Raw genomic sequence first — 57,671 nt, 5'->3', positions numbered from 1 at the left:
GCCTATTTAATCGTCAAATTTATTATTTGGAAGTATGAAGTATATAATGAAAGAAGAGGATATTGTACAGCAGAAGGGAAGTTTTTAAGTGATAAAGAAAAGTTAAAAAATATACGTGTGAATTTGATTGTTCATCATTTGCAAAGCCGATCTAAACATTATGATGACTATAATTTTAGCATTGTAGGAATATCAAAATATGATCTTTCAAATGAGGAAGAAGTCATCGATCTGATGACACAGGCTGATTTTAATAAATCGTGGAAAGAAAATTTGGGCATCATCGCAATCGGTTCAATTCCAGAATATATCGATAGACGTATATGCCTACGCGATCCTCGACGTTGTTATGACTTTAGTAAAGCTCGTAACGGTTTGCCGAGTTTGTGGAACGATGATAATAGCGTCAATATCGAATATCTAAGATCACTGCCTGAAAATTATTCAATAATAACGAGAGAAGGAAGTGGTGTTGACTTAGACATTTATCCATTATCTACACTACAACAGATCGATGCGAAGCACTACAGAATATCAAGGTATAGTATAAATCAGAGATGTTGTGATCAACAAGAAATCAAAAGACGAACCCCATTTGTAGGTAACAATCTTGTTAATAATAGCGACCCTGCGAAGACAGCAGCATACCGCCGTGGGGAAATTGGTATTACACCGGAGCCTGAATTACGTTTAGATCAAATTGATGGGGTAATAATTGATGACTTCTATGTATCAGATTTGTACGCTGATTCATTGTTAGATCAACCCCAGCAAGTACAAAAATATGGACTACTTTGGAGTGCAGGTGGTCTAAGAAAACCGGTGTATAAAAAAAATATGAAGCAAGAAATATCTATCACTGCCTGTGGCACCATTGTAGAAAAAAAGTAAATCAATTAATAGGAAAATTAAAATGAGTACAATCCAAACGATATTTGAAATTTTATTATGGTGTTTTTATGGAAAATAAAAAATCAGAAGATTATTAGGAATAAAGTAATGAAGCTATCACATAAGGTTATTCTTGTTAGTGTTTTGATATTACTAACCTATTTAGTCGTCGAATTTATTATTTTGCAGTATGAGGAATATAATGAAAGAAGAGGATATTGCACAGCAGAAGGGAAGTTTTTAAGTGATAAAGAAAAGTTAAAAAATATACGTGTGAATTTGATTGTTCATCATTTGCAAAGCCGATCTAAACATTATGATGACTATAATTTTAGCATTGTAGGAATATCAAAATATGATCTTTCAAATGAGGAAAAAGTCATCGATCTGATGACACAGGCTGATTTTAATAAATCGTGGAAAGAAAATTTGGGCATCATCGCAATCGGTTCAATTCCAGAATACATTGGTAGACGTGAATGTCTACGTGACCGTCAACGTTGTTATATTAATCAATCTAATAAGGGTTTTGTGACATTATGGAGCGATGATAACAGCATCAATATCGAATATCTAAGATCACTGCCTGAAAATTATTCAATAATAACGAGAGAAGGAAGTGGCGTTAACTTAGATATTTATCCATTATCTACACTGCAACAGATCGATGCCAAGCACTACAAAATATCAAGGTATAGTATAAATCAGAGATGTTGTGATCAACAAGAAATCAAAAGATGGACCCCATTTGTAGGTAACAATCTTACGAATATTAGTAGGCATCCAGAAAAATATGCAGCCTATCGTCGTGGGGAAATTGGTATTACACCGGAGCCTGAATTACGTTTAGATCAAATTGATGGGGTAATAATCGATGACTTCTATGTATCAGATTTATACGCTGATTCATTGTTAGATCAACCTCAGCAAGTACAAAAATATGGACTACTTTGGAGTGCAGGTGGTCTAAGAAAACCGGTGTATAAAAAAAATATGAAGCAAGAAATATCTATCACTGCCTGTGGCACCATTGTAGAAAAAAAGTAAATTAATTAATAGGAAAATAACATGAGTACCATTCCAAATATATATCAAATCATTAGTTATTATTTATATTGTGAAATAACCAAACCTGAGGATGCACCAGATGACTGAAGAAGATGACACACCTTAATCCTGATAATATGGAATCCAATTTTGCTAATACTCTTGTTAAAAGTTTAATTTAATAGAACCAAAGAGCTCATTAAGATTTAAGATATTTTTCAGGCGAGTAGAGATCAGACTAATTTTGCACCCTTATCTAGAGTTTATTTTACAAATGATTTTCTATACGATTTAAAGTTCTTTAACGACCGATCAAGCCACGGTACAAGAGGGTGATCATGTTTAACATTTGATTTTTTTGGGGGGCAGAGAAAATATAATTTAACATAATCAATGTGTTTACTAGGCTTATCTCATGGCGCAACCTTTTCGCAGAATTATCTTAATCCTTGCAATAAAAGCTAACTTTATTGAGCGTCCTTTTCCAGATAAACCAAAGCATCCTAAATAGAGGCACAGATTAAAAGATAAGTATTTTTTAGGGCTTTTGGCTAAATTTAGACCTATCAACAATCACTAAAATCTTATCTAAATCTGCTACAATTGCGCCAATTTTAGCTTTTCTTACATCTGCGTAATAAATATTGTTATCGCAAAGATGTTCAATATGAAGATTTATACATGTTTAAAGATCAATTAGCGCAAGAAGTGAATGCGCGTAGAACCTTTGCCATCATTTCCCACCCCGATGCGGGTAAAACCACCATGACAGAGAAACTCCTGTTATGGGGTAAGGCAATTCAGGTTGCAGGTATGGTGAAAAGCCGTAAATCTGACCGTGCGGCAACTTCTGACTGGATGGAAATGGAAAAAGAACGCGGAATTTCCATTACTACTTCCGTAATGCAGTTCCCTTATAAAAAACACACTATCAACTTACTGGATACGCCAGGACACGAAGATTTCTCGGAAGATACCTATCGTACTTTAACGGCGGTTGATTCAGCACTTATGGTAATTGATGGTGCGAAAGGGGTGGAGGAACGTACTATTAAATTGATGGAAGTGTGTCGTATGCGCGATACTCCCATCATTTCTTTCGTCAACAAAATGGACCGTGAAATTCGTGAGCCTCTAGAACTTCTGGATGAAATTGAAAGCGTTTTGAATATTCGTTGTGTCCCAATCACATGGCCATTGGGTATGGGGCGTGATTTTGCAGGTGTCTACAATATTCTTGAAGACAAACTGTATGTTTATAAGGCGGGTTTTGGTTCTACCATTACCGACATTGACGTGCGTGATGGTTATGACTATGCAGATATTCGTGAAAAAGTCGGTGAATTGGCTTGGGCTTCATTTGAAGAGTCACTAGAATTGGTACAAATGGCCAATGAACCTTTGGATCGTGATTTATTCCTACAAGGTAAACAAACACCTGTGCTTTTTGGTACTGCTTTAGGTAACTTTGCAGTCGATCATGTACTCGATACATTTATTCAATGGGCCCCTGAACCTAAAGCCCATCCGACTCAGGAACGTACGGTTGAAGCGACTGAAGAAGGTTTTAGTGGTTTTGTCTTTAAAATTCAGGCCAATATGGACCCTAAACATCGTGACCGTATTGCCTTTATGCGTATTTGCTCAGGTAAGTATGAAAAAGGTCTAAAGATGAATCATGTACGTTTGGGTAAAGAAGTGCGTATTTCTGATGCATTGACTTTTCTTGCAGGTGAGCGTGAACATTTAGAAGAGGCTTGGCCGGGGGATATTATCGGTTTACATAATCACGGTACGATTCAGATTGGAGACACCTTTACTAGTGGTGAAAAGTTGCATTTCACAGGGATTCCACACTTTGCTCCTGAAATGTTCCGTAGAGTTCGTTTGCGTGATCCACTCAAGTCTAAACAGTTGCAAAAAGGTTTAAAAGAGTTGTCTGAAGAAGGCGCAACACAAGTCTTTATGCCACAAAACAGCAATGATTTAATCGTGGGTGCTGTGGGTGTCCTGCAGTTTGATGTTGTGGCGTATCGCTTAAAAGAAGAGTACAAGGTCGATTGTATTTATGAGCCTGTTAACATCCATACTGTGCGCTGGATTTATTGTGATGACGATAAAAAACTCAATGATTTTAAGAAAAAAGCCCACGATCAACTGTCACTGGATGGTGGGGGGCATTTGACTTATCTGGCGCCAAGTCGTGTGAACCTGCAAATTATGCAGGAGCGCTGGCCTGATATTGAGTTCCGTAATACACGAGAACACTAAATTGACTTAAACAGCTTCTTTCGGGAAGCTGTTTTTTATTTTAAAGTAGACGTTTGGATTGGTTTGGGAAAGCATCATGCAGATGACAAAACAGCTCTTGCTGGTCGGTTTAATCGGGACATTGTCCATGCTGGGTGCTTGTACAAAAAATAAAAATGATCAAACACCTGAACATGAAAAACCAGCGCTAGCACAAGAAAAAACAGAGATTTTACCTTATCTTGATATTCAGGAAAGTAAAGCTAAATATGCCTTGCCTTTTTGTGAAAAGAAAAACTGTATTGATATTGATTTACAAAGTATTCAGACCAAGGACAGTTGGTTAAATGGATGGGTTGAGCAAAAGTTGGCTTATGTGGTGCAGGCTCAAGTGGGGCAAAATCAGAAAATAAATTTGCAAAACGCCATTAATGCCTATATTGCCAAATCAGATACATGGCAAGATCAATATTCGAGAAATCAGGCCTATGAATTACATATGACAACGCGGATTGCATCACAGCGCAATGAATATGTGTTATTACAAATTGGATTAAACTCCAAGCAAGAAGAAGTGACGGTAAAAGATCGTTACTATTTCTTTGTGGCTGATCGTAAAAGGCAAAAAGAAGTCAATATATTGGATATATTACAGAAAAATCAGCAAACCAATATGAACCAGATTGTACAGGATCATTATCAAAAATGGTTAAAGCAGCAGTCTTCGGACGTACAGGCTGAAGCTCCAGAAAAACTGTATTGGGGACAGGCAGACTGGTTTTTCGATAGTGAAGGTATTGGGCTGCATTATCGTGCGAACCAAATTAGCAAGCAGGCTGGTCAATTTGATATTTATTTATCAACAGCACAAACCAAAGCAGTGTTACAGCCCGAAATTTATCACAAAATGTTTTAATCTGTATTGAAATTTAGACAACACTGGTCAAGTATGATCAAGTTACATTAGCATGAATTGAAAATTATTTTTTGTTAGGCAATCACGATGTTGCAATCTAAAGGCTCTATGTTTTCATCTCCACAAAAAAAACAACCTAACGTAAAACTTGTTTTGACCATTGCCGTCAGCATGTTGTTACTGACTGCGTGCCAACCCAAGTCTAAACCTGAAGATGCTAATCAAAAGCAGAATGCGGCCTCAGAAGTGCAACCACAGGTTTTGGCAATAGATGGTTCAGCCGTGCGTTTAAAAGTGAATTTGCCCGAATGTTCTGGTAATAATTGTCCAGAATTTGTCGTAGAGCGATTGCAGAGTAATTTTCCATTTATTGATCAAATTATTGATCAGGAAATTTTAAAGAACTTAAAACAGATTCTTGATATTTCTACGATTAATCAAAATGAACACACTGCTTCTGCCCCAGAGACAGATCAGAAAAATTTGCATGAAAATGCCTCTAGTTCTGAGCCATTAGCTGCCGATCAGAAAATGCAGCAACAAATCGAACCCTATGTTCAATCTTTTGTAGAGCTAGATAAAGAACTAAAAGCTTTGAGTGCTAATCATCAGATTAATATCATGATTAAACCGTCGATCTTAAAATCGCAAGAACCAATCGCAACGGTTGTCTTAAATACCAGTAGTTATCTTGGGGGGGCGCATGGTTCATCGGCACAACAATATTATAATTTTGATCTGAAACAGCAAAAGCAAGTACAGCTCAATGATTTGCTATTGCCAAATCAAAGAAAAGCATTGGAAGCTAAAGCACATGAGGCCTTCAAAGTGTGGGTGACAGATTCTAAACTTGCCGATAATGTTAATGAATATGAGCAGGCATGGAAATTTAAGCTCTCAGATAATTTCTTGCTAGGGGAGAAAGGTTTGATTCTGCAATATGCTGAATATGAAATTGGACCTTACTCAGCGGGCTTGCCACGTTTAATGATCCCATTTGATCAACTGTCTGGTATTTTAAAACCTGAATATGTGCCACATATTCAGGCTGCCTCTGAACCAGCGACTAAATCACAGAGTTAAGTGATGCGTTTTCCTTTGTTTGATACGCATACGCATTTTGATGTGCCAGATTTTGATCATGATCGAAATCAATTGGCGCATCAAGCCAAAGCAGTGGGTGTGGAAAGACTAATTTTGATTGGTTTTACTGAGTCCAGATTTTCAGATTTAATGAAAATCCAGCATGAATTAAACCAATTGCAGGATGCGCCCATCAGCTATTTGGCTCCCGGTTTGCATCCTTTTTATATCGAACAGCATTTGCCCGCGCATCTTGAACGACTTGAACAAATCTTAAAACAACAATCTTGTATTGCGATCGGGGAAATTGGTTTAGACACTTTTTTGCCGCAGCATAAACAGGCGGATATTTATCAAAAGCAAAAGCAATATTTTATTCATCAGTTGAATTTAGCTAAACAATATGACAAACCTGTACTGTTACATATCCGTAAAGCACATGCGGATGTATTACATATTTTAAAACACCAGCATTTTAAGTTGGGTGGTATTGCCCACGCTTTTAGTGGGGGAATTGAAGAAGCCAAAGCATTTATTCAATTGGGGTTCAAGCTAGGGATTACAGGACAAATTACAAATCCAAATGCCAAAAAATTACATCGAGTGATCACTGAATTTGGACTTGAGCATTTGGTGTTAGAAACGGACTGTCCAGATATGACACCTTTATGTTGTCAAGAATCAACAGAATATCGAACCCGAAATACACCCGTGAACTTACCTTTTGTGTTACAGAGTTTAGCCACAAGTTTAGGAATGAATGAAGAAACTGTGGCAGCAAAAGTATGGGAAAATTCATTGAATGCACTGAAGCTAGTTCAATAAAAAACAAGCTCATTCAAAAGTATAACCAAAAGAAAACATACCGACTTTAAAAGTGGCATAAAGTAAAAGGAGCCAATGAAACTTTAAAAGAACATAGCCAAACCGGAGGATAGCCGTATGGCCAGCTACAGCAAAATCAATAGTTTTAATGCGTTAAAAACACTCAATGTCGGTTCAGCTCAATATCAGATTTTTAGTTTGCAACAAGCCAATCCTCAGTTGGGTGATATTCAGAAGCTTCCCAAATCTTTAAAAGTATTATTAGAAAATTTATTACGTTTTGAAGACGATAAAACCGTGACAGCTGCGCATATTCATGCACTGGTGGAATGGCAAAAGACCAAAACATCGGATCAGGAAATTCAATATCGTCCAGCGCGAGTACTGATGCAAGATTTTACCGGTGTTCCTGCCGTGGTTGATTTAGCAGCGATGCGCGCTGCAATGGCAAAGGCGGGTGGAGATCCAGAGAAAATTAACCCGCTTTCTCCTGTTGATCTGGTGATTGATCATTCGGTAATGGTCGACCATTTTGCAAATGATCGTGCATTTGAGGAAAACGTTGAAATTGAAATGCAGCGCAATGGGGAACGTTATCAATTTTTACGTTGGGGACAGTCTGCATTTAATAATTTTAGTGTTGTACCACCAGGAACGGGAATTTGCCATCAGGTCAATCTGGAATATTTAGCACAAGCTGTATGGACGGGAGATGAACAGGGACAAACTTTTGCATTTCCGGATACGTTGGTGGGAACCGACTCGCATACAACAATGATTAATGGATTAGGTGTATTGGGTTGGGGTGTAGGTGGAATTGAAGCTGAAGCCGCCATGTTGGGGCAACCGATTTCGATGCTAATTCCAGAGGTTATCGGGTTTAAACTTACAGGAAAATTAAAAGAAGGAATTACCGCAACAGATTTAGTTCTCACAATTACTCAAATGTTGCGTCAAAAAGGTGTGGTGGGTAAGTTCGTTGAATTCTACGGGGACGGTTTGGCCGACTTGCCTTTGGCAGATCGGGCAACGATTGCCAATATGGCTCCTGAATATGGTGCAACTTGTGGTTTCTTTCCAATCGATGAAATTACACTTGAATATATGCGTCTGACAGGACGTAAAGCTGAACGTATTGCTCTAGTTGAGGCTTATAGTAAAGAGCAAGGTTTATGGCGACATGCGGGGGATGAACCTGTTTTTACTGATACTTTAACCTTGGATATGGCGACTGTTGAAGCCAGTCTGGCTGGGCCAAAACGTCCGCAGGATCGTGTGGTCTTGGCTAAAGTCCCTGAAACTTTTCAGGCTGTGATGGATTTGACTTTAAAAGCAGCGAAACCTGAAAAAGAACGTCTTGAAAATGAAGGTGGCGGTGGTACGGCAGTCGATGCGGAAAAAGCCAATCTTCCAAATGAAGCAGCCAGTTGTTCTATTGAAGGTAAAACGTATACGCTGAATCATGGAGATGTGGTGATTTCAGCAATTACTTCATGTACAAATACCTCTAACCCAAGTGTCATGTTAGCAGCGGGTTTATTGGCTAAAAAAGCGATTGAAAAAGGCTTACAACGTAAACCATGGGTAAAAAGTTCTTTGGCACCAGGTTCTAAAGTTGTGACCGATTATCTAGCTGCTGCGGGTTTAACACCGTATTTGGATGAGTTGGGTTATAACCTTGTCGGGTACGGTTGTACCACCTGTATTGGGAATTCTGGACCATTACCAGATCCAATTGAAGAAGCGATTCAATGCGCTGATTTAAACGTTGCATCGGTACTTTCAGGTAACCGAAACTTTGAAGGGCGTGTGCATCCATTGGTCAAAACCAATTGGTTGGCTTCTCCTCCATTGGTTGTGGCTTATGGTCTGGCAGGTACGATTCGTAAGGATTTAACCTCCGAACCGTTGGGGCAGGGTAAAAATGGTCAGGATATTTATTTAAAAGATATCTGGCCAACAAATGCAGAAATTGCAGAAGTTTTGCAAAAAGTAAATACAGAAATGTTCCATAAGGAATATGCCGCTGTGTTTGAAGGAGATGAAAGCTGGAAATCGATTCAAATTCCTCAAAGTAAAACCTATGAGTGGGCAGATGATTCAACTTATATTCGTCACCCGCCATTTTTTGATGGAATTGATCAGCCACCTGAAGCCATTACTAACATTGATTCAGCATCAATTTTAGCGATATTGGGTGATTCTGTGACGACTGACCACATTTCTCCAGCTGGTAATATTAAAAAAGACAGTCCAGCGGGTCGTTATTTGCAAGAACATGGTATTGCACCTCAAGACTTTAATTCCTATGGTTCGCGTCGTGGTAATCATGAAGTAATGATGCGTGGGACATTTGCCAATATTCGTATTAAAAATGAAATGCTTGGTGGCGAAGAAGGTGGTAATACCCTTTATATTCCAACAGGTGAAAAACTGGCGATTTACGATGCAGCGATGCGTTATAAAGACGACAAAACGCCTTTAGTGATTATTGCCGGTAAAGAATATGGCACGGGATCATCTCGTGACTGGGCGGCAAAAGGAACCAATCTTTTGGGTGTGAAAGCTGTAATTGCTGAAAGCTTTGAACGAATTCATCGTTCGAATCTAGTCGGTATGGGCGTGTTACCCCTTCAGTTTATTGATGGGCAAAATCGTCAAACCTTAAATCTAACAGGCACAGAACAACTATCAATTTCAGGACTTTCAGATGATATCCAGCCCCATCAAACACTAGACATCACGGTTAAACGTGAAGATGGTACAACCGATACATTTAAAGTGTTATGTCGTATTGATACATTAAATGAAGTGGAATATTTCAAGGCAGGTGGTATTTTGCACTATGTACTACGTAATTTGATTGCAGCATAAACATCCCTCTCGTTAAAACGCCTTCTTCTTGGGATGAGGGCGTTTGTCAAATTCAGGCACTAACATTCTTAAATTAAACCAAGTAAAATAGCGTGCCTAAAAAATGTGAAACTTGATGTAATGACTGATCTTCAAACCGATGAATATGACCGCCGTTTTGCAGGTGTCGCCAAAATTTATGGTGATGATGCGTTTCTTCATTATGAAAAAAGTCATGTCATGGTGATTGGAATTGGTGGCGTGGGCAGTTGGGCAGTTGAGGCTTTGGCACGCACAGGAATTGGTCAACTAACATTGGTGGATATGGATGTGTTGGCAGCATCTAATATCAATCGTCAATTACCCGCATTATCTTCAACTTTGGGCCAAGAAAAAGCGCAAGTAATGGCAGAACGTTGTCGTCAGATTAATCCACGTATTCAAGTCAATGTGATTGATGATTTTCTTTCGCCTGAAAATGTCGCTGAAATACTTATGTCAAAACCTGATGTGGTTCTGGATTGTATTGATGACGTCAAAGCTAAATTGGCCCTTATGTTACATTGCCGCTTTAACAAACTTACTTTAATTGTATCGGGCGGTGCTGGCGGAAAAATTGATCCGCTTAAGATCCGTGTGGCTGATTTATCTAAAACTGAACAAGATCCGATGTTGGCAAAATTGCGTAGTCAATTACGAGCCCAAGGTATTTGTAAAAAACCAAAGGAAAAATTTGGTATTACCTGTATTTATTCTATTGATAACCCTTTCTCTAGTGCGGATGTTTGCGCTGCGGCTGGTTTGCGCTGCGGGGGATATGGTTCTGCTGTAATCGTAACTTCTAGCTTTGGTATGATTGCGGTAGCTGAAGTATTGAAAAAACTGGACATGAAAAAAACGAAGCTTAAATAAGCTTCGTTTCGAGTTACGTTATAAGGTTTTAAATTATAAAGGACGATAATAAGTATAAGTTACATTGCGATCTTTATACACATCATAACTTTGCTGCTTAAAATCAGAAATCCACTGACTGCCGCTATAACCTGCAATATGCCCATAGATATGATTTGGCGTGCGTTTGATAATATAAATATCACCTTTTTGTGGATGATCAAACTCTGGCTGAATTTGTCGATAACCAATTTTGGTCAGAGTATCTCCCCAGTCAGACGCTGCAATGGGATGAGTCACGATTTTAGCCCCCGCAGACTGCAAGGCTATGCGAACACTTTTGGCACACTTAGCTGTACTGTAGCTACCGCTGATACTTTTTAACTTCGCAATAAATTTATGAATATCAATTTGGCTACGTGAACCATCTGATGAAAAAGAAAAAGGCGCTGATCTTTCCTTGTTTTCAGTCACACTTATCTGAGGGGCATTCTGTGTTTGATAACTATCTGCTAATTGTCCGTCATAAATCATCGTTCAAACTCGTTCTTACATCATTCACACATATCAATAACAATGTATTTGCTTGGCTGAGTGATGCTATCCTCTGAACCTTAAAAAGTGTTTTAAGAAATGTAATAATATTTCACAACTTTGAAACATTTATAAAAATATATTGATTTATCATCTAATTATCAATGCATTTGTTGGTTAAATTTTATTAGGATAATATCGAATAATACGTGATTCTGCTAAATTTTTATTTTTAAACCGATCATATAAATCAAAACAAATAGGTTGATTGCTATTTAGTCGGGGTAAATTTTGATCAAAAAGAAAATAACGAATATAGCCAGATTGATCCATCGAAATGGCAATACGTTCAAAGCTTTTACTATGTTTTGTTAAGTAAGAACGATATTGTTTAACCACCCCACATTCTTTGCTCAGAATCAGTTCTGAAGAAGGTTGAAGGCATCTCGACAAAAATAGCATTGCAAATCCAGGCAATACACTTAAATAGGAGATCTTTTTTTGCTCAGAAATGCTTCTATTTCTATCAATAAAATACATATGAACAATAATAGGTAAAAATAAAGAAAGTATTAAGCCCAGAATGAAGAAAAAATTGCTCATGATTTTGATATCTTTATTGTTATACGCATTAAAAAGTGATTTTAAATGATTTTTAATGCGTATTTAATTTATTTTAGGTGTTAAATCTCATCAAATGTTAATGTTAAAAACATACTTGAATAGTCATATAAAAACTCAGCCTTTTTGTGAAATGATACTCTAAAAAGACTGAATTCTTTTAAATAAGCTGTTCTTGCTGATATTCTTCTGAGCGTTGAAGGGCTTCGTGAATATTGGATAATGCGTGTTCAATATCGCTTAATGATTTAGCATTACCACCACTCAAAGCCTGTCGCCATTTTCGTGCACCCGGAAGATTTTGAAATAAACCTAAAATATGTCGGGTGATAATTGAAAGAGGTGCACCCTCAGCCAAACGTTGTTCGATATAGGGTAGCATTTGTTGCATGATCTCAAAACGATCAGGTGCTACTAAATTCCATATTTGGCCTATTTCAGCCAATAAATAAGGATTATGGTAGGCTTCGCGGCCAATCATCACGCCATCGACATATTGTAAATGGTGCTGTGTTTCTGCAAAAGTTTTGATACCGCCGTTAATTTCAATGGTTAAATGTGGACGTTCGCGTTTTAAACGGTACACGTCTTCATAGCGTAACGGAGGGACTTCACGGTTTTCTTTAGGCGATAAACCTTGCAAAATAGCAATGCGGGCATGCACGACAAAATGACTACAACCCGTGGCAGCGATTGTATCTACAAAATGCAGCATTTCTTCATAAGATTGCATTTCGTCAATACCGATACGATGTTTGACTGTCACTGGAATAGAAACAGTTTTTTGCATTTGATCAATACATTCAGCAACGAGATCGGGTTCGGCCATTAGACAAGCGCCGATTTTATTGTTTTGAACACGGTCACTTGGACATCCGACATTCAGATTGACTTCAACATAGCCCCAGTCCTCCGCCATTTTTGTGCAGGTTGCCAGATCTTGAGGATTTGATCCACCGAGTTGTAAAACCAGTGGATGTTCTTGCGAATTAAAGTCCAAATGGCGTTTTGCATCCCCATGAATAATCGCCCCTGTAGTCACCATTTCAGTGTAGAGCACTACATTTGGATTAAATAGCCGAGCGAAGAAACGATAGTCTTTTGTAGTCCAATCCATCATCGGTGCAACCGAAATGCGTGGTGTTAACGATAAAATTGAAGACATGTCCGTACCCAAAGCATGCTAAAGCGAAAGTGTTGCAGTATACTTTTTTTTGGCAAATGACCCTAGCAAAAAATAAGCAGATTCCGTCTTGGTGTTATCTTCCCAAAATTTAAAATGACTATGAAGACAAAAATATTGAAACACATGTGAACTTCAAGCTAAGGTTAAGTTTGTGAAACATAATGACAATAAAAGGAATAACTATGTTTGTATTTGAAGAAGTTTTTAAGGAAAAGCGGTCATCACTTTCTCCAGAATTGGATTTGAGATTACAACGAGCTTTGAGTTGGGTTAAACAAGCCGGTCAAATCCTGCATGAACTAGAGGCAAAACTGCTCTATAACTGGATTGCCTTGAATACTCTATATATCCAGGATATCGAATTAAATTATTCACAGCAGTTACAGCAATTGTTTCTACTCTTGAACCGATTAGTCGATTTGGATCATGAGGGCAAAATTATGCGTACTCTTACTTCCAAACTAAACTCAGCCATGCAACCTTTTTTAGAAAGCCCTTATTTGTCTTATCATTTTTGGCAGTTTCAACATCAGAAACTTAATGAAGCCGAATGGCAACAATATCGATTACAAGAAAAAACTCAACTCAAAAATGCAATACAGCAATCCAGTGAGGCAGAAATTCTCAATTTCATTTTTTCACGGATTGCCATGTTGCAAACGCAGATGAATTCTGGAGGCATGATGAATCAAAGTCAGATTTTTCGCCAATTGATTGATTCTGCTTGCCAGATTTTGACTGCATTATTACCTGTTTTTATGCATATTATGCTGGAAAACGGCCAAGACTTTGATGGGCGTGTCCAGTTTTTTCCAATTGTTCAATTTTCCTGAAATCAAACTTTTTGCTTTTTTTGAGGAAAATAGACGCGATCGATGAATGCAAACAATGCAGCAAAAATTGTAAGCCCTAATCCAGCGCTACAGGTCATGACCCACCCGCCATGTCGCCAGGCAAAGATACCAATGGCCGAACCACTAGCCGCCCCAGCAAAATATAAAGTCATATAAATGGCATTTAAGCGGGATTTAGCATCGGGGCGTAAATTAAAAATAATATTCTGATTGCTCGTATGAATCAGTGCTAGTCCCCAGTTAATAAGGCCGAACCCAATCACATAAAAAATAAGGGAGATTTTGGCAAAGAAAAAAGATGTCCAACTGATGACCAGTAATAAACAACCCGCCCAAGTCAGTGTAAGAGTGTAACCGCGATCGGCCAGTTTTCCTGCATAAGACGTTGATAATGCACCAAATACCCCAATCAGGCTGATAATGCCGATCATAAAGTCTTTTAAATTAAATGGCGGGGAAGATAATAAAAGAGCCATTGTAGAAAATAAGGTACTCATCGAAGCGAAAGCACAAGCACCAACCAAAGCACGTAGAATCAAACGTTTTTCTTCAATCAGCAAATAGCGCATAGAGTTGAAAATTTGCGCATAATTTAATTGAAAACGCATGACATAAGGTAATCTGCCTTTAAGTAAATAAGCGATGAAGAACATCAGTACTGCGCTGAGCAAATAAATTACTTTCCAGTGAAATAAATTTGATAACAACCCAGCTAAACTGGTTGAAAGCAAAATACCGACCAGTAAACCACTCATTAAGAAGCCAACGACTTCACCTATTTTTTCGGGTTTCACGGCCATCGTCGCCAAAGGAATAAGCACTTGTGCAGCCACTGAAAAAAGTCCTGCCATGATAGTTCCGACCCATAACATCTGGAGGTTAACTGCAAAACCACAGAGCAATAAACCGATACCAGCCAAAAACATTAAGAGTGGAATGAACTTGGTTTTATTAACGACATCGCCTAAAGGAACAATAAATAACAAGCCAAGTGCATAAGAAACTTGGGCAAAGGTCACGGTAAGTGCCGCTTGAGCTTCTGGTATTGCAAAATCAGCCTGTATGGAATGAATTAATGGCTGACAATAATAATTCGCGCCGGCACACAGGCCACAGGCAATTGCCATCAACCATAGCAGGGCTTTATTTTGGCTGATGTCAGAGTTGTGTTGCATGTTTTGCTCTCTTATTAATTTAGATAGGCTGTTGCTTCAACTTCAAAAAGCATATTGGGTATTGCAAGCCGTGAAACCGGGATGAGTGTGCAAGCTGGAAATTTTTGGTCAGGCCAAAGTTGTCGCATGGTCTGAACCAAAATATGGTGTTTATCTTCATCATGATGAACGATAAGGACACGTAACATGGCAATATTTTGAAGCGTGGCATCTACACTGTCTAATGCTATTTTTAAATTATAAAATGCCTGCAAGACTTGTCTTGAAAAATCTTTTGATAAATTGCCTTGACGGTTTTCACCACCCTGACCTGCAATATGTATGATACGTCGAAAATGTTGCACTTCAACCACATGACTATATCCAAATGGCTGGGGATTATACAAATTTTCAGGATTTATAATGTTTAGATGCGATGTTTGCTGTGACATTCAGGATATTCTCAATACAAAATAAACATTATGCTAGTATCAAAGCTCAAGTTAACTTGAGGTCAAGAGTACAATGCAAAAAAATCATATTAAGCAGCTAATTAGTATTGGGGAGCTGGCAACACGTAGTGGTGTTAGTGTTGCAACTTTACGTTTTTATGAAGAAAAGCAATTGATTTGGAGTATCCGAACCAATGGTAATCAGCGACGTTATTTGAGAGCAATGCTAAGACGTGTCGCGATTATTAAAATTGCACAAGTTGTTGGAATGCGTTTAGAAGAAATTAAACAAGCTTTTGCTGTACTACCTCAGGATCAAATTGCTTCTAAACAAGATTGGCAAAATATGTCTAAGCTCTGGAAAGCACAGCTTGATGACAAAATATTGACATTGTTGCAATTAAGGCAACAATTGGATTGGTGTATTGGTTGTGGTTGCCTTTCGATGCAACAATGTCCGCTGCGTAATCCCGATGATTATCTTGCCGAACAATCTTCTGGCGCCCATTTTCAGCACATTTTGCTCGCATTAGATCAGTTTGATCAAACAGAAATTTAATGTTTAAGTCTATTTTTGCTTAAGCTAATCATGAGTACCCCAATAATATTCAGGATACAACCTAACCATTGCCATGTGTTTAAGTGTTCACCTAAAAATGCAACTGCCAATAAAATCGTCAGGATAGGTCCAATTGAAGCAATCATGGCAGATTGAGAGGCGCCCAAACGTTGAATACTCTGCATTAATAATACAGTGGGTAAAACAGTGACAAAGAATCCAAGCCCCAATCCATACCACCATACATTGAGTGGTAATTGTTGTAAGAGTTGGAATGGTTGCGCCGTTTCTATAAAAAAATGCAGTAACGTTCCAGCACAGGCAACGCTAAGGGCAAGACCAGTGAAATTCCACGAACCAAATTTTTGAATTAATGGAGGTGTCATTAATAAATATGCAGCAAATGCTACAGCACTGGCAAAAACCAGACTGACGCCAAGCCAAAAACCGCCCTGAATTGGTGCAATATTGTACTCTTGTAACATCACCAAAACCGTCCCTCCATAACTCAAAAAAATGGCAAACCAACTTTTTGCATTTATTTTTTGACGATAAATCAAACTTGAAGCGAGAACGGTGAGAGTGGGATATAAAAATAAAATAATCCGCTCTAAGGACGCGCTGATATACATCAACCCTTTAAAATCTAGCCAACTGGCAAAGTAGTAGCCTAATAGCCCAGCTAAAACTAAAACCAGCCAATTTTTCTTGCTGATACCCTGATTATGATGCCGATTCAACCAGCAAATGATAAGGAAAAATGGTAACGCGCTTCCCATACGTAATGCCATTAGGACAGTTGCATCGACCAATGGTGAGAGTGCATACGTTTGTTTAATAAAGATTGCTTTGGTACTAAACAGAAATGCGGCACAGAGTGCAAATAAAGAACCGACCTGTGTTGCAGATAGAAAACGTTTCATTAAAAAGCCATGTTGGAGGGCATCGTTTGCCTCAAATTTAAGGCAAAACCGATGAATTATATATTGGTAAAAATTAAACGTGAATCATTAGTTCAAAATATAGGTATTTATTAAATAAATAATGGGTAGCATTTTCTAAAAGTTTGCTTAAAATCCAAAAATTCAACAAGAACACACTCTGGGGGAAACGTCGTTTACAACGATGTTTACACTTAAGGAACTTAGCTTGAGGAACGCTCATGCAGATCGGAATCCCAACTGAAACGGTCGCGGGTGAAAATCGTGTCGCCGCGACACCTGAGACAGTAAAAAAGTTGATTAGCGCTGGCCACAGCGTAGTCATTGAACGTGGAGCAGGGGTAAAAGCTGCCTATATCGACAGTGCCTATGAACAGGTTGGTGCGACCATCAAGGATGATGCCTATCAGGGCAGCCAATTGCTTTTGAAAGTTCGCGCACCACAAGGTGAGGAAATTCAAAAACTATCAGCCAATACAACTGTTGTGGCAATGTTTGACCCATATCGTAATCCAGATCTGGATAAGTTTGCGAGTCAAAACGTGTCTGCATTTGCGTTAGAGCTATTACCACGAACCTTGTCACGCGCACAAAATATGGATGTTTTATCCTCTCAGGCTAACTTGGCGGGGTATAAGTCTGTATTGTTAGCAGCGGCTGAATATCAACGTATGTTCCCTATGCTAATGACCGCGGCAGGTACAGTAAAGCCAGCACGTGTTGTGATTATGGGCGTAGGTGTTGCTGGGCTTCAAGCGATTGCAACTGCGAAACGTCTGGGTGCTGTAGTGGAAGCTACGGATTTGCGTCCGACTGCAAAAGATCAGGTTGAGTCTTTGGGCGGTAAATGGTTAGACGTCCCAATGTCAACAGAAGAACAAGCTCGTGCTGATGAAGCCGCTAAAAATGGTTATGGCTGGATGCCGGGCGAACAATACATCAAGGATCAAGCTGCCATTGTTGATAAAGCTGTATCCAATGCGGATATCGTGATTACCACTGCTTTATTGCCTGGTCGTGATGCACCACGTCTAATTAAAGCTGAAACAGTTGCCAAAATGAAACCAGGTTCAGTCATTCTGGATATGGCAGTTGAAACTGGCGGAAATGTTGAAGGCTCTAAAGTAGGTGAAACGGTATTCACTGAAAATGGCGTGAAAATTTTGGGGGTTCCAAATATCCCATCGACACTTTCGACAGAAGCTTCTGCCCTTTATGCGCGTAATGTCTTTAATTTTGTTGAGACATTATTTGATGCCGATAAGAATTTCTCAGTTAATCCAGAAGAAGAAATTCAAAAAGCCCTGTTGGTCACTCATGGCGGTCAAGTACTGCTCAAACGTGGTTAAGGAGATCTCTCATGGTTGAAACGATTACAATTTTCGTCCTTGCCATCTTCGTAGGTTATTACGTGGTTTGGGGCGTTACGCCTGCATTGCATACGCCATTAATGGCAGTAACCAATGCATTATCTTCGATCATTATTGTAGGTGCGATGATTCAGACCGTAGGTCTGCCAATGATCGGGGTCGAAGGTAATGTGGATTTTCAAACAATTAATGTCGTGAGTGTACTTGGCACGATTGCAGTGTTCTTGGCCAGTATTAATATTTTTGGTGGTTTCGCAGTGACTGCGCGCATGCTGGAAATGTTTAAGCCAAAGCAAAAGAAATAAGGGGACTGAAACATGGAATTTATTCGAGCGAATGCAGAGTGGTTCTACCTCGTTGGTGCTGTCCTGTTTATTATGACGCTTCGTGGCTTATCTGGCCCTAAAACTGCTATTTCGGGTAACCGTTATGGCATGATTGGTATGGCGATTGCAGTTTTAACTACCTTCTTTGTTGCAGATCATCCTGTGGTTTGGATGATCGTGGGTGCAATGGTGCTGGGAGCGATTGTCGGAATTGTACGTGCACGTACCGTACCTATGACTCAAATGCCTGAAACAGTTGCTTTGATGCACTCTTTGGTCGGTTTGGCTGCGGTATTGATTGCGATTGCTGCGATTTTGCACAATAACCAATTGAATGTGCTATTTGAACAAAACGAAACGGCTTTGACTGCTGCGGGTGTTCAACATGCACATATGAGTCCAGTGCATTTATTTGAATTGTTTGTAGGTTGCTTTGTAGGTGCGATTACCTTTACGGCATCTGTTTTTGCTTACGGTAAATTAGCCGCAAAAAAATGGGCAAAAACTATATCTGGCGCATGGGTTAAACCGGTTCAGGCAATCATCTTCCTTGCGATGTTGGCTTGTGGTTTCTACTTCTTCTCGACTGGCAACATGACTGCATTCTGGGCGATGACTATTCTTGCGCTTGCTTTCGGCTGGGTGTGGATTGCACCCGTTGGCGGTGGCGATATGCCAGTTGTGGTTTCATTGCTTAACTCATTCTCAGGATGGGCTGCTGCTGGCATTGGTTTTACCCTTGAAAATAACATGTTGATTGTTGCAGGTTCATTGGTAGGTTCATCCGGTGCAATTCTGTCTTACATTATGTGTAAAGCCATGAACCGTAACATCATCAATGTTTTATTTGGTGGGGCGATGGGTGGCACTGCTGTTGCGAGTGCGGCTAAAGGTGAGCAAGTTCAGCGGAACTACCGTTCAGGTTCGGCGGATGACGCAGGCTTCCTGATGTCAAATGCAGACAGTGTGGTGATTGTACCTGGTTATGGTATGGCTCAAGGCCGTGCGCAAAATGCCGTGAAAGAATTGTGTGAAATCCTAAAAGAACAAGGCGTAAAAGTCCGTTTTGCGATTCACCCCGTTGCTGGTCGTATGCCGGGTCACATGAACGTACTCTTGGCAGAAGCTGACGTTGCTTATGAAGATATTCTGGAAATGGATGAAATTAACTCTGATTTCCCAGCGACTGACGTGGTTTTAGTTATCGGTGCGAATGACGTAGTGAACCCTGCGGCAAAAGATGATCCAAGTTCTCCAATTTACGGTATGCCAATCTTGGAAGCCCATAAAGCACGCACGATTATGGTGATCAAGCGTTCTATGGCAACCGGTTATGCAGGTTTGGATAATGACTTGTTCTATAATGAAAAAACCATGATGGTATTTGGTGATGCCAAGAAAGTTGTGGAAGATATGACCAAAGCCATTAATGGTAGTGGTCACTGATCTATCTTGATTTAAAAGAACCGCCTTCGGGTGGTTTTTTTATAGGTATAAAAAAACACCCCGAAAGGTGCTTTTCTTATCTTACTTTTTAGACTGCCGCAGCGTCCGTTACTGGAATTTTTCCAATTTTGGCTTGCCAGATTTTTGGAGCAATCGCATGAATCGAAGTACCATTCACATCGACAGCGACTGAAACAGGCATATCTTCGACTACAAATTTATAAATCGCTTCCATTCCCAAATCTGCAAATGCAACGACCTCAGCTTCACGAACCGCTTTAGAAACAAGATAAGCTGCACCACCTACTGCCATGAGATACGTTGCTTTGTTATCTCTAATCGCTTCAATAGCAGTTGGGCCACGATCCGCTTTACCAATCATGCCAAATAAGCCTGTATGTTCAAGCACCTTACGTGTAAATTTGTCCATACGTGTTGCTGTTGTTGGGCCTGCAGGACCAACCACTTCATCCCCCACTGGATCAACTGGTCCAACGTAATAGATAAATTTACCTTTAAGATCAACAGGTAATTCTTCACCATTGTCGATCATATCCACCATACGTTTGTGCGCCGCATCACGACCTGTATACATGGTGCCACTGAGCAATAGAGTATCGCCAGGTTGCCATGAATTCATTTCTTCTTGAGTAATCGTATCTAAATTTACGCGTTTAGATTTAGATGCATCCCAAGTCACAGCAGGATAATCTTCAAGTTTTGGGGCTTGAATATGAGCAACACCAGAACCATCAAGCTGGAAATGTGCATGACGAGTTGCGGCGCAGTTTGGAATCATGCCCACAGGTTTGCCTGCTGCATGACAAGGATAATCCTTGATTTTAATATCCAATACTGTGGTTAAACCACCTAGACCTTGCGCGCCAATTCCGAGCGCGTTGACTTTTTCAAAGATCTCGATACGAAGTTCTTCCATCTTGCTTTGAGGGCCACGACGGAGTAATTCGTCCATGTTGATTTCTTCCATCAATGCCTCTTTTGCAAGCATCATGGCTTTCTCGGCAGTACCACCGATACCAATACCAAGCATGCCTGGTGGACACCAGCCTGCACCCATTGTTGGAACTGTTTTGAGTACCCAGTCAACAATCGAGTCAGATGGGTTTAACATAGCTAGTTTTGATTTATTTTCAGAGCCGCCACCTTTGGCTGCCACTGTAATATCAACTTTATTACCTGGAACAAGTTTATAGTGAATGACAGCAGGCGTGTTGTCTTTGGTGTTTTTACGACCAAACGCAGGATCGGCTAAAACAGAAGCGCGTAGTACGTTTGAGTTTTCTAAATAACCCTGACGAACACCTTCGTTAATGGCATCATCTAAGCTCATGCTTAAATCAAATTTAACGTCTAATCCCACTTCAAGGAAAACGTTGACGATCCCTGTATCCTGACAGATCGGGCGATGACCTTCTGCACACATACGTGAGTTAATCAAAATTTGTGCAATTGCATCTTTAGCAGCTTGGTTTTCTTCACGATCATAAGCGCGACTCATCGCTTGAATAAAGTCTTGCGGGTGATAGTAAGAAATGAATTGAAGGGCATCCTTGACCGAAGTGATCAAGTCATCTTGTTTGATAATAGTGGTCATATCAAAAATCTCTTGAGCGGGCAGTTAGCTAGCGGCAGAGATTATATGACAAAATGGACTTGCTGTGGGCGGTTTTGCTGAGATTTTGGTCGAAGGTCTAAGCTATTTAAAATAGATCTATCAAGCCTTTAATAACATTGGGAATATAAGGAAAATAAATGAATCAGTCACATTTGGCTCAAAATATTATCCAGATTTATCAAAAATATGGGCGTGACTGGACTCAGCTTCGGGGCGAATACCTCTATGAAAAAGTCTGGCTGGATCGTTTTTTGGAGTTATTGCCCGTGTCTGCAGCAGTTTTGGATTTAGGCTGCGGTTCTGGTAAACCCATTGCTGCATATCTTATAGAAAATAGTTGCCAAGTGACTGGAGTGGACCGTTCAGAGGTCATGCTGGAAATGGCGCAGCAAAGCTTTCCTGAACAGACATGGATCAATGCCGATATTCGTTATTTTGATTCCGAGCAAAAGTTTGATGGTATTTTGGCGTGGGATAGTTTTTTTCATCTAACTCCAGAAGATCAACATCACATGTTTAGAAAATTTTCAGCACATGCCAAGTCTGGGACAGCATTAATGTTCACTAGCGGGCCGAGTCACGGTGAAGCGATTGGAGAGATGTTTGGTGAACCCTTGTACCATGCCAGTTTAGATGTTGCAGAATATCAAGCATTGTTGAAACAATATGGATTTGAGGTGGTGAAAATGATCGTCGAAGACTTTGAATGTACAGGCCATACAATATGGCTCTCACAGAAAATGCGACCTTAATTGAAGCTATACAAAACTATGGCGTGATCTCAACAAAGCGGTTTTAAAAAACGAGTAAATTGACACAAAGATTAGTCAAGAAGAAAGAATGTGACTCAAGATATTAAGCGGAAAACTATTGGGACGTATAAAAAATTAAAGATTGAAATTGTCACTTGGGATGGGGTAACAGCAGAAGTAGATTTATCTTGTGGTTGCCTATTTCATCATGAAATAAATGGTATGACCATGCAAGGCGGTCTAGCTGATTTGGATCACGCCCTTGATGGAAAGATCCATACCATTCGTGATAAAAATCTATTTGATGCAACTCGTTTTGATCATCTTTTATTAAATCAATCGCAGACTTCTATTTATGCACCTCAAGTATTGCTCATAGGCATGGGTGATCCCGAAGAATGGACACTTGAACATACTGCCAAAGCCGTACAAATTGCCTATAAAGTAGGAAATTCACTCGGCGTAAGTCGTGTGGCCTTTGCACCGAGTTTACTGGATACAGGATTGAAACCTGAAGGGGACTTGGGCGGACATTTATTGCAAGCGGTGATTCAAGCCCACCATGCATATATACAAATGGAACAACTGGGATTGGTAAAAAAAGCGACTATACAAAACTGGATTTTTGACGCTGGAGATCATCAATTTGATGAAAAAGCTGAACATTATATTCAAGCATTTCAACAGCTCATTTTGAATCATGAAAAATAAAAAGGTGATTTATGACTATAACTCAAACATTAAAGTTACGAGAGTTAGCGATTGTTGACGAAAATGATCAAACCCGAATTCAATTGACGGTAAAAAGTAATGTTCCGTCTATCGAGTTTTTAAATGAACGTGGTGAAGTATCAATACAAATAATACTTGGTGAAGAGGGTTATCCCTCTATTCAACTACTTCCTATTTCAGACCAATTACTTAATGTAAAACTTGAGATGGATTCTAAAGGCGCTCATTTGAAATTTGATCATGAGCAAGGTTCTTCATGCTATGTATTTTTAAATAATGTTGGAACGTCTGGAATGGTGATGCTGGATGCAAAAAAACAACGTCGATTTACCGCTTCTGTTACTGCCCAAGGTGATTTACATCTTGAGCCTTAAGTCTCTATGCTTAAATCTCTATGCTTAAATCAACCCTCTAAGCGTTAACTTAAAGGGTTGATTTTAATTTTAGCAGTATTAATGACTTTGTTGTTCTGCCTGAATTGCAGTAAGTGCAATCGTAAACACAATATCATCGACCAATGCACCGCGTGACAAATCATTCACTGGTTTGTTCAGGCCTTGTAACATAGGACCAACACTGACCACATTTGCTGAACGTTGAACTGCTTTATAAGTGGTATTGCCTGTATTTAAATCCGGGAAAATAAATACATTGGCCCGACCCGCGACTGGTGAGTCTGGTGCCTTTTGGCGGCCAACACTTTCGACTGATGCCGCATCATATTGCAATGGTCCATCAATCAATAAATCTGGACGACGCTGTTTGGCGATTTGAGTTGCTTCGGCTACTTTTTCAACATCTGCGCCTGTGCCTGAGGTGCCAGTTGAGTAACTGATCATTGCAATACGCGGTTCGATACCAAAAGCTTTGGCAGAATCAGCTGATTGAATCGCAATTTCAGCCAGTTGCTGTGCATCTGGATCTGGGTTAATCGCACAATCTCCATACACATAAACTTCATCAGGTAACAACATAAAGAAAATAGAGGAAACCAGTGAATATTCAGGCGCGGTTTTAATTAACTGAAATGCTGGGCGTACGGTATTGGCAGTCGTGTGAATTGCACCTGAAACTAAACCATCGACTTGATTCAATGCCAACATCATGGTGCCTAAAACAACCGTGTCCTGAAGTTGTTCTTTGGCTTGTAACTCATTGAGTTTACCTTTACGCAATTCCACCATAGGGGCGACATATTGATCGCGGATGGTATCTGGATCAATAATTTCTAGGTCATCAGGAAGTTCAATTCCACGTGCTTTAGCGACATCCATTACAGCATCTGGTTTGGCTAAGAGAATACAATGTGCAAGTCCACGTGACTGGCAAATAGCCGCCGCTTGTACAGTGCGTGGTTCATCGCCTTCAGGTAAGACAATGCGCTTTTTAGCAGCAACTGATTTTTGTACCAATTCATGACGAAAGGCAGAAGGCGATAAGCGAGGACGGACATTTCCGTTGATCTGCGCTTTGAGCCATTCGGTGTCAATGTGACTAGAGACGAAACGCGTGACCTGTTCTGCGCGTTCGGTATCATCTACAGGAATTTCATTACCAAAATCAGCTAGGCGTTGTGCTGTTTCCAGTGTATTGAGTTGGGTGTGTAAAATAGGCAAGCCACGTTTGATGGCATGCTGGCAAAAATCCAGAATTTGCGTTTGTGGAGCTGAGCGTTCAGTAAGCACCAAACCCGCCAGTGGAATACCATTACTGGTTGCCAAACTACTGGCAAGTAAAACATCAGTTCTCTCTGAGGCACTGATAATTAATTCGCCCGCCACAAATTTATTAAGCTCGTATTCGATACTAGATGCAATTAAACTGGAATGTAAAATACGTCGCTGTTTGGCCTCACCTAAATGAACCCATTCACCATCTATGACAGAAGCAATATCTAGTGTACGTGGCACACTTAAGGTATTACTAAAAGGAACCATACCAATAATTGGTAATTCTTTAGTACCTAAATGACGATTAAATTTTTGTAGTTCAAGACTAAATTTTTCAATTTCAGCACTTAAGCGCAATGTGGGGTCAATGGTGAGAGGAATTTGTGCTGTTTCTTCAGGCAAGCCACGAGTACGCATGAATAGTACGCCAGCGGTCCGATTTGAACTTACGCCACCAAACTGACGCAAATGTGCTTCAACCTTTTCAGCGGTTTTACGTGGATTTTGAATGTCTGCGGTGCTGACCAAAATCACTTTGGCATCAAGTGCCTGTGCAAGAGCTGCATTAAGTTCACTGGCAAAATGATCTTGTCCGTTGGGTAATAATCCTTCAACAATAATCACATCCTGCTGTGCTGCAATGGTACGATGCAAGCTGACTGCTTCTTCAAGTAAGTCATCCATTTCACCTGCGGAGATATATTGCAGTAACTTTTCATGCGAAATGGATTGAACTGTATTGCGTTGAAATAGATGATGAAACAGCGAAGTGGTACGGTCAACCTGATTTGGATTTTCCTGAGAAAATGGTTTTAAGAATCCCGCTTTAATTCCATTGCAATCTAGCGCATACACCATGCCAAGACAGGCTGAGGTTAAACCGACGCCCTCAGCTGTTGGAATCATTAAAATTGTATTCATAATGACCTTAAATAAAAAATTATATTTTTAACAATTATTCAGTTTTTTCGAGAATTAACTCAATCTCAATAAATCCTAGATTAGCCAATAACGGCATCAAGCTTTTTTGCCTGCTGCACCACTTGTTCAGTTTCTTTGGCAATACGACCTTCTTCATCTGTAGGAATTACCCAGATTTGTGGACCTTGGCCCGCATCAATACGACCTTCAGTACCGCGTTGAAGTGTATTGTTTTGATCTTTATCAAGGCTGAAACCAAAGTGAGGCAAGTACGCCATGGTTTTTTCACGGATGTAAGCCGAATTTTCACCAATGCCCCCTGTAAAAATCAGGCCATGAATTTGAGGTAAACCACAGCTTAATCCAGCCAGAGACTTCGCTAAACGGTAGCTAAATACTTCGATTGCAAGTGCTGCGTCTTCATTACCATTTTCAGATGCTTCAATCAGTGTGCGCATATCATTGGAAAGATTGTCAGACAGACCTAGTAAGCCACTTTCTTTATTCAGCATTTTATCAATCTTGTCGATATCCCAACCTAAGTTATTGGCGATAAAACTGTGGATACTAGGGTCTACATCACCGCTACGGGTTCCCATGACGATACCTTCAAGTGGGGTTAATCCCATTGATGTGTCGATACTTTCACCATTCCATACAGCACAGGTCGAGCTACCATTACCTAAATGTGCTGTTAACCAACCCCCTTGTTGAAACTGACCCGCCAGTTCACTTGCACGGTCTGAGACATAAGCATGGCTGGTACCATGAAAACCATAACGGCGTACATTGTGCTCGGTATAAAAGAACTTTGGTAACGCATAGCGATAAGCATGTTCTGGCATTGTTTGGTGAAATGCAGTATCGAATACAGCCACTTGTGGTAATTCAGGGAACAAGCGCATGGTGGCATCAATCCCAATTAAATGTGCAGGATTATGCAAAGGTGCCAGTGGTGTTGCTGCGACAATACGTTCAATAATTTCTGGAGTAAGTAATTCAGCTTTAGTTAATGTGCCGCCATGTACTACGCGATGTCCAATGGCCTGCGGCTTATAGTTGGCTAAACGTGCCAGAAGTGTTTCCAATGCTTTTTCATGGTCTGCATAGGGAATAAACAGTTCAAGTGGTTCACCACCCACCGTAATACCTTTAATGCGAGCTTCTGCTGTACCCAGATTTTCAGCCAAACCGTAAATACGATTTTCACGGCGATCTGAAACCAAGGCATATTTGATAGAGGAAGAACCACAGTTAATAACTAAAACGGATGTAGACACGGTGTTGTACCCAAAGTATTGTAAATTGTATTCCCTAATACATTGATTTTCAGAGTCGATTTTATCAGTCTGATCATCAATGTGACATGTTGTAACATGCGTCGTTTTTCTGTCCAAGCTAGACTTTAGCCGATTAGACTTAAGCACTATCGAACAATACTTAATTTATCGTTAGCATTCATGAGTTAAAACCAACGAATTTCCAACCTAATTTTATTTTTTCCAAATTCAATATAGCGTGAAGCATTTTGCTTTTATAGCGTGGGTATGTTGCAATTTATTTAATTTGATATTTCATTTCTGACCAGCGTACGATTACATAGGCAATCAAAGAGACCATGAAAAAAACCAGCATCATCCATGCCAGACCTTGTAGGGTTTCAATGATGGTACGATAAATTTCCAGAAACCAGCGTTCATGGGTTAATGGCAGTACAATATTCTTTTCATCTTTGCCAGTATATGTCAGTGGCGTAATATATTTTTCCATATCATAAATTCGGATACCCGAAGATACGCCCACTACCATTCCAGCAAATTTGGTATAACGTGCCCAAGCGGTATAAATGGGATCATGAATAATTCGGGCCAATATACTGTTAATAGAGTTGGAAAAAATTTTCATCACCAATAAAGACACGATGATTGCCAGAACAAATGTGGAAATAATGAGATAAAAAAACATAAATTTACCTGTTTGTTGTTTTTGCTATTAGAGTTTTATTATACATATTCAAATAAAAGGGTTTTGCCGCTTTTGCTACAAAACCCTCAGCATATCTTAGTATTTAGTGATTTATTGGCGGATTTGCCCGTCACCAAATACGATCCATTTTTGAGAAGTTAAGCCTTCTAAGCCCACAGGGCCACGTGCATGGATTTTATCGGTGGAGATACCAATTTCTGCACCCAGACCATATTCAAAACCATCGGCAAAACGGGTAGATGCATTGATCATGACTGAGCTGGAGTCCACTTCTGCCAGAAATTTACGAACTAGAGAATAATTTTCAGTAATAATCGCATCTGTATGGTGTGACCCATATTTATTGATGTGTTCAATCGCTTCATCAATCCCTGAAACCACTTTAATGGCAAGAATGGGGGCTAAATATTCCGTATACCAATCTTCTTCTGTCGCTACTTTCACATTTTCACCGAGTATACGGCGTGTCTGTGCGCAGCCACGCAGTTCCACATGTTTTTCTGCATAGAGTTCTGCAATGCGTGGTAAAAATTCCTCGGCAATGTTTTCATCGACCAATAGCGTTTCCATCGCGTTACAAACACCATAACGGTGAGTTTTAGCATTTAGAGCAATTGGCAGTGCTTTATGTAAATCTGCTTCTGCTTCAACAAAAACGTGACAATTTCCGTCAAGATGTTTGATTACAGGAATACGTGCTTCATGGGTAATCCGTTCAATCAAGCCTTTGCCACCCCGTGGAATAATCACATCCACATATTCAGTCATGGTAATTAATTGACCAACTGCGGCACGATCAGATGTTGCAATCACTTGAACCGCATGTTCAGATAAGCCTGCTTTTTTTAGCCCATGTTGAATTGCTTCTGCAATTGCCTTATTTGATTCAAGCGCTTCTGAGCCACCACGTAAAATAATAGCATTACCAGATTTCAGTGCCAGAGATGCTGCTTCAAGTGTCACATTGGGACGTGATTCATAAATCATTCCGACCACACCCAAAGGAACTCGCATTTTACCAAGTTGAATACCAGTTGGGCGGTAAGACATATCGGTAATTTCACCAATAGGATCCTTGAGGGCAATTACATCTTTTAAGCCTTGTAACATACCTTTAAAGCGCGCGGGGGTAAGTTCTAAACGATCAAGTAGGGCACTATCCAAGTTGTTTTCATGCGCTTTTTGCATGTCGATCACATTGGCCGCTAAAATTTGCGGTTGACGATCTTCAAGTGCTGTAAAAATGGCGGAAAGCGCATTGTTTTTGACTAGGGTTGATGCACTGGCAAGCAGACGTGAAGCCTGACGCGCATGTTGACCCACTGTTTGCATATATTGTTCAATTGAATCGTGCATAGCAGTCTTTGATCGTTTAAAAATCTATGAGAGTATTGTGCATAGTAACAGGCTATGGTTAGATTGGTATAGTCATCATCAGGCTGGAACTTTGAGCAAATTAATTATTTTATAAAAAAATGTGACATGTTTACTGTGCTCATTCATATTTTGAAACTTGAAAAAATCACGAAACTAGATGAGCGGTTATGAAACGGGTTGCTTAAAAAAGTCACATCTGTATAGAATGAAACAATAAGGCTATTGACGTTATACAAAAATATTGAGTAAGGATACATAGCCGTTGTGTCGCATGGAACGGAGCTTGCATAGATAAAAAACAACGCAGGCAGGAGGCAGGAAATGAATTCCATTATCCAGATGGACGCGGATCTTCACCAAGCAGGTTCACCTTTTGGTTTCTTTGATCTTTATCATAAAGATATTTTTAAACAATCTGCTCGCGAAACGTGGATTGATGGATGGAAAGTTGAGTACATGGCCATGGCTGATGTACGCACAATTCATCAAACGCCCATTGTGATTGTGGGTGGTGCTTTTCAAAATTTTAATTCTTATAAATACTGTGTAGAGCAACTTTTTGCTTGTGGGCCCGTCATTTTAATTGATTTACCTTCGATGGGAGCTAATCAACAGATCACTAATCGTGATACGGCTGTTTCTGCTGGAACACTTGAGCTGTCAGACTTATCTAGAATGTTGGGTGAGTGGCTGGATATTGTGGGGATTTCCAAAGTCTCTATGATGGGAATGTCACTTGGCTCAGTTGTCGCCTCTTCATTTGCTCATCAGCGACCTGAACTGGTTGATCGTATGGTGCTGATGGGGGTCATGCAAAAGACACGTAAAAGCTGGCGTATGATTCTGGAAGAGTCACTTAAGTTGATGCAAGAAGATCGGATGGAGGAATTTGGTCAAGCGGTGATTTTATATTTGGTGAATCATGCCAAAATGGATAAAACCCGTATGTCACCGACAGCCAGACGTTTGTTTTTCCGCCAAATGGCTGAATTTACCAAAACTGAACGTTTGCGTTATGAGATCAATTGTAATCGTCTATTGCGTTTAAAAGATGTACCAATTCCACAATGCAAAACTTTAGTGGCTGCAGGTCAGTACGATAGTTTTACTTTGCCTTTTGAAAATGCCAATTTTGCTTTGCAATGTCCTGATATGCAGTTCGCGTTGATTGCCAATGCCGACCACGTACCTCAGCTTCAACGCCGTAAAGAAACCATGCACTTGTTTGCAACGTATTTAAATGGCGAGTCCATTCACACTTTGGATGGGATTATTCCAATGACTCGTGAACAAATAAAAAATATGGATCGTCGTGGAGAAGAGCGTATAGAGGTTATGCAGCCACATACTCAACTGACGCATCGTTACTTGTCAGAACAGTTTAATGTGACAATTAGCGACTTAAGCTTCTTTGGGGTATTACTACAACTTGATCAGCCAAGTGAAGCCCAACGTGTTGAAGGTTATCCACGAGACTTGGCTTTACATTTAGAAGATGAAGAGGGTGTATTTAGTATCGAATGTCTGATTTTTCAGGTTGATACATCAGGAGTGAGAGCGATCTTTAAGCATGGCAGTTTTGCTGTCGCTGATCGTTTGCTGCGCTATGTTGCGCGGCAAAAAGAACATCAACTTCAGTACGCTGAGGTGGTGTAACGCGAATAGGGGTATCTAAGAAGCCATATCTTGCCGCGTTATTTTGGGGATAAAAAACAGCGTTTTTGACGCTGTTTTTTATTGGAAAGATGGAGGGTAAAACAGCATTTTTAATGCTGATTTTTATTGCTGGCATGAATTGTCCAGACTAAATCGCCTAAATGCTCATCAGCATGAGGTTGGTGGGTGCTTTCAGAGTCAAAATAACTTTTTGGCTGTGTCACTTCTACATCATTGAAGCCATTATCTGCAAAGAATTTCTCTACATCCGCTGGTGTGGTAAAGTGAAAGCTAAAAGCGCTACGTGACATCCATTTTAGAAGTTTACTGCTACTCCAGATAATATTTGCCAGTTTATTTTTGACAGGTTCAGGGTATAAGTCCGTGAGATAATGAAGTTCCTGAAACTGATTCCCATATTGAGCAATTGATTGTACTAATTGAGCTAGTAAAGGTTTCTCAAAATAATTAATCAGTCCTTCACTAATCACTACCAAAGGAAAGGAGGGATTAAATAAATCAAAGGCCTGTTTAAATTCTTCGGTAAATAAATCAACGGATAGCATTTCGGGTGCATTGGTCTCGATCTGTTGCAATGCAGCCTGCTTGGTTTGAGCCATATCCGGTAAGTCTAGCTCACGATAGATAATCTTAGGGTAATGTTGTCTAAACCACCAGCCTCGTGGTGAAAGACCACTGGCAATTTCTAATACCTGTAACTGAGGGTGTTGTTCAATTAGCGTTTTGAGCTGATCATCCAGTAAAGTATGCCGCTGTTTCAGAGTGCTGCGCATACTGCCACCAACATATTTTTCTGCCCAACTTTCCAGCGGATGGACAAGCGCGGCTAAAGACTTTCCTTTCTTTGTCGCAAATGCTTGATGGGAGATCCCCATTTGATACCAGATATAACCTGTGTAGTGGGCTGTAAAAGAGATATGTCGATGTTTTGAAAGGGGTTGGGTCATATTCCTGAGCCTATTATTTTATTTATCATCCATGTTTGATTTTAAACATCATGAATATAACCGTATAGTCATGATGTAAAAATGACTTTATTATAGCCTTCAATACTTTAAAAGCTATCTTTGAATTTCTCAATCTGCATTTTATGAGACTGCCAGATAGATCCTAACGAAAGTTGACTTCCTATTTCTAACTCAGGAATCTTACCTCGCATACGCTCTAAGCGTTCCTGATTTGGTAAAGCCAGATGTTTAATTGCATCTAGGGCTATACAAGCCGATGAACGGTCATTACATACTAGACCCATATCACAGCCTGCTGAGAGCGCAGCCTGTAAACGTGCATCTGCTCCTCCAGCAACACAGGCCGCTTGCATGCTCAGGTCATCGGAGAACAATACCCCATCAAAATCTAATTGCTTACGCAAGATTTCTTGAATCCAGAATGGAGAAAAACCTGCTGGGTTCGGGTCAACCTGTTCATAAATTACATGCGCAGGCATTAATGCGTCCAGTTGCGGCATCAACTGGATAAAGGTTTGCATATCTTTTTGATAAATATCATCATAACTACGTGAATCAACAGCCGCGGCAACATGAGAATCCGCTTGTACTGAACCGTGGCCAGGGAAGTGCTTGCCTGTAGTTGCCATACCAGCGTGTTGCATCCCTTTCATAAATGCAGCTGCTAATGGCACGATATCCTGTGAATTTTTGGCAAAACCACGATCGCCGATTACATCACTGATATCATTAATGTCTAAAACAGGAGCAAAACTAAAATCAATGCCTACTGCTAAAACTTCGGTTGCCATTAACCAACCGCATTGTTGTGCTAGTTGGATCGCTTGTTCTGGCTGATGTTGATATAACTCACCAAAACGTCCCATGGCTGGTAATAAAGTAAATCCTGTTCTTAAGCGCTGTACACGACCACCTTCTTGATCGACTGCAACCAAAATATCGGGACGGATTTGACGCATGTGATCTGTTAATGCACGCACTTGCTGTGGCGATTCAATATTTCTTGCAAATAAAATCATGCCACCGACTTGCGGAGCGCGTAAGAGTTCAATATCTTCTTGTGTAAGTTCTGTGCCAGCAATGTCTAGCATCAAAGCGCCGATCATAAAGGTTGCTCGTCTAATTTCTGGATAAAACAATAGCTGAATTTTGCAATGATTTGCTACATTCTGCCAGCATAGAATATGATAAAACTACACGACATACACAAATTAAGTTGGGTAACATGTTGAATCTGTGACATTCGGGGTCGATGGCACAGCATGTAATATTGGAAAATCCAAGGAAGTATTAAAAATTTATGAAACTTCAAATGATAGCTTGTGCAGTTGCAGTCGCGACTGGTGGATTGTTCTTCACACATGCGATAAACGAAGCAATTGCGGCAACTGATACTGCACCTGCGGCCATCTCTCAAACCATTCAACCGACTCAGGAACAAGCGCTAGTGTCTCGCCAGTTAGCGACCTTAGTAGACCGTCAGCATTATTTAAATATGCGTTTGGATGCTAATACGTCCAATCGTATTTTAGATATGTATCTGGACAGTCTAGATCCTGATCATTCTTTATTTCTGGCTTCAGAAGTTCAAGATTACAAAACAAAATATGGTTCAACGTTCGGTGCCGCGCTTAAAGCGGGTAATTTGACGGGGCCTTATGCAATTCATGATCAATATCGTAAACGTTTACGTGCTTTCTATGAGTACATGTTGTCTGAATTGAAAAAACCACAAAACTTGCATCAGCCTAATGTCTTTATTGATACAGATCGTGAAAAAGCAGCGTATTTTAAAAATACGGCTGAACAGCAGGATTACTGGCGTAAAATGTTGGTGTCGCAGTTAATTAACCTCACCATTAGTAAAGAAGAAGATCTGGCTAAACAAAAAGCCTTGAAAGACAACCCAGAGTTGGCAAATGGTCAGGATTTAACGAGTCCCGAAGATTTAACGCCTGTTCAAACCCTCACAAAACGTTATACCCGTCAACTTGAGCGCATTAGTCGTGTCAAGAGTGACGATGTGCTGGACAAAACGTTGAATGCCATGATGGCAACTTACGATCCACACAGTAATTACTACCCTCCGATTGATGCAATGGAGTTAAATCGTCAAACCACTTTGCAGTTAGAGGGGATTGGTGTTTCGATTCGTCCTGAACGTGGCAATGAAGACTACATTAAAATCGAAACCATCGTAGAAGGTGGCCCAGCGAGTAAATCGGGTCAGGTTAAATCTGGCGATCGCATTATTGGGGTTGCTCAAGATGGCGATAAAATGGTCGATGTGATTGGCTGGTCAAGTGCTGAAATTGTCGGGTTAATTCGTGGTAAGCGTGGCACGAAGGTTACCATTAAGTTGCTAGGGCCGGGCGCATCCATGAGTCAGGCGCGTACCGTCAGTCTGGTACGTGATGTGATTCAGGAAGAAGATGCCGGCGTGCGTTCACGTACTATTGACATTATGCGTGATGGTAAAAAACATACATTTGGTGTGATTGAAATCCCGTCATTTTATTTAAACTATCGTGCGCGCCGTGCGGGAACGGAGTATCGTTCGGTTTCTGAAGATACCAATAATGCCTTGAAGTCACTTTCTGCTAAAAATGTTGATGGTATTCTTATTGACTTGCGTAACAACCCAGGTGGTTCACTTGAAGAAGTGGCACGTATGTTGGGGCAAGTGATTAAATCAGGGCCAGTGGTACAAATTCGTGACGGTAATGGCAATGTGAGCGTATTTGAAGATAATGATGGCGGCGCTCAGACTTATGCGGGTCCACTCGCAATTTTGGTGAATCTAGCTTCTGCTTCTGCCAGTGAAATCTACTCAGCCGCGATTCAGGATTATGAACGTGGTATTGTGATTGGTAGTACCACGACGGGCAAGGGAACGGCGCAGGTTCAATTAGATACACTGGCTCATGGTCAGGCAACATTGACCCAACGTAAATTCTATCGTATTACTGGTGGAAGTACCCAAAATAAAGGGGTGATTCCAGACATTAAACTGGTCGATATTTATGATGAAGAGTTTGGCGAACGTAAGGCTAAAAATGCGTTGAAATGGGATACTATTCCAACTGCACCATTTAAGCGTGAAGGTTCGATTCAGCCTTATGTTGAAAAGTTGTCTCAGGAATCAAAAGTTCGCGTTGCGGTCGATCCACAATTCAAATATCTTGAAGCACGCCGTGCCATTGCTGATGAAACCAAAGATCAAAAGCGTATCGTCTTAGATATTGATCAACGTAAGGCAGAAATTTTAAGACTGGAAAAACAAACATTAGATGCTGAAAATCAGCGCCGTGCAGCAACAGGCCTAAAACCATTTAGTAATTGGGAAAGTTATCAGGCTTCTTTAGATGCATTGAGCGAATCTCGTGCCAAAATGAAGATTAATGCGCGTCCGCCTTTGCCTGAGGAAGAAACCTTTGTAAATGAAGCGGCAAATGTATTGCTGGATTATGCCAAATTGCAAAATCATCCATAATGCTTAAGCAAGTTGAATAAATAAAAAGAGCATATTTCGATATGCTCTTTTTTTTCTGTCAAAAAACTGTCATCCCATTATCATCAAAATGTCAAAACAGCTGTCTAATATTTGAGCTATGAAAATAAATCAAATGGATAGTTGTATGCAAGGTTCATTCGCTACAACGCTGCTAAAACAAGAAAATTTCCCTGAAAATTTTAAATTCTACTTTAAAAACAGACATACAAAAATTAGACAGGATTGGCATGAACTAGATAAGTTGGTACGTCCTAAACTCAAAATTGCTATTGTCACTGAGACATGGCCACCTGAAATTAATGGAGTGGCACTATCTTTACTGCAATTGTGTAAGGGTTTACAGCAGCAGGGACATAAAATTTTACTGGTACGACCACAGCAACGCCTGAAGTGTGAAGAATTTTCACCTAATAAAGAATGTCTAGTGATATCACAAACCCTACCTAAATATCCTGGCTTACAATTTGGTTGGCCTCAATATGTAAAAGTGAGTAAGGCTTTTGCTACATTCTCGCCAGATGTAGTACATATTGTGACAGAGGGGCCGTTGGGACTAACAGCACTGCATGCAGCCAGAGCCCGAAATATTCCCGTGTCTAGTGGCTTTCATTCTCCTTTTCAGGATTTTAGCCGATTCTTTGATCTCGCATTTTTGCTCAAACCGATTCAGGGCTATTTACGCTGGTTTCACAACAGTACGGATATGACTTGTGTACCCAGTAAGGATACTGAAAAAGCCTTACGTGGTTTTGGCATTACCTGTCCATTAAGCATCGTAGGACGTGGGGTCGATACAGAAAGGTTTTCTCCGCAATATCGCTGTCAGAAATTACGAGCAAGTTGGGATGCCTCCGATGATACAACTGTTATGTTGTATGTTGGACGTTTGTCTCCTGAGAAAGAAATTGAGTTATTAATTCAAAGTTATGCCAGTATACAGCGCATGCTACATCGTAAATTTAAACTGGTGATTGTAGGTGATGGGCCTGATCGTATGCGTTTAGAACAATTAGCAGAAAATTGTGAGGTTATTTTTACAGGAAGTTTAACTGGCAAGAATCTTGCAACTGCTTATGCAAGTGCTGATGTTTTTGTATTTGCCAGTCAGGTCGAAACCTTTGGTAATGTTGTACTGGAAGCTATGGCGAGTGGTTTGCCTGTGGTTGCTTATGATTATGCTTGTGCTAGTCAGTATGTTGAACATGGGATCAGTGGCTGGTTAAGTCCGTTAGGTCAAGTGAATGCATTTATTCAGGCTTTATACCAGCTACCGGCACGACAGCAGCTAAAGCAGATGGGAATACATGCACTTCAGCATGTTCGGCAAAGTGGTTGGCAACAACCTGTATATCAAATGGAACAAGCCTTATACCAGGTCGTTAAAGAGTTCTACCGGGTATAAATCTCCGTTTAAGCGAGAGGAGTGTCACCATGAATTTTAAAAACGCTAAAATTAGAATACTGGATTTGGATTTAAAAGGTTGTTTGTATCTCAACCATTTTTCGCATTCACAGCGAATTGCCCAATTTTTTAAAATCATTAGCCGGCTCGGCGATGGTCTATTTTGGTACGTCATGCTGTTTATGGTTTGGCTATCACAAGGGCTATTTTATGGTTTACAAATCATTTACTTGTTGTTGGGTGGTTCCGTAGGCACCGGAATTTACAAATTTTTAAAACATAAAACGACACGCCCACGCCCTTATCAGGTGCATCAAGTAATTGTGTTGGGCGAACGTCCGTTGGATCATTTTAGCTTTCCTTCAGGCCATACTTTGCATGCAGTTATGGCAAGTATTGCGTTGGGTTATATTCAACCTGTTCTGGTGGTTATTATGCTGCCATTTACCATTTTGGTGGCTTTGTCGCGTATGGTGCTTGGTTTACATTATCCCAGCGATGTGATCGTCGGTGCTGTTATTGGGACAGTGGTAGGTTGCGGGATTATTTTTGCAGCACCTTTAATGAGTATTCATTTATAAATTTGAAGAAGTATCACTTCATTCATAAATCAAACAGTTCACATGTTCGCTTCGTCTGAAATTTGCTAAAGTAGCATTCATTTGATTGAGACAACAGGACATACCATGGGCTTACGCTGGACGGATACCATTGATATTGCAATTGAGCTGAGTGATGCACACCCAGATGTTGATCCACAATGGGTTCGTTTTACTGATTTACATGCATGGATTTGTGCTTTGCCAGATTTCTCTGATGACCCTACCAAATCGACTGAAGGGCTGCTAGAAGCCATTCAAATGGCATGGATTGACGAAGTTCGTTAAAAAATCATCGGAAATTTATAACTTTTACATATTCAAGGCTGATTATTACTGTTTACATCGGTATAATGCGCCCAATTTTTTACGTTTAAAATTTTAAGCGAGGAGCCACTCATGGCAATCGAACGTACTTTATCAATCATCAAACCAGATGCAGTTGGTAAGAACCACATTGGCGAAATCATTGCACGTTTTGAAAAAGCTGGTTTGAAACCAGTTGCAATCAAATACAAGCATTTGTCTCAAGCAGAAGCTGAAGGCTTCTATGCAGAGCACAAAGAACGTGGTTTTTTTGCTGACCTAGTTGCATTCATGACTTCTGGTCCAGTCGTTGTATCTGCGCTTGAAGGTGAAAATGCAGTTCTTGCTCACCGTGAAATTTTGGGTGCAACTAACCCGAAAGAAGCGGCTCCAGGTACAATCCGTGCTGATTTCGCGACTAGCATCGATGAAAATGCTGCACACGGTTCTGACTCTGTAGCATCTGCTGAGCGTGAAATTGCATATTTCTTCGCTGCTGAAGAGATCTTCCCACGCACTCGTTAATCGAGAGCATCCAAACCAGATAAGTGGTATTATACTTATCTGGTTTTTTATTTTTTTTTGAATAAATTTGCTGAAATATTAGGCAATATTTCTTCGCCACTTCTATGGTTTAGGTAATCTCATGACTTCTGTAATAGATCTCCCAGCACCAACAGAACATGCACAGCCTGTTGATGCAGTGCAAAATACTGTCCGTGCCAAAGTCAATCTATTGGGTATGTCTCGCACAGAACTAGAGGGATTTTTTGAACAATTAGGAGAGAAAAAGTTTCGTGCGGGTCAGGTGATGAAGTGGATTCATCAGTATTTTGTGACTGACTTTGCTGAGATGACCAATATCTCTGGTAAATTGCGCACTAAACTTGAACAGGTGTGTGAAATTAAAGCGCCTGAAGTCGTACATCGTCACTATTCCAAAGATGGAACCCGTAAATGGGTGTTCCGTGTCGGTGATGGTGCAGGTTCATTAGTCGAAACTGTGTTGATTCCTGCCGAAGATAAGACAGGTTCACGTAAAACTCTATGTATTTCTTCACAAGTAGGTTGTGCGCTGGATTGTTCATTTTGCTCTACGGGTAAGCAAGGTTTTCAACGTGATTTAACACCTGATGAAATTATTGGACAGCTTTGGATGGCAAACTATTCCTATATGGAAGAAGTGCCTGTGGCAGAACGTGAGCGTTCTGTGACGAATGTCGTCATGATGGGCATGGGTGAACCATTGTTAAATTACAATGCCGTACTCAGCTCAATGCAGTTAATGTTGGATGATTTTGCGTATGGCATGTCCAAACGCCGTGTGACTTTATCCACTTCTGGTGTCGTTCCCAAGATTGATCAACTGGCACAGGATATTGATGTGGCACTCGCCATTTCATTACATGCACCCAATGATGAGTTGCGTAATGAGTTGGTTCCCATTAATAAAAAATATCCACTTGAGCAATTAATCGCAGCCTGTCAGCGTTATTTGGCCAAAGATGGCAATGAAAGCACGCGTAAACATGTCACCATTGAATATGTAATGCTGGATGGCGTAAATGATCATGCTGAACATGCACAGCAGTTGATTAAATTATTAAAAAATTTACCAAGTAAAATAAATTTGATTCCATTTAACCCGTTTCCACATGCACCATATGGTCGTTCTAGTCGAAATCGGATTATTGCCTTTCAAAAAACTTTGTCTGATGCTGGATTTGTGTGTACGATTCGACAGACACGTGGTGATGATATCGATGCGGCATGTGGTCAACTGGTAGGACAGGTTGCAGATCGAACCCGTCGTGCTGAACAATGGAAAAAGAAAGTCGCAGAGCGGCAAGAGATTATTCGTTCACAGGGATAATACATTGGGGGTAGAGTTGTTGAGTAGATTCACTTCACGTTCCACAGTCTGGATTGCAGCATGTTTAATGGCGTTGCTGGTAACGGGATGCCAATCTCAAAAAACAAACAAAGACCCTAAAAAAGCTGTGCAGGTGCGGACACAACTGGCTGCTGAATATATTAAGTCAGGTGATCTGGATGCTGCCAAGCGCTCACTGGATCAGGCATTGGAAGTTAATTCTCGTGACTCCATGGCCAATATGATGATGGGCGTACTCTTACAACAAGAAGGCAGTGCAACCAATCGGGAGCGAGCGGAGACGTATTTTAAACGTTCAATCTCAGAAGATCCGAATAATGCACAGGCTCGTAATAATTATGGTACGTACTTGTATCAACAACAACGTTATAATGATGCGATTGAACAATTCACTATTGCAGGGGCAACACTTGGGTATGATCAGCGTTATCGTGCCCTTGAAAATCTGGGGCGTATATATGTATTGCTTGAAGATCGTGTGAATGCTGAAAAGTCGTTCAAACAAGCTTTACAGGCAAACCGCGACTCTTACGTATCTATGTTAGAGTTGGCAGAGATTTTTTATTTGCAACAGCAAATACCAGCGGCAACACAAATGTATGAACAATATGTGCGTACAGTTGGGCAGACCAACCAAGGTGCACGTGCGCTTTGGGTCGGTATTCGTGTTGCACGAGCCAATGGTGATCGACTAGGAATGCAGGCACTGGTGAATCAACTTCGTGCTTTATTCCCTGACAGTTCAGAATATAAACGTTATTTGCAATTACAGTATAGTACTGAGGCCGTATGGAAATAAATCCTAATTCACAGCAGCCAACTGGCTCAAGTTCACCTACTTCAGCATTAGGAAATGTTCAACGTCCAGGTGAGTACTTACGCCAGATTCGTCTTGGCCAGAAACTTGAGCTGAATGATGTGGCATCTGATTTAAATATGCCGCCTAAGACATTGACTGCTTTGGAACAAGATGATTATAAAAGCTTGCCAGAACCTGCGTTTATCAAAGGCTATTATCGTTCTTATGCGAAATACTTAAAAACGGATGCGACTGCAATTATTCAGCGTTTTGATGAAATTTATGCCAATGATACAGGCCTATTACCAAATCATGCCTTAACTAATTCTCCCATTAAAATTATGGGGAAATTGCCAGGTTCAAAAAGTGATCGTAATCGAAAATGGTTAAAGCGTAGCCTTATTTTGATTGTAGCTTTGATCATTATTGGGACTATCGTAACGATGTTTCAAAACTGGTCGGCCAAGAAAACGAATGCAGTTGCGCCACAAAGCTCAAGTGTTGAAGTATTGCCATTAAATAATGGAGCAGCGACTTCTGGAGATGAGTTGGTGCTTAATTTTAATCGTCCCACTTCAGTACACATTGTTGATTCAACCGGAAAAGTACTGGCAACTGGTCGTCAGGCATCTACTTTGAGCCTAAATGGTCAATCACCATTTCAAATTCGTCTGGATGATGCAGCTGCTGTGTCATTAAGCCTAAACCAAGAACCGATTTCATTGTCTCCATATACGGTAAATGGGAAAGCAGATTTCCGTTTATCTCGTTAATGAAGAGTAAATGAGAGAAAAACAATGATCGAGAATCCAATCAAGCGTCGACCAACACGAAAAATTCGTGTTGGTTCAGTTTATGTCGGTGGCGATGCACCTATAAGTGTGCAAAGCATGACCAATACTGAAACTTGTGATGTAGATGCTACTGTGGCGCAGATTCAACGCTGTGCTGATGCGGGTGCGGACATTATGCGTGTGTCTGTGCCTTCGATGGAAGCAGCAGAAGCTTTTGGTGAAATTCGTAAAAGAGTGACGGTTCCTTTGGTTGCCGATATCCATTTTGATCATAAAATTGCACTGGCAGTTGCAGATTATGGTGCTGATTGTCTGCGTATTAACCCAGGAAATATTGGTTCCGATCAGAAAGTTCGTGAAGTAGTGGCTGCTGCGCGCCATCATGGCATTTCAATTCGTATCGGGGTCAATGCAGGATCTCTGGAAAAAGATCTACAGAAAAAATATGGCGAACCTACAGGACAAGCATTGCTTGAATCTGCACTACGTCATATTGATATTCTGGATCGACTGGATTTTCACGAGTTTAAAGTCAGCGTCAAAGCTTCTAATGTGTTTCTGACGATGGATGCTTATCGCCTACTTTCCCAGCAGATTGATAATCCCTTACATCTCGGTGTGACGGAAGCGGGTATCTACCGTACAGGTACGGTTAAATCCGCGATCGCGTTAGGTGGTTTACTCATGGAAGGTATTGGCGATACCATGCGTATTTCACTTGCCGCCGAGCCAGAAGATGAAATTAAAATCGGCTTTGATATTTTAAAATCATTGGGATTACGTTCTAACGGCATTAACTTTATTGCTTGTCCAAGCTGTTCACGTCAAGAATTTAATGTGATTAAAGTGATGCAGATGTTGGAAGAGCGTCTTGAAGATGTGCGTACGCCTATGGATGTTTCCGTGATCGGTTGTAAAGTCAATGGACCGGGCGAAGCCAAAGAGGCAGATATTGGGGTGGTAGGCGCGTCTCCTCGCTCATTGGTCTATCGCAATGGTGAAAAAAGCCATTTGATTGACACAGATCAATTGGTCGAAGAAATCGAATCGATGGTTCGTGAACGTGTGAAAGCGTTAGAAGAAGCTAAATCTAAAGAAATTATCCGTACAAGTTTTGAGTAGGTCATGAGTTCAATTGTTGCAATTAAAGGTTTTAACGATATTCTTCCAAGTCAGACGGCTGCGTGGAGACGTTTAGAACAACATCTGGCATCTTTAATGGATACTTATGGCTATCAGCAAATTCGATTGCCGATTGTTGAACAAACAGGTTTATTTAAACGCGCCATTGGTGATGCGACCGATATTGTTGAAAAAGAAATGTATACCTTTTTTGACAAGGGAACTCCGCCTGAATCATTGACCTTGCGCCCTGAAGGTACTGCAGGTTGCGTTCGCGCGATGCTAGAACATAACTTATTGCGGGGTGCAACTCCACGAGTCTGGTATCTTGGACCGATGTTTCGTTATGAAAAACCACAAAAGGGACGTTATCGCCAGTTTCATCAGTTTGGTGTGGAAACTTTTGGGGTCGCAACGCCTGATATTGATGCTGAAGTCATTTTATTGACAGCACGTTTATGGAAACGTATGGGCGTGGCAGATAAAGTTCAATTGGAACTGAATACTCTGGGCGAGATGGACGAGCGTGCAGAATATCGCACTGCCTTGGTGGAGTTTTTGACCCAACATAAAGACGCGCTAGATGAGGATTCACAACGCCGTTTGACGACCAATCCTTTACGGATTTTAGATTCAAAGATTGAATCAACTCAAAAAATTCTGGAAAATGCACCGAAATTGCATGACTTTCTTAAAGAAGACAGCATGAATCACTTTAAACAACTGCAACAGTATTTAAGTGATGCGGGTATTTCTTTTGTGATTAACCAAAAATTGGTACGCGGTCTGGATTATTATAATAAAACCGTTTTTGAATGGACGACTACAGCACTCGGTTCACAGGGCACGGTTTGTGCAGGTGGACGTTATGATGGTTTGGTTGGTCAGTTGAAAGGTAAAGTGGATCAATCGGTTCCTGCTGTTGGTTTTGCTATGGGAATGGAGCGTTTACTGTTGCTTCTAGAACAAGTAGAACACGCTCAGGAAACGCGTGATTGTGACGTGTTTTTGGTAGCCGAACCTGCGTATCAGGGACGTGCTTTGATTTTGGCAGAACAATTGCGTGATCAGCTTGAAGCAATTAATAGCCAGCTTCGTCTCAAAACAGGTTCTCAGGGCAGTATGAAAAGCCAGATGAAAAAAGCAGACCAGTCAGGTGCCGTGTACGCCATGATTTTGGGCGAGCGTGAATGGGAAGCTGGTGAATTAAATGTAAAAGAGCTGGCAACAGCTGAACAATCCAATGTAGCGATTGATCAACTGGTTTCATTTTTAACTGAAAAATTGGCAAAATAAGCGAAAAAGCTGAAGGATAAGGAACGTAGATGAGTGCGTTAACTGAAGAAGAACAACTGGATCATTTAAAGTCGTTCGGGAAAAAATATGGCTCTGCCATTATTAGCGGTATTTTAATTGCGCTCATCGCCTTTTTTGGATGGCAATATTGGCAGAAAAAAACACTAGCTGAAAATCAGGTGCGTACTGCAAAAGTACAGCAGTTAATAGATCAGGCGCAAGGTGCTGAATCAAACCCAGATGCTCTAAGTAATTTATATGCGTCAGCAGATAAAATTACCAAAGATGCGCCAGATTCAGTACAAGCGATTCAAACTGAACTGATGCTGGCGAAGGTAGCGTATGACAAAGCCGATTATGCAGCAGCAGAAAAGTCATTGAAGAAAGTTGAAAACTCAAAGCTTAATGATGATGGTTTATTACAACTGGTTAAACTTCGTCTGGCTTACGCTCAACTTGCACAAAATAAATATGATGATGCCTTGAAAACATTGGCTTTAGTCACTGATCCTGCATTCAAAGCAACGGCTGAAGAGGCTCGTGGCGATATTTATGTCGCTAAAAAAGATATTGCTTCTGCAAAAAAAGCGTATCAAAGCGCATGGGATGATTTATTAAAGCGCAAGCAAGAGCGTCAAATTTTACAAATTAAACTCGAAAGTGTTGGCGTTTTAGTAGATGATCCTGAGATTGAACGCCCGATTTTAGACACACAGGTGGATAAGTCTTAATGGATAGAAAATTTACGCTCCCGTTTGCGCTTGCATTGGTTGCAGCAGCTTTAGTTGGTTGCTCAAGTAATAAACTTAAGGTGGAAGAGCCGAAACCGAATCCTTTGCCAAAACTGGCACAGGCAAAAACGCTGGTTCCAGTATTTTCACAAAGTGTTTCTTCAACAAACGAAGCAGATCCACTACGTTTGCAGCTTGACTCTGATAATGGCGTGAATTTTATTGTCAATCCAAAAGGTGAAGTCTCTGCCTATCGTGGTAAACAACGTCTATGGGAAACTCGTGTAAATAAACACGGCTTGACGTCAGGTGTTGAAGCCAAAGAAGGCGTAGTGCTAGTGGGAACTGCCAAAGGTGAATTGTTTGCTCTGGATCAGGCAACGGGTCAACAAAAATGGCAAGCTCAACTAAGTGGAGCTTTGCTTAGTCCGTCTCTGGTGCATGATGGACGTGCGATTACTATTGCCAATGATGGCACGGTATTTGCGCATGATGTAAAAACTGGGCAGCAGCTTTGGGCCTATAAAATGCCGAATGTGCAATTCAGCCTGCGTGGACAGCCATCACCTGTGATGTTGGATGATTATACTGTAATAGTTGCATCTGCTAATGCATATGTCTATGGGATTGATGTGATTAGTGGTGTCCCACGTTTTCAGCGCCGTGTTGCAGTCAGTGAAGGGCGTTCAGATGTACAACGTCTGATTGATATCGATGGTGATCCAGTAGTCGTGGGTCAGTTTCTCGTGACGACCAGTTATCAGGGGCAAGTTACTGTGATTGATGTTGCTGCACAGCAAGTCGTTTGGAGCGAAGATGCGAGCAGTAATAAACGTGCTGAGGTCAGCAATGACAGAGTATTCGTGGCACAAACCGATGGAAAACTGGTGGCCTATAACCTGACCACAGGCGAAAAAGCATGGGAAAGTGATGTTCTGATGCATCGTCAACTGAGTAATCCAGTGATGTTAGGTTCCGACTTAGTGGTAGGTGATTTGGATGGTTATTTGCATCTGATTGATCCAAACAGTGGAGAGCTTGTTGGCCGATCCAAAACTAGTGGTGAAGTGCGTACTTTGCGTGTCGTGGATAATCAGCTTTATGTATCAACACGCAAAGGTGCATTTACTGTTTGGCAAAATCGTTAATTTTAGACGGGCTTGTGCTAAACTAGCAGCTAGCGAATTTTATGCTTCATATTCGTCGGGGTGTTTGAATACACAATATTCAAAACCCCGTTGTTTTTTATTCAGGTCCTTGACCTAAAATCTTCCTTATTATTTCCTTGTTCATGCCAAAAAATGGCTGATCTTGAATGTAGGTTAATTTATGAAACCCGTTATTGCGCTCATTGGTCGTCCCAACGTCGGAAAATCAACGCTATTTAACCAGATTACCAAGAGTCGTGATGCACTTGTTGCCGATTTTGCGGGACTTACTCGTGACCGTAAATATGGTGATGCCGTTTACCAAAATAAATCATTTATTGTGGTTGATACTGGCGGTATCGGTGAGAGTGAAGCGGGGATTGACGCCTACATGGCTGAGCAATCGAAAACTGCCATCAATGAAGCCGATATTATTATTTTTGTGGTTGATGCACGTGCAGGGCTTTTAGCCTCAGATGAACAAATTGCGCGTGAAATACGTAGTCTTGGCAAGAAAGTTTATCTGGTCGCAAATAAAGTAGATGGTGTGCATGCGGAAGCGGCAGTGGTTGAGTTTTATAAACTAGGTTTTGGTGAACCTTTACACGTTGCCGCGAGCCATGGGCGTGGTGTAGCCCAGATGCTTGAAGATGTGCTTGCAGATGTACCAGAGGATGAAAGTTCAGAAGAACACGATAAAAATACGGGCTTGCGTTTAGCCATTATTGGTCGTCCAAATGTCGGTAAGTCTACGTTGGTCAACCGCTTATTGGGTGAAGATCGTGTGGTGGCATTTGACCAACCAGGAACTACACGTGATTCGGTTTATATTCCGTTTGAGCGTGATGGTCGTAAATACACGTTGATCGATACCGCAGGTGTACGTCGTAAAGGTAAAGTTGATGAAATGATTGAGAAATTCTCAGTCGTGAAAACGTTACAGGCGATGAAAGATGCGCATGTTGTTGTTGTGGTGGCAGATGCTCGTGATGGGATCGTAGAACAAGACTTACATTTAATTGGTTACGCGCTTGAAGCAGGTCGTGCCATGGTGATCGCCATTAATAAATGGGACAACATGACTGAATACGATCGCAAACAATGTAAACTGGACGTTGAACGTCGTTTTGACTTTATCCCTTGGGCAAAAATTCATTTGATTTCTGCTTTACATGGAACGGGAGTCGGTGAACTTTACCCATCGATTCACCGTGCTTATGAGTCGGCGAATTTAAAAGTTTCGCCAGCAAAATTGACCCAGATTTTAAATGATGCGACAGAAGCACATCAGCCACCAATGATCAGTGGTCGCCGAATAAAAATGCGTTATGCGCATATGGGTGGACAAAATCCACCCACTATTGTCATTCATGGAAATAAAGTGGACAAAACGCCAGCTGACTATCGTCGTTATCTGGAGAATGTGTTCCGTAAAGTTTATAAACTTGAAGGTACTCCGGTTCGAATTGATTTTAAAACCTCTGAAAACCCATTTGAAGGACGTAAGTCGCAATTGGATGAACGTGTGGCTGCACGTCGTCGTCGTTATATTCAGAAATTCAAAAAAGCAGAGAAAAAATTTAAACGTTAAATTCCCCATAATTTTAAACCCCGATTCAGTTTCGGGGTTTTTTTATTTAAAAGCACTGCATCTCATTGTTATTTCAGATAAAATGTAATTTTTTGTTAATTTGGAGACTGGTGCTATAATTTTGCACCAATTTCTTCCCCCTTTGTCATAGGCTCGCATTCAGCATGATCAGACTTCATCTATCTGCGCTTCGACTGTGCTGTACACAAGATGAGTGTACGGCGCTAGAGTCTTTGCCTGCCATGCAGCGCAGAAGACTTTCGCCTTTGGCAAAAATGGCGATCAATATAGCCATGCAAACGTTAGAGCAGAACCCTGTTGAGTATATTGTTTGGGTCTCGCGTTATGGCGATGAAACAAAAACACTGGCTATTTTGCAGGATGTTTTAACCAGTCAAACGCCGTCACCTACACAATTTTCAACCTCGGTTCATAATGCAATTGCGGGCCTTTATTCTATTCTATGTAAAGACGATACCATTTCGACCAGTTTAAGTTGTGGTTGGTCAGAAGCATTGATCGAAGCCTATGCCATTTTAAAAAGTCAGCCTCAGATCAAAACAGTTTTGCTGGTTTACTATGATGCGCCTTTGCCTGACATTTATCAGGATCAACACGTTTTTGAACCATTTGCAATGTCGACCTTAATTCGTCTGGAACATGCCAATGTTGAATTGAGTGCCGTTGAGCAGACTCAACAAATTGACGCGCTGAATTTTTATGCGTTTTGGCAAGATAAGCATCAGACAAAACTGCTAGGATGGCAAAAATGTTAAATCGGGCATCATTAAAAAATAAAATCAATTATATTTGGCGTGTCGGGGCAACAGGTTTTAGCTTTGCCAGTTTTGGGATTGGGGGCGTGGCAATCGCAATGGTAGTTGCCCCGTTAATGAATTTAACTGCACATGATCAGGCGACTCGCCAACAACGCGCCCAGCAGGTGATTCGTACCAGTTTTAAGGGCTTTACCGAGATGATGGTCAAACTGGGTATTATGACTTATTCGGTGGAGGGTTTGGAAAAACTACAGCAAAGCCAAAAAGAGTTGGTCATAGCTAATCATCCGACTTTAATTGATGTAGTGATATTAATTAGACTCATGCAGCAAGCCAATTGTGTAGTGAAACAGTCACTTTGGTCAAACCCATTTACACGTGGGCCTGTACGTAGTGCGGGTTACATTTTAAATGCAGGATCTAATCAATTTATCCATGATTGTGTTACACGCTTGCAGCAGCCTAATGCTGCATCGTTAATCATTTTTCCTGAAGGAACAAGGACACAAAAAGATGAACAAATTAATGAGTTCCAACGTGGAGCCGCCAATATTGCCATTCGTGCCGATGTTCCGATTCGACCTGTGTTAATTCGTTGTACGCCTACCACCTTAACCAAAAATGAAAAGTGGTATCACATTCCTTCAAAACCTTTTCATATTGAGATTAAAGTTTTGGATGCCATCCATATTTCAGAGGTACTTTCTGATTTGACGGTCAGTCCTAAAAATGTTCGCGTTCTCAATCAGTATTTACACCACTTTTTTAAACAAGAGTTATCTAAATGAGCAATTTGGCCAACGAATTAAAACAAATGATTATTGATGTTTTAGCGCTTGAAGACATCGCTATTGAGGATATTGATGATCAGGCACCATTATTTGGAGAGGGGTTAGGACTAGATTCAATTGACGCTTTGGAGTTAGGACTTGCCCTGAAGAAACGTTACAACATTCATTTAAATGCTGAGTCGGATGAAACCAAACAGCATTTTCGCTCAATCCAAAGTCTGGTGACTTTGGTTGAAGCTCAACAAAAAGTATAAGAGGTGACTATGTTAAGTCAGGAACATATTCTTTCTACCTTGCGTGAATGGATGGAAGATTTATTCGAAATTGAACCAGAAACTATTCAACTCGAATCCAATCTATATTCGGATTTAGATGTTGATAGCATCGATGCAGTGGATTTAATTGTAAAAATTAAAGAGTTAACTGGTAAGCAAGTGAAGCCAGAAGACTTTAAAAATGTCAGAACAGTTCATGATGTCGTGACTGTGATTCAAAACATGACAACGGAATGAATCGACTTTTGAAATGGATCACAGCGATCTTTTTTATCGCTTATCCTTTTGTTGTGGGCTGGAGTCTGGCGCATGGTCATTTTTTTGCCGTCAGCATATTGCTAGTGGCTTTGGGTTTATCGCGTCTGGTGTTTAAATCTAATGCATTGCTATGGCCACTGGCCATGTTTGCCATTTTATGTGGTGGCTTAAGCGTGATATTGAATGACCATGCATGGCTTAAATTTTATCCAGTTCTGATGAGCCTCGGAGCTTTGGGTATATTTGCATCGACATTATGGCGACCACCGTCCATGATTGAGCGATTTGCACGAATCATGCAACCTGATTTACCTGAATCTGGCGTACAATGGACGCGGAAAGTCACTATGGTGTGGTGTGGTTTTTTCCTTGGAAATGCTGCTATTGCATGGTGTACCATTGTTTATACATCTACACAGATTTGGGTGCTGTATAACGGTTTTATTTCTTATGTCTTAATGGGCATTCTTTTACTCGGTGAATTTATTTTAAGAAAGCGCCATCAGCGTTTGAACAATAACGATGAACAAGTTTTTTAACTCCTTTATTCAGTCGCATCAGACTTTAGCGATTACTGCTGATCAGCAGCACATTTCATTTGCTGCTTTTTGGCAGGATGTGTCGCAGCAAGCGCAATTGATTTCTTTACGCCCTGAAAGCATTTGGGCGCTTTGGCAACAAGACAGTTATGAGTTTCTGGTGTTGTTGTTTGCTGCACTTCAAGCAAAAAAAAGAGTATTGTTGCCTCCGCATCGGGTTGCGCAGCTTGAGCAAAATTTAGCTGCACAAAATATTTACTTTTTATCACGTCAGACTTCGACTGAAGTTACGCCTAGCTTTGCACTTGATTTTAGCGATCAGTTTATTGATCAAGCACAGATCGTTTTTTACACTTCTGGTTCGACAGGTGAACCAAAACATATTCAGCGTACTCTCCTTCAATTATTCAATGAGGTCAAAGGGCTGAATCAAACTTTTTCATTGCCTGAAGCCGTTATTGCATTAGCAACCGTAAGTCATCAGCATATTTACGGTTTATTGTTTAAAGTGCTTTGGCCATTACTTACAGGGCGAAGTTTTTATAGCCCACAACTGGCTTTCCCAGAAGATGTGATTGGCATACAAAGGCACTTTGCTGAACAAGGATTAGTAAACTATGTGATTTCAAGTCCAGCTTTGCTCAAACGCTGGACATTGGATTTGGAGCTAGTCAACAGTCTGGCAGTTTTTTCTTCTGGCGGTAAGTTGGAAAAAGGCGTCCGACCTTTGCTTAATCAGTCAATCACTGAGATTTTTGGAAGTTCAGAGACGGGTGGAATTGCCTATCGGACTGAAGATGAAAGTGCATGGCAAGCCTTTGCAGATGTCAAAGTTGAAATTCAGCAACAATGTTTAAAAGTACAAACTGAGCATGCATTTAGCACAGATTGGATTGAAACAGGCGATCTAGCAGAATGGCATGATGTTACTGATTTAGCATCAGGATTTAAATTGCTTGGGCGTGCAGATCGTTTGATTAAGCTGGAAGAAAAACGCCTCAGTCTGGATGCGATTGAACAAACCATCCAAACCTTAGCAGAGATAAAACAATGTCATGCTCTATTAATAGAGCAGGAACAGCGTCAGTTTTTGGCTTGTATCGTGGTGTTGCACGATGCTGCACATCAACACTTGCAACAAATAGGTAAACAGGCATTTGTATCTGGGTTAAAACAACAATTGCATGGTCAGTTGGAAAATATTGCGACTCCACGTTTATGGCGATTCTTGACAGAACTGCCACAAAATAGTCAGTCTAAGCTGGATAAACAATATTTAAAAAGTTTGTTTCAACCTATGTTAGAACCTGTGATTCTATCACGTTCGCAGGTAGATGAATGCCGTCAACTGAAACTGGAATTTACCCCTGAACTACTATGTTTTAAAGGGCATTTTCCAAACCAGCCCATTTATCCTGGTGTTGGGCAGATTGGATTTATTCAGACATTTGCCAAACACATTTGGGCTGATCTGGATTGGTGTAATGGTTATGAACAACTTAAATTTCAGCATCTGATTCGCCCTTATCATGTCATTGAATTAAAGCTGACACGTAAACAGCATAAAGTGAGTTTTCAGCTATCTGATGCAGAGCAAACTCTGGCTTCTGGCCGTTTGTTGTTTGCATTGAAAGATTTGGATCGGGAGACTATATGATGCACGCTTATGGTTTTGTTATTCCAGTATTTAATCATCCCCATTATCTTAATAAGCTTATAGCAACCTTGAACCAGTATAATTTGCCTATGATCGTGGTGAATGACGGCAGTAATGCTGAATGTACAAAGCAATTGAAAGCTTTGGATCACGATTATTCACAGCTTCATTTAATCGAGCATGATCAGAATCAAGGCAAAGGTCAGGCCGTGATTACTGGCTTGAACTATGCAGGGCAAATGGGTCTCAGCCATGCCTTACAATTAGATGCTGATGGACAACATCACTGGGCTGACATTGATAAGTTTTTGCAATTATCTCAGCAACAACCTCATGCTGTTGTGATTGGGCAACCTATGTTTGATTTATCAGTCCCCAAGAAACGCTTGTATGGACGTTATTTGACGCATATCTGGGTCTGGATCAACAGTTTATCCTTTGATATTAAAGACAGCATGTGTGGTTTTCGAGTATATCCTTTAGAGCCAACTTTGAAGATTTTAAAACAAGCAAAATTCCAGCCACGTATGGGTTTCGACAGTGAAATTCTAGTCCGTCTGAAATGGGAAAATATTGCATTTATTAATGTTCCAACCCCCGTTATTTATCCAGAGCATGGAATTTCTCATTTTAATGTCTGGCGCGACAACTTGGGTATGAGTCAAGCACATGCACGATTATTTGCGGGTATGCTTTGGCGGTTACCCAAACTCCTCAAACAAAAAATGCAAGGTTAGACATGCAGCGCCCATCTTCTAACTGGAGCAATAGTAAAGAGCGCGGTGGACTGGGTCTGCTGACGTTGGTGTTATATTTTTATCGCTTGGGTGGACGTTGGTTATGTAGGATCGTATTGTACTTTGTTATTTTGTGGTACTGGCTATTTGCAGTCTCTGCACGGCAGGCATCACTCAATTATATGCGTCAATTACATTTGTTCGCAGGTGTAAATTCTCCATTTCCAAATGGACCTTCATTGGCAAACAGCTATCAGCATTTTATCCAGTTTGGGACGAGTATTTTGGACAAAATGGAAGGCTGGCTTGGGCATATCCCTGAACAAGAGTTGCAATTATTTGGTCATCAGCATTTTCAACAAACCTATCAGAAAGGCGCATTATTGGTCGTATCTCATTTCGGCAATATTGAATTATTGCGCGCTGTCAAATCTCAGCATTCTCAGAAAATTAATGTATTGGTCTATCAAAAACATGCTACGCAATTTAATACTTTTCTGAAAAAGCTCAATGATCAGGCAGATATTAATTTGATTTCTGTGGATGAATTAGGATTAGAAACAGCCATTTTATTAGAAGAAAAAATGCAACACGGTGAATGGGTCATTGTGGCGGCGGATCGTGCGCCAGTGCATTCGAATCGCGTTCAACATATTGATTTTCTCGGTCAGGAAGCAGTATGGCCGCAAGGGGCATGGATTTTAGCAAGTTTGCTCAAAGTTCCTGTTCTGGCCGTGTTTTGTTATCGACAGCATCAACACTTTGAAGTTCATATTCATAAAATTACAGATATTATTGATTTACCAAGAAAAAATCGTATACATGCCATGCAAACCGTGACCCGAAAATATGTGACTTTGCTTGAGCAGCATTGCTTACGCGCACCTTACCAATGGTTTAATTTTTATCATTTTTGGACGAAATAAGTTGAATAACAGTATATCAAATACGGCTATCGGACAGTTAATCACCGTAGGAATTGAACCATTAAGTATTGAAGATGTGGTACGTGTTGCACATGGACATGATCGAGTTACTTTACCCCAACAGCCAGCATGGCATGATTTTATTCAAAAAGGCGCTGACTTTCTGGATGAGTTATTAGAACAGGAAGGTGTTATCTATGGAGTAACGACAGGTTATGGCGATTCCTGTCTTGTTGAAGTTCCTGCACATCAGGTTAATGAATTGCCCTTACACCTTTCTCGTTTTCATGGTTGTGGTTTGGGTAAAAATTTGGAACTGGTTACAGCTCGTGCTGTGGTGGTAACGCGATTATGTTCTTTGGCAAGAGGATATTCAGGGGTTTCATTGGCATTGTTAGAACGTTTAGTTTGGTTACTCAATGAAAATGTGATTCCCGTAATTCCCTCCGAAGGTTCTGTCGGCGCAAGTGGTGATTTAACCCCGCTTTCCTATATTGCAGGTGTGTTGGTGGGTGAGCGAGATGTTTATTACAAAGGACAAATTGTACCTGTACATCAGGTTTATGAAGAAAAAGGTATCGCACCGTTGACCCTACGTCCTAAAGAGGGACTGGCTTTGATGAATGGGACTGCGGTGATGACTGCGATGGCATGTTTAAATTATAAACGTGCCGAGCAAGTGGCTCATACTGCGACGCTAATTACCGCTTTAAATGTGTTGGCGTTAGAGGGTAATCCGACTCATTTTGATGAGGTACTATTTGCACAAAAGCCACATGTTGGACAACAGAAAGTTGCAGCACAATTACGTGACTGGCTAGAAAGTGAAGTCCAGACAGCACCCCAAAGTCCGCGTTTGCAGGATCGTTATTCATTACGCTGTGCGCCACATATTATTGGTGTTTTTGAAGATTCTAAAGTTTGGTTACGTCAATTTATTGAAAATGAATTGAATTCGAGTAACGATAATCCATTGATCGACCCAGTAAACCTGCGTGTTTTACATGGTGGGCATTTCTATGGAGGACATATTGCACAGGCGATGGATAGTTTAAAAATCATGATTGCCAATATTGCCGATTTACTGGATCGCCAATTAGCACAATTGGTTGATCATAAAATGAATCATGGTTTACCACGTAATTTAACAGGTGCCACAGCAGAACGTTTAGCTCTAAATCATGGTTTTAAAGCGGTACAAATTGGCGTGTCTGCATGGACAGCTGAAGCGCTGAAACAGACTTTATCCGCCTCAATTTTTTCACGTTCGACCGAATGTCATAATCAGGATAAAGTCAGCATGGGGACTATTGCTGCACGAGACGCCGAGCGCGTGATTATACTGACTGAACAAGTGGTCGCTGCTTTATGCTGTGCCAGTGTGCAGGCGATTCATTTAAAAGGGCTGAGCCAACAGCTCTCGCCAGTGCTTGGGGCATTTATGAACTGGACGTTACAAAGTTTTGCATTGGTGGTGGAAGACCGACCATTACAAACTGAATTACAACAAATGATTGATCGTTTTGCCAATTTTGAGCTGTCTAATACAGAATGGATGCTGCAACAGGAGCAAATCTATGCAAGCTGAAGTCATCATTGACGTTCCTTTTCATGATGTTGATATTATGAATGTGGTTTGGCATGGGCATTATCTCAAATATTTCGAAATCGCCCGCTGCAAGCTTTTGGATCAGTTTCATTATAACTATATGCAAATGCAAGCTTCAGGTTATGCGTGGCCTGTGATAGAAAGCCATGTACGCTATGCACAGGGTATCCAGTTTGAGCAAAAAATTCGGGTACGTGCGATTTTAAAAGAATGGGAAAATCGCTTAAAAATCGATTATGTGATTTTTGATGAGGCTACTGGAAAACGACTGACCAAAGGTTATACCACACAAGTAGCTGTTGAAATTCAAACACGAGAAATGTGTTTTCAGTCTCCGCAAGTCTTGTTTGATTGTCTGAATGCATGGTCTGAGTTTCACCCCGCGCAGGAGGATCGATAGCAATGTCTTCTATTTTAAATGTACATAAAAAAGGGATGACTTTCGTTTTACTGGCGACATTCATGCTTTTTGTGTTGAGTTTGTCTGCTTCTGTACGGGCAGCTTCGCCACAGGCAGAACAGATTTTCAAGCAACTTTCTCAAACCACGCTGGTACGAGCCAAATTTGAACAAAAGAAAAAATTGGCATCGCTACAAAAAACCTTTGTGTCCAATGGCGATGTAGTTTTTTCCAAAACGAACGGAGTACTTTGGCAGTTACAACGTCCGGTACAGGCAGATCTCGTGGTAACTCCAAAAAAACTGGTACAAAAAACTGCAAAAACCATGAGTCAGCTTGATGTTAGCAAGTCACCATATGGTTCGGTTGCAACGTTATTTTTACAAATCATGTCGGGTAACTCAGCACTTCTGGATCAACATTTTACGGTCAGTAAAACCACTATCACAGCGCAAGGCTGGTCAATGAGTCTGCGTCCTAAAAGTAGCTTATTTAAAAAGTTATTTGTACAGGTCGATGTACAAGGGCAACAGTATGTAAATCAAATTATTATTGCAGAACAAGGTAGTAATACGACCGTGATCAATTTTAGCCAGCAACACTCACAACCCGCGGCACTAACGACTGATGAACAAGTACTTTTCCAACTGGCAAAATAAATGTAGCGTTGTCTGGTTGATCATGCTTATGCTGATCAGTCTGATGATGGGCGTAGCATGGCTAAAAAAAGAGATTCATATTCAGACTAATATTTTTGCCTTGTTGCCTAAGCTCAATCAGAATACTCATTTAGCCGAGACGCAAAATTATGTGAGTGAGCAGCTAAACAACACTATTTTTGTCGTTATTGATGCGAAAAATAGTCAGCAGTTACAGCAGGCAACGGATTATTTGCAAGGTGCAGTTAGTCAAAGTAATGTGTTTGAACCTTTACAAACTCAAGTAGACACTGAACAATTAGGCCGAATTTTATATCAGCATCGTGCTGGTTTACTCAGTCAGGACGACCAACAGTTACTTGATCAAAAAGAGTATACAAGTCTAACTGAAAAAAGTTTGATGCAACTGTTTACGCCAGGTTTGCCTGTAAGTGCCGATAGTTTAAAGCAAGATCCATTGATGTTATTTAGCCGTTATTTGCTTGGGGTGAGTCAACAGGTACAGCATAACAATGTGGAACTGGAAGATGGTTTTGCTACGATTCATGATCATGACAAAATCTCACGGTTATTTACCCTAAAATTAAAACAAAGTCCTTATAACATTGATTATCAGGAACAAGCCTCGGCATGGATAGATGCGACAACGCGGCACCTTGCCAAAATGCAGGTTCAAAGTCATTGGACGGGCACTTTACTATTCTCCAATTATGGTACGCAGTCTGCCAAACAGGAAATCTCGACCATCGGCGTAGGTTCAAGTCTAGGGCTAATTTTGTTGGTCTGGTTTGGTTTTCGTTCGTTGCGGCCTTTATTGACAGAGTTTGTTGCTGTTTCTACAGGCTGTTTAGTGGCTTTCGCTGCCACTCATTGGATATTTGGTGAAATTCACCTGATGACATTGGTCTTTGGTGCAAGCTTAATTGGTGTCTGTGTCGATTTCTCATTTTACTTTATGGCCATGCAATCACAGCATCGCAAACTGAGTGGCTTTGAGGTGCTACGTCCGCTATTGCCGAGTTTGTTTATGGGCCTGATGACCACCGTGGTTGCTTATGTATTTTTGAGTTTCACACCATTTCCTGGGTTTAAACAGATCGCCGTATTTTCGATTGTTGGTTTGGCCTCAGCTTGGTTGACCAGTATTTTATTACTGCCGCGTTTACCTGCATTGAACGCTGAACCTGCAATTCATCGATTAAAGTGGATTGGTGAAATTCGTATTTGGTTTCAACACCATAAGCTAATTCGTTATGGTAGTTTATTGGCCATCATATTCATTGGAATCAGTAGTTTATTTTTTTTGAAAACCAATGATGATATTCGCAATCTGCAAAGTATGGATAAAGCTTTAAAGCAGGAAGACCAATATGTTCGTGAACGCTTTATGGATCAACAAGGGAGTGATTATTTTGTAGTGCAGGGACGTACTCCAGAACAAATGCAAGCTAACGAGCAAATCCTGATTCAAGCGCTAGAGCATTTAAAAAATCAAGATCAACTGACAAGTTTTCAGGCGTTGGGACAATTGATTCCATCGCAGCAACAGCAACGGCAGAATATTACCCAACTTCAATCTATTCCAGAACCTGTTTTAACACAGTATGCGCAAAATATAGGACTATCTGTAAATGAACTAAAAATATGGCAACAACAGTTAACCCAGTTGCCATTATTAACACTTCAGGATTTTAACCAGCATCCATTGGCTTTTTTACAGGTTCATTCCAATGAACGTTTGGTACTTTTAAACGGAATTAAGGATGTCGATGCCTTAAAGCAGTTGCAAAATGAGCAAGTGATTTTGCAGCAACCCATGACCCAGTTATCTGATTTATTTAAGCAACATCGTTTGCAGGCTCAGTATTTACTTATTTATGCGTTGATTGCACTTGCGATTGGTTTGGGCGTGATTTATGGCTGGCGT

55 protein-coding genes (2 of these 55 cut by a window edge) are annotated in these 57,671 nt (G+C 40.6%); 42 read left to right on the top strand and 13 right to left on the bottom strand.

What is annotated here, in order from left to right; translation table 11 throughout:
- The 8 genes from IAE19_RS09230 to IAE19_RS09195 form a co-directional block, all read left to right on the top strand.
- On the top strand, positions 1-891 hold the 3' portion of the coding sequence (locus IAE19_RS09230) for a hypothetical protein (RefSeq protein ID WP_200460646.1). It extends 48 nt beyond the left edge of the window; 891 of the gene's 939 nt are visible here — the last part of the coding sequence; its start codon lies beyond the left edge, outside the window; the stop codon is at positions 889-891.
- 108 nt (positions 892-999) lie between these two features.
- Positions 1,000-1,938, top strand: a complete 939-nt coding sequence (locus tag IAE19_RS09225) for a hypothetical protein (protein WP_200460645.1) — start codon at positions 1,000-1,002, stop codon at positions 1,936-1,938.
- A gap of 681 nt (positions 1,939-2,619) precedes the next feature.
- Positions 2,620-4,209, top strand: coding sequence for a peptide chain release factor 3 (locus IAE19_RS09220; protein WP_200460644.1), 1,590 nt, complete (start codon positions 2,620-2,622; stop codon positions 4,207-4,209).
- A gap of 76 nt (positions 4,210-4,285) precedes the next feature.
- The gene (locus tag IAE19_RS09215; protein ID WP_200460643.1) at positions 4,286-5,104 is read left to right on the top strand and encodes a hypothetical protein; all 819 of its coding nucleotides are present in this window, start codon (positions 4,286-4,288) and stop codon (positions 5,102-5,104) included.
- 87 nt (positions 5,105-5,191) lie between these two features.
- Positions 5,192-6,187, top strand: coding sequence for an RsiV family protein (locus IAE19_RS09210; protein WP_200460642.1), 996 nt, complete (start codon positions 5,192-5,194; stop codon positions 6,185-6,187).
- 3 nt (positions 6,188-6,190) lie between these two features.
- Positions 6,191-7,012, top strand: a complete 822-nt coding sequence (locus IAE19_RS09205) for a TatD family hydrolase (protein ID WP_200460641.1) — start codon at positions 6,191-6,193, stop codon at positions 7,010-7,012.
- A 117-nt stretch (positions 7,013-7,129) separates the two neighbouring features.
- Positions 7,130-9,886, top strand: a complete 2,757-nt coding sequence (gene acnA, locus IAE19_RS09200) for an aconitate hydratase AcnA (protein ID WP_200460640.1) — start codon at positions 7,130-7,132, stop codon at positions 9,884-9,886.
- Positions 9,887-10,006: 120 nt separating this feature from the next.
- Positions 10,007-10,777, top strand: a complete 771-nt coding sequence (locus IAE19_RS09195) for a ThiF family adenylyltransferase (protein ID WP_200460639.1) — start codon at positions 10,007-10,009, stop codon at positions 10,775-10,777.
- 33 nt (positions 10,778-10,810) lie between these two features.
- Here the strand turns inward: IAE19_RS09195 and IAE19_RS09190 are convergent, their stop codons facing one another.
- The 3 genes from IAE19_RS09190 to dusA all read right to left on the bottom strand — a co-directional run bounded on the left by IAE19_RS09190 (position 10,811) and on the right by dusA (position 13,076).
- Positions 10,811-11,290, bottom strand: coding sequence for a hypothetical protein (locus IAE19_RS09190; RefSeq protein WP_200460638.1), 480 nt, complete (start codon positions 11,288-11,290; stop codon positions 10,811-10,813).
- A 177-nt stretch (positions 11,291-11,467) separates the two neighbouring features.
- Positions 11,468-11,893, bottom strand: coding sequence for a hypothetical protein (locus IAE19_RS09185; protein ID WP_200460637.1), 426 nt, complete (start codon positions 11,891-11,893; stop codon positions 11,468-11,470).
- A 178-nt stretch (positions 11,894-12,071) separates the two neighbouring features.
- Entirely contained in the window at positions 12,072-13,076 is a 1,005-nt protein-coding gene (gene dusA, locus IAE19_RS09180) for a tRNA dihydrouridine(20/20a) synthase DusA (RefSeq protein ID WP_200460636.1), read from the bottom strand.
- 203 nt (positions 13,077-13,279) lie between these two features.
- Between dusA and IAE19_RS09175 the strand changes: the two genes are divergently transcribed.
- Positions 13,280-13,930: a hypothetical protein gene (locus IAE19_RS09175; protein ID WP_200460635.1), complete on the top strand. Its 651-nt coding sequence runs from the start codon at positions 13,280-13,282 to the stop codon at positions 13,928-13,930.
- Between the two features lie 2 nt (positions 13,931-13,932).
- On the opposite strand, the gene IAE19_RS09170 is transcribed toward IAE19_RS09175, so the two are convergent.
- Positions 13,933-15,126: an MFS transporter gene (locus tag IAE19_RS09170; protein ID WP_200460634.1), complete on the bottom strand. Its 1,194-nt coding sequence runs from the start codon at positions 15,124-15,126 to the stop codon at positions 13,933-13,935.
- Positions 15,127-15,140: 14 nt separating this feature from the next.
- On the bottom strand, positions 15,141-15,557 hold the full coding sequence (locus IAE19_RS09165; RefSeq protein WP_200460633.1) for a RidA family protein: 417 nt from the start codon (positions 15,555-15,557) through the stop codon (positions 15,141-15,143).
- Positions 15,558-15,630: 73 nt separating this feature from the next.
- Here IAE19_RS09165 and soxR point away from each other — a divergent pair, with 73 nt between their 5' ends.
- Positions 15,631-16,116: a redox-sensitive transcriptional activator SoxR gene (soxR, locus tag IAE19_RS09160; protein WP_200460632.1), complete on the top strand. Its 486-nt coding sequence runs from the start codon at positions 15,631-15,633 to the stop codon at positions 16,114-16,116.
- On the opposite strand, the gene IAE19_RS09155 is transcribed toward soxR, so the two are convergent.
- Positions 16,113-17,039, bottom strand: coding sequence for a DMT family transporter (locus tag IAE19_RS09155; RefSeq protein WP_200460631.1), 927 nt, complete (start codon positions 17,037-17,039; stop codon positions 16,113-16,115). The two genes, soxR and IAE19_RS09155, sit on opposite strands and share 4 nt — an antisense overlap.
- A 239-nt stretch (positions 17,040-17,278) precedes the next feature.
- Here IAE19_RS09155 and IAE19_RS09150 point away from each other — a divergent pair, with 239 nt between their 5' ends.
- From IAE19_RS09150 to IAE19_RS09140, 3 genes are read left to right on the top strand one after another with little or no spacing between them, the layout of a single operon-like run.
- Positions 17,279-18,406, top strand: a complete 1,128-nt coding sequence (locus IAE19_RS09150; protein ID WP_200460630.1) for a Re/Si-specific NAD(P)(+) transhydrogenase subunit alpha — start codon at positions 17,279-17,281, stop codon at positions 18,404-18,406.
- Positions 18,407-18,417: 11 nt separating this feature from the next.
- On the top strand, positions 18,418-18,732 hold the full coding sequence (locus IAE19_RS09145; protein ID WP_200460629.1) for a proton-translocating transhydrogenase family protein: 315 nt from the start codon (positions 18,418-18,420) through the stop codon (positions 18,730-18,732).
- Between the two features lie 12 nt (positions 18,733-18,744).
- The gene (locus IAE19_RS09140; RefSeq protein WP_200460628.1) at positions 18,745-20,199 is read left to right on the top strand and encodes an NAD(P)(+) transhydrogenase (Re/Si-specific) subunit beta; all 1,455 of its coding nucleotides are present in this window, start codon (positions 18,745-18,747) and stop codon (positions 20,197-20,199) included.
- 88 nt (positions 20,200-20,287) lie between these two features.
- Here IAE19_RS09140 and IAE19_RS09135 read toward each other — a convergent pair whose 3' ends face one another.
- A complete protein-coding gene (locus IAE19_RS09135) occupies positions 20,288-21,814 on the bottom strand; it encodes a fumarate hydratase (protein ID WP_200460627.1) in 1,527 nt (508 codons plus the stop codon).
- 158 nt (positions 21,815-21,972) lie between these two features.
- On the opposite strand from IAE19_RS09135, the gene IAE19_RS09130 reads away from it, so the two are divergent.
- The 3 genes from IAE19_RS09130 (at position 21,973) to IAE19_RS09120 (ending at position 23,693) form a co-directional block, all read left to right on the top strand.
- Positions 21,973-22,587, top strand: a complete 615-nt coding sequence (locus IAE19_RS09130) for a class I SAM-dependent methyltransferase (RefSeq protein ID WP_200460626.1) — start codon at positions 21,973-21,975, stop codon at positions 22,585-22,587.
- A 90-nt stretch (positions 22,588-22,677) separates the two neighbouring features.
- A complete protein-coding gene (locus IAE19_RS09125) occupies positions 22,678-23,298 on the top strand; it encodes a M17 family peptidase N-terminal domain-containing protein (RefSeq protein ID WP_200460625.1) in 621 nt (206 codons plus the stop codon).
- A gap of 11 nt (positions 23,299-23,309) precedes the next feature.
- The gene (locus tag IAE19_RS09120) at positions 23,310-23,693 is read left to right on the top strand and encodes a hypothetical protein (protein ID WP_200460624.1); all 384 of its coding nucleotides are present in this window, start codon (positions 23,310-23,312) and stop codon (positions 23,691-23,693) included.
- A gap of 78 nt (positions 23,694-23,771) precedes the next feature.
- Here the strand turns inward: IAE19_RS09120 and pta are convergent, their stop codons facing one another.
- The 4 genes from pta to IAE19_RS09100 all read right to left on the bottom strand — a co-directional run bounded on the left by pta (position 23,772) and on the right by IAE19_RS09100 (position 29,252).
- Positions 23,772-25,910 (bottom strand): phosphate acetyltransferase, encoded by a 2,139-nt coding sequence (gene pta / locus IAE19_RS09115; RefSeq protein ID WP_200460623.1) that lies wholly within the window; start codon positions 25,908-25,910, stop codon positions 23,772-23,774.
- A gap of 80 nt (positions 25,911-25,990) precedes the next feature.
- Positions 25,991-27,190: an acetate/propionate family kinase gene (locus IAE19_RS09110; protein WP_200460622.1), complete on the bottom strand. Its 1,200-nt coding sequence runs from the start codon at positions 27,188-27,190 to the stop codon at positions 25,991-25,993.
- A 277-nt stretch (positions 27,191-27,467) separates the two neighbouring features.
- Positions 27,468-27,875, bottom strand: a complete 408-nt coding sequence (locus IAE19_RS09105) for a hypothetical protein (protein ID WP_200460621.1) — start codon at positions 27,873-27,875, stop codon at positions 27,468-27,470.
- A 111-nt stretch (positions 27,876-27,986) separates the two neighbouring features.
- A complete protein-coding gene (locus tag IAE19_RS09100; RefSeq protein WP_200460620.1) occupies positions 27,987-29,252 on the bottom strand; it encodes a glutamate-5-semialdehyde dehydrogenase in 1,266 nt (421 codons plus the stop codon).
- A gap of 342 nt (positions 29,253-29,594) precedes the next feature.
- On the opposite strand from IAE19_RS09100, the gene IAE19_RS09095 reads away from it, so the two are divergent.
- Complete coding sequence (locus tag IAE19_RS09095; RefSeq protein ID WP_200460619.1) at positions 29,595-30,929, top strand: alpha/beta fold hydrolase; 1,335 nt, start codon at positions 29,595-29,597, stop codon at positions 30,927-30,929.
- Between the two features lie 110 nt (positions 30,930-31,039).
- Here IAE19_RS09095 and IAE19_RS09090 read toward each other — a convergent pair whose 3' ends face one another.
- Together IAE19_RS09090 and nagZ are read right to left on the bottom strand one after the other, a co-directional pair.
- Entirely contained in the window at positions 31,040-31,897 is an 858-nt protein-coding gene (locus tag IAE19_RS09090) for a class I SAM-dependent methyltransferase (RefSeq protein ID WP_200460618.1), read from the bottom strand.
- A gap of 107 nt (positions 31,898-32,004) precedes the next feature.
- A complete protein-coding gene (gene nagZ / locus IAE19_RS09085; protein WP_200460617.1) occupies positions 32,005-33,024 on the bottom strand; it encodes a beta-N-acetylhexosaminidase in 1,020 nt (339 codons plus the stop codon).
- A 194-nt stretch (positions 33,025-33,218) separates the two neighbouring features.
- On the opposite strand from nagZ, the gene IAE19_RS09080 reads away from it, so the two are divergent.
- The 25 genes from IAE19_RS09080 to IAE19_RS08960 all read left to right on the top strand — a co-directional run.
- Entirely contained in the window at positions 33,219-35,411 is a 2,193-nt protein-coding gene (locus tag IAE19_RS09080; protein ID WP_200460616.1) for a carboxy terminal-processing peptidase, read from the top strand.
- A 145-nt stretch (positions 35,412-35,556) separates the two neighbouring features.
- On the top strand, positions 35,557-36,834 hold the full coding sequence (locus IAE19_RS09075; RefSeq protein ID WP_200460615.1) for a glycosyltransferase family 4 protein: 1,278 nt from the start codon (positions 35,557-35,559) through the stop codon (positions 36,832-36,834).
- Between the two features lie 29 nt (positions 36,835-36,863).
- Positions 36,864-37,415, top strand: coding sequence for a phosphatase PAP2 family protein (locus tag IAE19_RS09070; RefSeq protein WP_200460614.1), 552 nt, complete (start codon positions 36,864-36,866; stop codon positions 37,413-37,415).
- Positions 37,416-37,520: 105 nt separating this feature from the next.
- Positions 37,521-37,721 (top strand): Fe-S cluster assembly protein IscX, encoded by a 201-nt coding sequence (iscX, locus tag IAE19_RS09065; RefSeq protein ID WP_200460613.1) that lies wholly within the window; start codon positions 37,521-37,523, stop codon positions 37,719-37,721.
- Positions 37,722-37,832: 111 nt separating this feature from the next.
- Positions 37,833-38,264, top strand: coding sequence for a nucleoside-diphosphate kinase (gene ndk, locus IAE19_RS09060; RefSeq protein WP_004994861.1), 432 nt, complete (start codon positions 37,833-37,835; stop codon positions 38,262-38,264).
- Between the two features lie 121 nt (positions 38,265-38,385).
- Positions 38,386-39,612 (top strand): 23S rRNA (adenine(2503)-C(2))-methyltransferase RlmN, encoded by a 1,227-nt coding sequence (gene rlmN / locus IAE19_RS09055; protein ID WP_200460612.1) that lies wholly within the window; start codon positions 38,386-38,388, stop codon positions 39,610-39,612.
- A 67-nt stretch (positions 39,613-39,679) separates the two neighbouring features.
- Positions 39,680-40,432 carry a type IV pilus biogenesis/stability protein PilW gene (pilW, locus tag IAE19_RS09050; protein ID WP_200460657.1) on the top strand — a complete coding sequence of 251 codons (753 nt, stop codon included), beginning with the start codon at positions 39,680-39,682 and terminating at the stop codon, positions 40,430-40,432.
- Complete coding sequence (locus IAE19_RS09045; protein ID WP_200460611.1) at positions 40,423-41,205, top strand: helix-turn-helix domain-containing protein; 783 nt, start codon at positions 40,423-40,425, stop codon at positions 41,203-41,205. The genes pilW and IAE19_RS09045 overlap by 10 nt, the downstream gene beginning before the upstream one ends.
- A 24-nt stretch (positions 41,206-41,229) precedes the next feature.
- A complete protein-coding gene (ispG, locus tag IAE19_RS09040) occupies positions 41,230-42,348 on the top strand; it encodes a flavodoxin-dependent (E)-4-hydroxy-3-methylbut-2-enyl-diphosphate synthase (protein WP_200460610.1) in 1,119 nt (372 codons plus the stop codon).
- 3 nt (positions 42,349-42,351) lie between these two features.
- Entirely contained in the window at positions 42,352-43,644 is a 1,293-nt protein-coding gene (hisS, locus tag IAE19_RS09035) for a histidine--tRNA ligase (protein WP_200460609.1), read from the top strand.
- A gap of 29 nt (positions 43,645-43,673) precedes the next feature.
- Entirely contained in the window at positions 43,674-44,375 is a 702-nt protein-coding gene (locus IAE19_RS09030) for a YfgM family protein (RefSeq protein ID WP_200460608.1), read from the top strand.
- Positions 44,375-45,523, top strand: coding sequence for an outer membrane protein assembly factor BamB (bamB, locus tag IAE19_RS09025; protein WP_200460607.1), 1,149 nt, complete (start codon positions 44,375-44,377; stop codon positions 45,521-45,523). Before IAE19_RS09030 ends, bamB begins: the two co-directional genes overlap by 1 nt.
- A 181-nt stretch (positions 45,524-45,704) precedes the next feature.
- Complete coding sequence (gene der / locus IAE19_RS09020; protein ID WP_200460606.1) at positions 45,705-47,114, top strand: ribosome biogenesis GTPase Der; 1,410 nt, start codon at positions 45,705-45,707, stop codon at positions 47,112-47,114.
- 164 nt (positions 47,115-47,278) lie between these two features.
- Positions 47,279-47,890 (top strand): beta-ketoacyl synthase chain length factor, encoded by a 612-nt coding sequence (locus IAE19_RS09015; RefSeq protein ID WP_200460605.1) that lies wholly within the window; start codon positions 47,279-47,281, stop codon positions 47,888-47,890.
- Positions 47,884-48,681 carry a lysophospholipid acyltransferase family protein gene (locus IAE19_RS09010; RefSeq protein ID WP_200460604.1) on the top strand — a complete coding sequence of 266 codons (798 nt, stop codon included), beginning with the start codon at positions 47,884-47,886 and terminating at the stop codon, positions 48,679-48,681. The genes IAE19_RS09015 and IAE19_RS09010 overlap by 7 nt, the downstream gene beginning before the upstream one ends.
- Positions 48,678-48,938 carry a phosphopantetheine-binding protein gene (locus IAE19_RS09005; protein WP_200460603.1) on the top strand — a complete coding sequence of 87 codons (261 nt, stop codon included), beginning with the start codon at positions 48,678-48,680 and terminating at the stop codon, positions 48,936-48,938. Before IAE19_RS09010 ends, IAE19_RS09005 begins: the two co-directional genes overlap by 4 nt.
- A 3-nt stretch (positions 48,939-48,941) precedes the next feature.
- Positions 48,942-49,196, top strand: coding sequence for an acyl carrier protein (locus IAE19_RS09000; RefSeq protein WP_200460602.1), 255 nt, complete (start codon positions 48,942-48,944; stop codon positions 49,194-49,196).
- Complete coding sequence (locus tag IAE19_RS08995) at positions 49,193-49,756, top strand: septation protein IspZ (RefSeq protein WP_200460601.1); 564 nt, start codon at positions 49,193-49,195, stop codon at positions 49,754-49,756. Before IAE19_RS09000 ends, IAE19_RS08995 begins: the two co-directional genes overlap by 4 nt.
- Positions 49,740-51,413: an AMP-binding protein gene (locus IAE19_RS08990; RefSeq protein ID WP_200460600.1), complete on the top strand. Its 1,674-nt coding sequence runs from the start codon at positions 49,740-49,742 to the stop codon at positions 51,411-51,413. Before IAE19_RS08995 ends, IAE19_RS08990 begins: the two co-directional genes overlap by 17 nt.
- Positions 51,410-52,150 carry a glycosyltransferase family 2 protein gene (locus tag IAE19_RS08985; RefSeq protein WP_227612219.1) on the top strand — a complete coding sequence of 247 codons (741 nt, stop codon included), beginning with the start codon at positions 51,410-51,412 and terminating at the stop codon, positions 52,148-52,150. Before IAE19_RS08990 ends, IAE19_RS08985 begins: the two co-directional genes overlap by 4 nt.
- A 2-nt stretch (positions 52,151-52,152) precedes the next feature.
- A complete protein-coding gene (locus IAE19_RS08980; protein ID WP_200460599.1) occupies positions 52,153-53,076 on the top strand; it encodes an acyltransferase in 924 nt (307 codons plus the stop codon).
- Between the two features lie 28 nt (positions 53,077-53,104).
- Entirely contained in the window at positions 53,105-54,664 is a 1,560-nt protein-coding gene (locus IAE19_RS08975; protein WP_200460655.1) for an HAL/PAL/TAL family ammonia-lyase, read from the top strand.
- Positions 54,654-55,085, top strand: a complete 432-nt coding sequence (locus IAE19_RS08970; RefSeq protein ID WP_200460598.1) for an acyl-CoA thioesterase — start codon at positions 54,654-54,656, stop codon at positions 55,083-55,085. The genes IAE19_RS08975 and IAE19_RS08970 overlap by 11 nt, the downstream gene beginning before the upstream one ends.
- A gap of 35 nt (positions 55,086-55,120) precedes the next feature.
- Entirely contained in the window at positions 55,121-55,744 is a 624-nt protein-coding gene (locus IAE19_RS08965; protein ID WP_413784501.1) for a LolA family protein, read from the top strand.
- Positions 55,713-57,671, top strand: the 5' portion of a protein-coding gene (locus IAE19_RS08960; RefSeq protein ID WP_200460596.1) for an MMPL family transporter. Its footprint extends 372 nt past the window's final position; the window shows 1,959 of its 2,331 coding nt (coding positions 1-1,959); it begins with the start codon at positions 55,713-55,715; its stop codon lies beyond the right edge, outside the window. Before IAE19_RS08965 ends, IAE19_RS08960 begins: the two co-directional genes overlap by 32 nt.

This window comes from Acinetobacter sp. S40 (genome assembly GCF_016624705.1).
GTDB lineage: Bacteria > Pseudomonadota > Gammaproteobacteria > Pseudomonadales > Moraxellaceae > Acinetobacter.
This window is presented reverse-complemented; position numbering and strand designations above follow the sequence as displayed.

Bases quoted from the DNA above. Each gene is read 5' to 3' on its own strand.
- IAE19_RS09215 (WP_200460643.1), top strand. From the start codon at position 4,286: ATGCAGATGACAAAACAGCTCTTGCTGGTCGGTTTAATCGGGACATTG.
- IAE19_RS09075 (WP_200460615.1), top strand. From the start codon at position 35,557: ATGCAAGGTTCATTCGCTACAACGCTGCTAAAACAAGAAAATTTCCCT.
- nagZ (WP_200460617.1), bottom strand. From the start codon at position 33,024: ATGATCGGCGCTTTGATGCTAGACATTGCTGGCACAGAACTTACACAA.
- IAE19_RS09145 (WP_200460629.1), top strand. From the start codon at position 18,418: ATGGTTGAAACGATTACAATTTTCGTCCTTGCCATCTTCGTAGGTTAT.
- IAE19_RS08965 (WP_413784501.1), top strand. From the start codon at position 55,121: ATGACTTTCGTTTTACTGGCGACATTCATGCTTTTTGTGTTGAGTTTG.
- acnA (WP_200460640.1), top strand. From the start codon at position 7,130: ATGGCCAGCTACAGCAAAATCAATAGTTTTAATGCGTTAAAAACACTC.
- IAE19_RS09150 (WP_200460630.1), top strand. From the start codon at position 17,279: ATGCAGATCGGAATCCCAACTGAAACGGTCGCGGGTGAAAATCGTGTC.
- rlmN (WP_200460612.1), top strand. From the start codon at position 38,386: ATGACTTCTGTAATAGATCTCCCAGCACCAACAGAACATGCACAGCCT.
- bamB (WP_200460607.1), top strand. From the start codon at position 44,375: ATGGATAGAAAATTTACGCTCCCGTTTGCGCTTGCATTGGTTGCAGCA.
- IAE19_RS09090 (WP_200460618.1), bottom strand. From the start codon at position 31,897: ATGACCCAACCCCTTTCAAAACATCGACATATCTCTTTTACAGCCCAC.
- IAE19_RS09195 (WP_200460639.1), top strand. From the start codon at position 10,007: ATGACTGATCTTCAAACCGATGAATATGACCGCCGTTTTGCAGGTGTC.
- pta (WP_200460623.1), bottom strand. From the start codon at position 25,910: ATGAATACAATTTTAATGATTCCAACAGCTGAGGGCGTCGGTTTAACC.
- IAE19_RS09010 (WP_200460604.1), top strand. From the start codon at position 47,884: ATGTTAAATCGGGCATCATTAAAAAATAAAATCAATTATATTTGGCGT.
- IAE19_RS08985 (WP_227612219.1), top strand. From the start codon at position 51,410: ATGATGCACGCTTATGGTTTTGTTATTCCAGTATTTAATCATCCCCAT.
- der (WP_200460606.1), top strand. From the start codon at position 45,705: ATGAAACCCGTTATTGCGCTCATTGGTCGTCCCAACGTCGGAAAATCA.
- IAE19_RS09095 (WP_200460619.1), top strand. From the start codon at position 29,595: ATGAATTCCATTATCCAGATGGACGCGGATCTTCACCAAGCAGGTTCA.
- IAE19_RS09225 (WP_200460645.1), top strand. From the start codon at position 1,000: ATGAAGCTATCACATAAGGTTATTCTTGTTAGTGTTTTGATATTACTA.
- IAE19_RS08980 (WP_200460599.1), top strand. From the start codon at position 52,153: ATGCAGCGCCCATCTTCTAACTGGAGCAATAGTAAAGAGCGCGGTGGA.
- iscX (WP_200460613.1), top strand. From the start codon at position 37,521: ATGGGCTTACGCTGGACGGATACCATTGATATTGCAATTGAGCTGAGT.
- IAE19_RS09205 (WP_200460641.1), top strand. From the start codon at position 6,191: ATGCGTTTTCCTTTGTTTGATACGCATACGCATTTTGATGTGCCAGAT.
- IAE19_RS09080 (WP_200460616.1), top strand. From the start codon at position 33,219: ATGAAACTTCAAATGATAGCTTGTGCAGTTGCAGTCGCGACTGGTGGA.
- IAE19_RS09190 (WP_200460638.1), bottom strand. From the start codon at position 11,290: ATGATTTATGACGGACAATTAGCAGATAGTTATCAAACACAGAATGCC.
- hisS (WP_200460609.1), top strand. From the start codon at position 42,352: ATGAGTTCAATTGTTGCAATTAAAGGTTTTAACGATATTCTTCCAAGT.
- ispG (WP_200460610.1), top strand. From the start codon at position 41,230: ATGATCGAGAATCCAATCAAGCGTCGACCAACACGAAAAATTCGTGTT.
- IAE19_RS09005 (WP_200460603.1), top strand. From the start codon at position 48,678: ATGAGCAATTTGGCCAACGAATTAAAACAAATGATTATTGATGTTTTA.
- IAE19_RS09140 (WP_200460628.1), top strand. From the start codon at position 18,745: ATGGAATTTATTCGAGCGAATGCAGAGTGGTTCTACCTCGTTGGTGCT.
- ndk (WP_004994861.1), top strand. From the start codon at position 37,833: ATGGCAATCGAACGTACTTTATCAATCATCAAACCAGATGCAGTTGGT.
- dusA (WP_200460636.1), bottom strand. From the start codon at position 13,076: ATGTCTTCAATTTTATCGTTAACACCACGCATTTCGGTTGCACCGATG.
- IAE19_RS09100 (WP_200460620.1), bottom strand. From the start codon at position 29,252: ATGCACGATTCAATTGAACAATATATGCAAACAGTGGGTCAACATGCG.
- IAE19_RS09185 (WP_200460637.1), bottom strand. From the start codon at position 11,893: ATGAGCAATTTTTTCTTCATTCTGGGCTTAATACTTTCTTTATTTTTA.
- IAE19_RS09220 (WP_200460644.1), top strand. From the start codon at position 2,620: ATGTTTAAAGATCAATTAGCGCAAGAAGTGAATGCGCGTAGAACCTTT.
- IAE19_RS09045 (WP_200460611.1), top strand. From the start codon at position 40,423: ATGGAAATAAATCCTAATTCACAGCAGCCAACTGGCTCAAGTTCACCT.
- IAE19_RS09135 (WP_200460627.1), bottom strand. From the start codon at position 21,814: ATGACCACTATTATCAAACAAGATGACTTGATCACTTCGGTCAAGGAT.
- IAE19_RS08995 (WP_200460601.1), top strand. From the start codon at position 49,193: ATGAATCGACTTTTGAAATGGATCACAGCGATCTTTTTTATCGCTTAT.
- IAE19_RS09120 (WP_200460624.1), top strand. From the start codon at position 23,310: ATGACTATAACTCAAACATTAAAGTTACGAGAGTTAGCGATTGTTGAC.
- soxR (WP_200460632.1), top strand. From the start codon at position 15,631: ATGCAAAAAAATCATATTAAGCAGCTAATTAGTATTGGGGAGCTGGCA.
- IAE19_RS09170 (WP_200460634.1), bottom strand. From the start codon at position 15,126: ATGCAACACAACTCTGACATCAGCCAAAATAAAGCCCTGCTATGGTTG.
- IAE19_RS09105 (WP_200460621.1), bottom strand. From the start codon at position 27,875: ATGTTTTTTTATCTCATTATTTCCACATTTGTTCTGGCAATCATCGTG.
- IAE19_RS09130 (WP_200460626.1), top strand. From the start codon at position 21,973: ATGAATCAGTCACATTTGGCTCAAAATATTATCCAGATTTATCAAAAA.
- IAE19_RS08990 (WP_200460600.1), top strand. From the start codon at position 49,740: ATGAACAAGTTTTTTAACTCCTTTATTCAGTCGCATCAGACTTTAGCG.
- IAE19_RS09210 (WP_200460642.1), top strand. From the start codon at position 5,192: ATGTTGCAATCTAAAGGCTCTATGTTTTCATCTCCACAAAAAAAACAA.
- IAE19_RS09175 (WP_200460635.1), top strand. From the start codon at position 13,280: ATGTTTGTATTTGAAGAAGTTTTTAAGGAAAAGCGGTCATCACTTTCT.
- IAE19_RS09015 (WP_200460605.1), top strand. From the start codon at position 47,279: ATGATCAGACTTCATCTATCTGCGCTTCGACTGTGCTGTACACAAGAT.
- IAE19_RS09165 (WP_200460633.1), bottom strand. From the start codon at position 15,557: ATGTCACAGCAAACATCGCATCTAAACATTATAAATCCTGAAAATTTG.
- IAE19_RS09070 (WP_200460614.1), top strand. From the start codon at position 36,864: ATGAATTTTAAAAACGCTAAAATTAGAATACTGGATTTGGATTTAAAA.
- IAE19_RS09155 (WP_200460631.1), bottom strand. From the start codon at position 17,039: ATGAAACGTTTTCTATCTGCAACACAGGTCGGTTCTTTATTTGCACTC.
- pilW (WP_200460657.1), top strand. From the start codon at position 39,680: ATGGCGTTGCTGGTAACGGGATGCCAATCTCAAAAAACAAACAAAGAC.
- IAE19_RS09030 (WP_200460608.1), top strand. From the start codon at position 43,674: ATGAGTGCGTTAACTGAAGAAGAACAACTGGATCATTTAAAGTCGTTC.
- IAE19_RS08970 (WP_200460598.1), top strand. From the start codon at position 54,654: ATGCAAGCTGAAGTCATCATTGACGTTCCTTTTCATGATGTTGATATT.